This window comes from Vibrio breoganii (genome assembly GCF_001677275.1).
GTDB lineage: Bacteria > Pseudomonadota > Gammaproteobacteria > Enterobacterales > Vibrionaceae > Vibrio > Vibrio breoganii.
This window is the reverse complement of record NZ_CP016178.1, coordinates 979185-1036855: the sequence shown is the minus strand read 5'-3', so window position 1 is coordinate 1036855 and position 57671 is coordinate 979185. Positions and strand designations below refer to the sequence as shown.

49 protein-coding genes and 6 pseudogenes (2 of these 55 cut by a window edge) are annotated in these 57671 nt (G+C 42.8%); 34 read left to right on the top strand and 21 right to left on the bottom strand.

The window, feature by feature from the left end:
* The 21 genes and pseudogenes from A6E01_RS17560 to A6E01_RS17470 form a co-directional block, all read left to right on the top strand.
* A protein-coding gene (locus A6E01_RS17560) for a glycosyltransferase family 2 protein (RefSeq protein WP_065210868.1) crosses the window boundary here: on the top strand, positions 1 to 265 show its final stretch. It extends 596 nt beyond the left edge of the window; the window shows 265 of its 861 coding nt (coding positions 597–861); the start codon falls outside the window, past its left edge; its stop codon occupies positions 263 to 265.
* A complete protein-coding gene (locus tag A6E01_RS17555; RefSeq protein WP_065210867.1) occupies positions 252 to 1184 on the top strand; it encodes a GNAT family N-acetyltransferase in 933 nt (310 codons plus the stop codon). Before A6E01_RS17560 ends, A6E01_RS17555 begins: the two co-directional genes overlap by 14 nt.
* Positions 1184 to 2131, top strand: coding sequence for a polysaccharide deacetylase family protein (locus tag A6E01_RS17550; protein WP_065210866.1), 948 nt, complete (start codon positions 1184 to 1186; stop codon positions 2129 to 2131). The genes A6E01_RS17555 and A6E01_RS17550 overlap by 1 nt, the downstream gene beginning before the upstream one ends.
* A gap of 1 nt (position 2132) precedes the next feature.
* On the top strand, positions 2133 to 3266 hold the full coding sequence (locus A6E01_RS17545) for a glycosyltransferase family 4 protein (RefSeq protein ID WP_065210865.1): 1134 nt from the start codon (positions 2133 to 2135) through the stop codon (positions 3264 to 3266).
* A gap of 1 nt (position 3267) precedes the next feature.
* On the top strand, positions 3268 to 4002 hold the full coding sequence (locus A6E01_RS17540; RefSeq protein ID WP_167714334.1) for a putative capsular polysaccharide synthesis family protein: 735 nt from the start codon (positions 3268 to 3270) through the stop codon (positions 4000 to 4002).
* 6 nt (positions 4003 to 4008) lie between these two features.
* Positions 4009 to 5106 (top strand): glycosyltransferase, encoded by a 1098-nt coding sequence (locus A6E01_RS17535; protein ID WP_065210863.1) that lies wholly within the window; start codon positions 4009 to 4011, stop codon positions 5104 to 5106.
* 167 nt (positions 5107 to 5273) lie between these two features.
* Complete coding sequence (locus A6E01_RS17530) at positions 5274 to 6368, top strand: acyltransferase family protein (protein WP_065210862.1); 1095 nt, start codon at positions 5274 to 5276, stop codon at positions 6366 to 6368.
* Between the two features lie 101 nt (positions 6369 to 6469).
* Entirely contained in the window at positions 6470 to 6616 is a 147-nt protein-coding gene (locus A6E01_RS21320) for a hypothetical protein (RefSeq protein ID WP_156744632.1), read from the top strand.
* Between the two features lie 99 nt (positions 6617 to 6715).
* Positions 6716 to 7027: pseudogene (locus A6E01_RS21595) on the top strand (transposase); the annotation flags it as partial.
* A 62-nt stretch (positions 7028 to 7089) separates the two neighbouring features.
* Entirely contained in the window at positions 7090 to 7512 is a 423-nt protein-coding gene (locus tag A6E01_RS21590) for a hypothetical protein (protein ID WP_237334560.1), read from the top strand.
* 216 nt (positions 7513 to 7728) lie between these two features.
* Positions 7729 to 9009 carry a flippase gene (locus tag A6E01_RS17520; RefSeq protein WP_082961403.1) on the top strand — a complete coding sequence of 427 codons (1281 nt, stop codon included), beginning with the start codon at positions 7729 to 7731 and terminating at the stop codon, positions 9007 to 9009.
* A 157-nt stretch (positions 9010 to 9166) separates the two neighbouring features.
* Positions 9167 to 10879, top strand: a complete 1713-nt coding sequence (locus tag A6E01_RS17515; RefSeq protein ID WP_082961412.1) for an SLC13 family permease — start codon at positions 9167 to 9169, stop codon at positions 10877 to 10879.
* Between the two features lie 19 nt (positions 10880 to 10898).
* Positions 10899 to 11813, top strand: a complete 915-nt coding sequence (gene cysD / locus A6E01_RS17510; RefSeq protein ID WP_065210860.1) for a sulfate adenylyltransferase subunit CysD — start codon at positions 10899 to 10901, stop codon at positions 11811 to 11813.
* A gap of 82 nt (positions 11814 to 11895) precedes the next feature.
* On the top strand, positions 11896 to 12240 hold the full coding sequence (locus A6E01_RS17505; RefSeq protein WP_065210859.1) for a four helix bundle protein: 345 nt from the start codon (positions 11896 to 11898) through the stop codon (positions 12238 to 12240).
* Between the two features lie 85 nt (positions 12241 to 12325).
* Positions 12326 to 12973: an adenylyl-sulfate kinase gene (cysC, locus tag A6E01_RS17500; protein ID WP_065210858.1), complete on the top strand. Its 648-nt coding sequence runs from the start codon at positions 12326 to 12328 to the stop codon at positions 12971 to 12973.
* On the top strand, positions 12973 to 13932 hold the full coding sequence (locus tag A6E01_RS17495; RefSeq protein ID WP_065210857.1) for an acetyltransferase: 960 nt from the start codon (positions 12973 to 12975) through the stop codon (positions 13930 to 13932). The genes cysC and A6E01_RS17495 overlap by 1 nt, the downstream gene beginning before the upstream one ends.
* A 98-nt stretch (positions 13933 to 14030) precedes the next feature.
* Positions 14031 to 15440, top strand: a complete 1410-nt coding sequence (gene cysN / locus A6E01_RS17490; protein WP_065210856.1) for a sulfate adenylyltransferase subunit CysN — start codon at positions 14031 to 14033, stop codon at positions 15438 to 15440.
* 409 nt (positions 15441 to 15849) lie between these two features.
* The gene (gene galU, locus A6E01_RS17485) at positions 15850 to 16716 is read left to right on the top strand and encodes a UTP--glucose-1-phosphate uridylyltransferase GalU (protein WP_065210855.1); all 867 of its coding nucleotides are present in this window, start codon (positions 15850 to 15852) and stop codon (positions 16714 to 16716) included.
* A gap of 448 nt (positions 16717 to 17164) precedes the next feature.
* The gene (gene wecA, locus A6E01_RS17480; RefSeq protein ID WP_065210854.1) at positions 17165 to 18259 is read left to right on the top strand and encodes a UDP-N-acetylglucosamine--undecaprenyl-phosphate N-acetylglucosaminephosphotransferase; all 1095 of its coding nucleotides are present in this window, start codon (positions 17165 to 17167) and stop codon (positions 18257 to 18259) included.
* A gap of 435 nt (positions 18260 to 18694) precedes the next feature.
* Positions 18695 to 20308 carry an IS1634 family transposase gene (locus A6E01_RS17475; RefSeq protein WP_065210853.1) on the top strand — a complete coding sequence of 538 codons (1614 nt, stop codon included), beginning with the start codon at positions 18695 to 18697 and terminating at the stop codon, positions 20306 to 20308.
* A 91-nt stretch (positions 20309 to 20399) separates the two neighbouring features.
* Positions 20400 to 21482 (top strand): GGDEF domain-containing protein, encoded by a 1083-nt coding sequence (locus A6E01_RS17470; RefSeq protein WP_065210852.1) that lies wholly within the window; start codon positions 20400 to 20402, stop codon positions 21480 to 21482.
* A 26-nt stretch (positions 21483 to 21508) separates the two neighbouring features.
* On the opposite strand, the pseudogene A6E01_RS21070 reads toward A6E01_RS17470, so the two are convergent.
* Together A6E01_RS21070 and A6E01_RS21705 are read right to left on the bottom strand one after the other, a co-directional pair.
* Positions 21509 to 21727: pseudogene (locus A6E01_RS21070) on the bottom strand (serine hydrolase domain-containing protein); the annotation flags it as partial.
* Between the two features lie 267 nt (positions 21728 to 21994).
* Positions 21995 to 22099: pseudogene (locus A6E01_RS21705) on the bottom strand (alcohol dehydrogenase); the annotation flags it as partial.
* Positions 22100 to 22298: 199 nt separating this feature from the next.
* Here A6E01_RS21705 and A6E01_RS17460 point away from each other — a divergent pair.
* Entirely contained in the window at positions 22299 to 23420 is a 1122-nt protein-coding gene (locus tag A6E01_RS17460; RefSeq protein ID WP_065210851.1) for an amidohydrolase family protein, read from the top strand.
* Between the two features lie 78 nt (positions 23421 to 23498).
* Here the strand turns inward: A6E01_RS17460 and A6E01_RS21065 are convergent.
* Together A6E01_RS21065 and A6E01_RS21720 are read right to left on the bottom strand one after the other, a co-directional pair.
* Positions 23499 to 23675 (bottom strand): annotated as a pseudogene (locus tag A6E01_RS21065) (IS4 family transposase); the annotation flags it as partial.
* Positions 23671 to 24108, bottom strand: a complete 438-nt coding sequence (locus A6E01_RS21720; RefSeq protein WP_371982746.1) for a POTRA domain-containing protein — start codon at positions 24106 to 24108, stop codon at positions 23671 to 23673. The gene A6E01_RS21720 and the pseudogene A6E01_RS21065, both read right to left, overlap by 5 nt.
* Positions 24109 to 24687: 579 nt before the next feature.
* On the opposite strand from A6E01_RS21720, the gene A6E01_RS17450 reads away from it, so the two are divergent.
* On the top strand, positions 24688 to 25863 hold the full coding sequence (locus A6E01_RS17450) for a threonine/serine exporter family protein (RefSeq protein WP_065210849.1): 1176 nt from the start codon (positions 24688 to 24690) through the stop codon (positions 25861 to 25863).
* Between the two features lie 256 nt (positions 25864 to 26119).
* On the opposite strand, the gene A6E01_RS17445 is transcribed toward A6E01_RS17450, so the two are convergent.
* The 5 genes from A6E01_RS17445 to A6E01_RS21580 form a co-directional block, all read right to left on the bottom strand.
* The gene (locus tag A6E01_RS17445) at positions 26120 to 27778 is read right to left on the bottom strand and encodes an amidohydrolase family protein (protein ID WP_017029541.1); all 1659 of its coding nucleotides are present in this window, start codon (positions 27776 to 27778) and stop codon (positions 26120 to 26122) included.
* Positions 27779 to 27830: 52 nt separating this feature from the next.
* The gene (locus A6E01_RS17440) at positions 27831 to 28811 is read right to left on the bottom strand and encodes a CobW family GTP-binding protein (protein ID WP_017029542.1); all 981 of its coding nucleotides are present in this window, start codon (positions 28809 to 28811) and stop codon (positions 27831 to 27833) included.
* A 255-nt stretch (positions 28812 to 29066) separates the two neighbouring features.
* Entirely contained in the window at positions 29067 to 30731 is a 1665-nt protein-coding gene (locus A6E01_RS17435; RefSeq protein WP_065210848.1) for an amidohydrolase family protein, read from the bottom strand.
* A 710-nt stretch (positions 30732 to 31441) separates the two neighbouring features.
* Positions 31442 to 32119 (bottom strand): RNA-guided endonuclease InsQ/TnpB family protein, encoded by a 678-nt coding sequence (locus A6E01_RS21585; RefSeq protein ID WP_237334529.1) that lies wholly within the window; start codon positions 32117 to 32119, stop codon positions 31442 to 31444.
* 8 nt (positions 32120 to 32127) lie between these two features.
* Entirely contained in the window at positions 32128 to 32688 is a 561-nt protein-coding gene (locus A6E01_RS21580) for a helix-turn-helix domain-containing protein (RefSeq protein WP_237334528.1), read from the bottom strand.
* Positions 32689 to 32725: 37 nt separating this feature from the next.
* On the opposite strand from A6E01_RS21580, the gene tnpA reads away from it, so the two are divergent.
* On the top strand, positions 32726 to 33121 hold the full coding sequence (tnpA, locus tag A6E01_RS17425; protein WP_017243212.1) for an IS200/IS605 family transposase: 396 nt from the start codon (positions 32726 to 32728) through the stop codon (positions 33119 to 33121).
* A 260-nt stretch (positions 33122 to 33381) separates the two neighbouring features.
* On the opposite strand, the gene A6E01_RS17420 is transcribed toward tnpA, so the two are convergent.
* Positions 33382 to 33660 carry a type II toxin-antitoxin system RelB/DinJ family antitoxin gene (locus tag A6E01_RS17420; protein WP_050652034.1) on the bottom strand — a complete coding sequence of 93 codons (279 nt, stop codon included), beginning with the start codon at positions 33658 to 33660 and terminating at the stop codon, positions 33382 to 33384.
* A 125-nt stretch (positions 33661 to 33785) separates the two neighbouring features.
* Here A6E01_RS17420 and A6E01_RS17415 point away from each other — a divergent pair.
* Positions 33786 to 33968: pseudogene (locus A6E01_RS17415) on the top strand (IS4-like element ISPpr4 family transposase); the annotation flags it as partial.
* Between the two features lie 27 nt (positions 33969 to 33995).
* Here the strand turns inward: A6E01_RS17415 and A6E01_RS17410 are convergent.
* The 6 genes from A6E01_RS17410 to A6E01_RS17385 form a co-directional block, all read right to left on the bottom strand.
* On the bottom strand, positions 33996 to 34313 hold the full coding sequence (locus tag A6E01_RS17410; protein ID WP_017243213.1) for a CcdB family protein: 318 nt from the start codon (positions 34311 to 34313) through the stop codon (positions 33996 to 33998).
* Positions 34313 to 34558, bottom strand: coding sequence for a type II toxin-antitoxin system CcdA family antitoxin (locus A6E01_RS17405; RefSeq protein ID WP_065210847.1), 246 nt, complete (start codon positions 34556 to 34558; stop codon positions 34313 to 34315). The genes A6E01_RS17410 and A6E01_RS17405 overlap by 1 nt, the downstream gene beginning before the upstream one ends.
* Positions 34559 to 34773: 215 nt before the next feature.
* A complete protein-coding gene (locus A6E01_RS17400) occupies positions 34774 to 35937 on the bottom strand; it encodes an Arm DNA-binding domain-containing protein (protein ID WP_065210846.1) in 1164 nt (387 codons plus the stop codon).
* Between the two features lie 247 nt (positions 35938 to 36184).
* Positions 36185 to 37393, bottom strand: a complete 1209-nt coding sequence (locus A6E01_RS17395) for a hypothetical protein (protein ID WP_065210845.1) — start codon at positions 37391 to 37393, stop codon at positions 36185 to 36187.
* 10 nt (positions 37394 to 37403) lie between these two features.
* Positions 37404 to 40283: a site-specific integrase gene (locus A6E01_RS17390; RefSeq protein WP_065210844.1), complete on the bottom strand. Its 2880-nt coding sequence runs from the start codon at positions 40281 to 40283 to the stop codon at positions 37404 to 37406.
* A complete protein-coding gene (locus A6E01_RS17385; RefSeq protein WP_065210843.1) occupies positions 40258 to 41853 on the bottom strand; it encodes a tyrosine-type recombinase/integrase in 1596 nt (531 codons plus the stop codon). The genes A6E01_RS17390 and A6E01_RS17385 overlap by 26 nt, the downstream gene beginning before the upstream one ends.
* 417 nt (positions 41854 to 42270) lie before the next feature.
* On the opposite strand from A6E01_RS17385, the gene abiEi reads away from it, so the two are divergent.
* Positions 42271 to 42804: a type IV toxin-antitoxin system AbiEi family antitoxin gene (abiEi, locus tag A6E01_RS17380; protein WP_017029554.1), complete on the top strand. Its 534-nt coding sequence runs from the start codon at positions 42271 to 42273 to the stop codon at positions 42802 to 42804.
* On the top strand, positions 42804 to 43691 hold the full coding sequence (locus A6E01_RS17375; protein ID WP_065210842.1) for a nucleotidyl transferase AbiEii/AbiGii toxin family protein: 888 nt from the start codon (positions 42804 to 42806) through the stop codon (positions 43689 to 43691). The genes abiEi and A6E01_RS17375 overlap by 1 nt, the downstream gene beginning before the upstream one ends.
* Before the next feature lie 978 nt (positions 43692 to 44669).
* On the opposite strand, the gene A6E01_RS17365 is transcribed toward A6E01_RS17375, so the two are convergent.
* From A6E01_RS17365 to A6E01_RS21060, 4 genes are all read right to left on the bottom strand, one after another.
* Complete coding sequence (locus A6E01_RS17365) at positions 44670 to 45608, bottom strand: nucleotidyl transferase AbiEii/AbiGii toxin family protein (RefSeq protein ID WP_082961401.1); 939 nt, start codon at positions 45606 to 45608, stop codon at positions 44670 to 44672.
* Between the two features lies 1 nt (position 45609).
* Complete coding sequence (locus tag A6E01_RS17360; RefSeq protein WP_017031481.1) at positions 45610 to 46014, bottom strand: DUF6088 family protein; 405 nt, start codon at positions 46012 to 46014, stop codon at positions 45610 to 45612.
* A gap of 364 nt (positions 46015 to 46378) precedes the next feature.
* Positions 46379 to 46906 carry a hypothetical protein gene (locus A6E01_RS17350; RefSeq protein WP_065210840.1) on the bottom strand — a complete coding sequence of 176 codons (528 nt, stop codon included), beginning with the start codon at positions 46904 to 46906 and terminating at the stop codon, positions 46379 to 46381.
* A 212-nt stretch (positions 46907 to 47118) separates the two neighbouring features.
* A protein-coding gene (locus A6E01_RS21060; RefSeq protein ID WP_102329805.1) for an IS630 family transposase occupies positions 47119 to 48152 on the bottom strand; the annotation gives its coding sequence in 2 pieces (ribosomal slippage) (positions 47119 to 47981 and positions 47981 to 48152; 1035 coding nt in all).
* A 41-nt stretch (positions 48153 to 48193) separates the two neighbouring features.
* Here A6E01_RS21060 and A6E01_RS21700 point away from each other — a divergent pair.
* Positions 48194 to 48409, top strand: coding sequence for a zinc ribbon domain-containing protein (locus A6E01_RS21700; protein WP_198596487.1), 216 nt, complete (start codon positions 48194 to 48196; stop codon positions 48407 to 48409).
* Positions 48410 to 48591: 182 nt separating this feature from the next.
* Here the strand turns inward: A6E01_RS21700 and A6E01_RS17340 are convergent.
* Positions 48592 to 48820, bottom strand: a pseudogene (locus tag A6E01_RS17340) (type II toxin-antitoxin system prevent-host-death family antitoxin).
* A gap of 912 nt (positions 48821 to 49732) precedes the next feature.
* Between A6E01_RS17340 and A6E01_RS17335 the strand changes: the two are divergent.
* From A6E01_RS17335 to A6E01_RS17310, 6 genes are all read left to right on the top strand, one after another.
* Positions 49733 to 50824 carry a J domain-containing protein gene (locus tag A6E01_RS17335; protein WP_017031470.1) on the top strand — a complete coding sequence of 364 codons (1092 nt, stop codon included), beginning with the start codon at positions 49733 to 49735 and terminating at the stop codon, positions 50822 to 50824.
* A 200-nt stretch (positions 50825 to 51024) separates the two neighbouring features.
* Positions 51025 to 51249 (top strand): hypothetical protein, encoded by a 225-nt coding sequence (locus A6E01_RS17330; RefSeq protein WP_065210839.1) that lies wholly within the window; start codon positions 51025 to 51027, stop codon positions 51247 to 51249.
* A 151-nt stretch (positions 51250 to 51400) separates the two neighbouring features.
* The gene (locus tag A6E01_RS17325) at positions 51401 to 52867 is read left to right on the top strand and encodes a DUF3375 domain-containing protein (RefSeq protein WP_065210838.1); all 1467 of its coding nucleotides are present in this window, start codon (positions 51401 to 51403) and stop codon (positions 52865 to 52867) included.
* 2 nt (positions 52868 to 52869) lie between these two features.
* On the top strand, positions 52870 to 53478 hold the full coding sequence (locus tag A6E01_RS17320; protein ID WP_017242626.1) for a DUF4194 domain-containing protein: 609 nt from the start codon (positions 52870 to 52872) through the stop codon (positions 53476 to 53478).
* The gene (locus A6E01_RS17315; protein WP_017027420.1) at positions 53479 to 56865 is read left to right on the top strand and encodes an ATP-binding protein; all 3387 of its coding nucleotides are present in this window, start codon (positions 53479 to 53481) and stop codon (positions 56863 to 56865) included.
* Between the two features lie 19 nt (positions 56866 to 56884).
* A protein-coding gene (locus A6E01_RS17310) for a Wadjet anti-phage system protein JetD domain-containing protein (protein ID WP_017031465.1) crosses the window boundary here: on the top strand, positions 56885 to 57671 show its 5' portion. 416 nt of this gene lie beyond the right edge of the window; the window shows 787 of its 1203 coding nt (coding positions 1–787); the start codon lies at positions 56885 to 56887; the stop codon falls past the right edge of the window.

The following is a 57671-nucleotide window of genomic DNA, read 5'->3' as shown; positions in this document are numbered from 1 at the left end:
TTTTTACAGAGAAGAAAGCAGCGCTTCTTACTCTAATTTGAAAAAGTCATACATATCTCAATTGGGCTTATTGAAAATAAATTTTGGCACCATAAATAAGCCTTTTAGCGTAAATTTGGCTAAACTGAAGCTATATCTAAAGCTTTTGATAATATCTATTCTAGATAAATTTAAACTACTCAAGTTACTAATTAATACGCGGCAAAAAAAAATTGATTCGCATTTGTTAATAATGTTAGAGAATGAGTTGAATGAATACAAGTGATATCATATTCAAAGAGTTCGATGAAAGATATCTTACTTCGATCATTAAACTGTTGAAGACTGTTTTTTCTGAAGTTAGTAAAAACGACTACTTTTCGAACGATTTCTTTAGCTGGAAACATTTAAAAAATCCCTATGGCAAGTCAAAAATAATTTTGGCAATAAATGAAGATAATGAAGTAATTGCATTCCGTTCTTTTATGATGTGGGAGTTTGATTACGGTGATGAAATAGTTAAAGCGTATAGACCTGTAGATACAGCTGTACATCCAAATTATCAAGGTAAAGGATTATTTAATAGGTTAACTAGTGAGCTACTAGCTATAATCAAGAAGGAAAATGCACTGATATTCAACACTCCGAATAAAAATAGCCTTAATGGTTATTTAAAAATGGGGTGGAAACTCGAGCGACCCATTTATTTCAACGTTTATCCTAATTTTCCAGTTCCATTTGTGTCTAATGATTATATATGTGGCTCTGTAAAGGAGGACATTGTTAATATAAGTGAGTATGAATATACCTTGGGTAGTAACCATACTAAGATAAGTAAAGAGTATCTGAAGTGGAGATATCATGACAACCCATCAGTTGATTATAGTTACTGTAAAGTAAACAGCAATACTGTTCTGATTATTAGGGTTGTTGAAAAATTTTTATATAATGAATTACTAATTATTGACATATTAACTAAAAGCAAGTCTACTCAACCAATAGTTATTGATTCTAAAAAGATAGCAAGATCTTATGGGGTGTCTTATTTGTTGGTTACTAGAGATATTGGTAGCGAAATATCAGTCAAAAATACTTTAAGATTTAAACCAAATTTTAAGAAATTTCAGTTAGTATCTAATGATGACTCAAATCTTGAATTTTTTGATGATATAGTATTTTCTATTCGAGATTTGGAGATGTTCTAATGAGTGCGAAGTTTATTATTTCTATTGATTTTGAGAAAAAATGGGGTCTGAATGATTTAAACACAAAATTCTATGATGAAAACATAAGGTCAGTCCCCCAAGTAATTAATGAAACGATTAAACTATTCAAGGAATACGATATTAGAGCCACATGGGGAGTGGTTGGAGCTCTGATTTTAGAAAAATCTGATTTAGAAGATCTTATTAGAGATAAGAAAAACCTACCAAGTTACTCTGATCTATCTTTAGATATTAAAGAATGCATTCACAGAACTGGTTATGAAACTGCGCTATATAATGGTCTAGAAGAAATTAAAATCCTTTCCAATTTAGATACACAAAGCATATGCTCACACACGTTTTGGCATAGTTACTATTCCGAAGATGGTATTAATAGCAATTATGCTAAATTAGAATATGAACTCTTTGATAACTGGTTAGCAAACAAAGGAATTAAATGGTCAAATGGAATGATTTTTCCGAGGAATCAAATTGAAGAAAATATTATAAATAGTGTTTCAATTGATTACTATAGAAGTAATAAAGATAATATTTTTGACAAAGGTTATTCAAACGAAGAACTAAACATTTTCATAAAATCTTTGCGATTTCTTGATGCATATATTAAATTACGCAAGAATTCTTCGTCGAAACCAACAAGAAAAAATGGTAAAATTAGTTTACCAGCAAGTAGATTTTTAAGAGTGTCTGTACGAAACAGATTTTTAAACCGAATGCATCTAATAAGAATAAAAAATGAAATGCTTTGGGCTGCTAAACATAATGATCATTATCATTTGTGGTGGCATCCTCATAATTTTGGTGGAAATAATTCAGCATATAAATTAGAAATGCTCGAGGAAATATTAATTTATTATAAAGAATTGAGCGATAAATATGGTATGAAGAGCCAAAATATGCATGATATCTACTTAGGAGAGCTTTAGTTTGAAATTCTGTTTTGTGTGTAATGAATACCCTCCTTTTGTCAATGGTGGTATTGGAACTTTTACAAAAGAAATAGCTGAGTCTTTAGTAAGGGAAGGTCACTCTGTAACCGTTGTAGGATTTTACAATAATTTGAAAGAAGATGCTTTTGAAGTTATTAACGGTGTAGAGTTGCAAATGCTAAAGAAACCGTTTCAGTCGTATCTTCTTGCACGAACTAGATTGCTTTACAAAATTAAGAAATTACATGATCAGAAAGTATTTGATATCTTAGAATGTCAAGATAACTCAGGCCTGATTACGTTTTTACCAAAGTTAGACTGCAAAATTATTGTTAGGTTTCATGGGTCTATAACTTATTTTAACGATGAGATGAAGCAGCGCTCATTCAAAGACTATGCTTGGAAGTTTTTAGAAGCAAAGACAATCGCAAAAGCTGATCAATTGGTTTCCGTTAGTGACTATACAGCTGAAAGAACGAGAGCTTTATTTTCTATACCGCAACGGCGAAGTATATATACGATATACAATGGTGTAGTTGTAGATAAAGACTTAGTAGAGCGAGACTACACAGAAAATTCTAGTTTTAATGTGGTTTTTTCTGGTTCAATTTTGAGAAAAAAAGGTTTTTTCTCTCTTATCAACTCTTGGGATTCTTTTAATTCTGAATATCCCGGCGCAGTATTACATATAGCTGGAAAAGACAATCAAGGAGTTTTAGAGAGAATACTAGAAAGGAACGGGTTAATTAAAGGACTCAAATATCATGGTATTTTAGATAAAAATAGCCTTAATGAGCTATATGATAAGTGTGATATTGCTGTATTCCCGAGTTTTTCAGAGGCATTCGCATTGGCACCTATGGAAGCTATGGCACGGCGCTTACCAGTTATTTATTCGAAACTTAGCAGTGGTAAAGAGCTAATACCTGAACATAAATATGGTTATCTTATAGATCCAAATTTCCCGGAACAAATAACGACGTGTTTACGTGAATATAAAGCGCTTTCAATATCAGAAAAGAAAAAAATAGCAAATAATTCTTATGATTTGATAAAAAACAAGTTCGATGTGAGTGCTTTAACAAAAGTTAATATAGAAATGTATAACAAAGTAATTTATGGGGAAAATTAGAATGTTAAATAAATCGATTAACTTTTACAAAAAATGGACTGATGAGAGTAGAATACTTATTTACCAAATGGGTAAAGTTGGTTCAACAAGCTTAGAAATGAACCTCAAAAATAGTCTGCACTTTCATTCTTTATACAACAACTCTCCATGTTTTCCTCACTTTCAGCAGAAGAATAATACGATAGTAAAAAAACTATACGCTACATTGAATTTGTTTCTAATTCGGCTTTTGATTAAACGTCGTAAGACCATAAAAATAATTACCCTAGTAAGGGACCCTATGCATAGAGATATATCAATGTTTTTTCAGGATTTGCCATTCTGGGTATCAAGATACATATTGAGTGATAAAGTAGATACTAGAGGTGAAGGATTTGATTTTCTATCTGATGCCTTTCATACAAGTTATGATATCGATTATGGATTAAAATGGTTTGATAAAGAACTTAAGCGATTCAGCGGTTTCGATGTATATGACCATGAATTCAATGTAGATGGAGATATTATCAAAGTTGATAAATTTGAAATATTGATATTGAAAATGGAATCAATGAATGATCATAGAGAATTAATAAACAAATTTCTTGGAGAAGAAGCCGATTTAGTTTCAACGAATAGAGGGGAAAAGAAGTGGTATGGTCCTGTGTATAAAAACTTTAAAGACAATGTAATACTAGACAGCGGTTACATTGAGAAAGTTACTTCATCTAAACTTTACAACAAATTTTATAAGTAAAATATAATGAAACCTCCTCGTAAAAGATTTGTGATTGTTCATAATTCTTTAAAAACAGTTTGGCTTTTCCGTAAAGAGTATATTAAAAGGCTTTTATCAAACGGACACGTTGTTGTTGTAATATCACCAGAAGATGACAAGCATGCTTATGATCGTCTACTTAATATGGGCGTTATCATGCGATGCTTTGATTTTGAAAGTGGCTTTAAAAAAATATTATCTATATATAAAATGAATAGATTAATAGTTTCTGAAAGAAATAATGGATCTACATTTATCTGCCATTTCTTAATTACTTATATTTACACGTTCCTGTCGTTTTTAGCTATAAATCAGAGATTATATCTTTATGTGGAAGGCATGGGTAGTTTTGCAATAAAGCATAGTTTGATTCGAAGGTTCTTGACGATCATAATTAGAGCTTCCGGTTGTAATGTTTTGTACTGTAACAAGAATGACATGTCAGACTTGAAGGTTCCAGGTGATGTGATAGGAGGAATTGGCATTGATTTAGATAAGTTCCAAATAAAATCAATTAACCAAGTCTCAAAATTCCAAATAAATATGTTATACGTTGGGCGACTGATTGGCGATAAAGGCGTTTGGGATTCAATCGAGGTATTGTCTTTGCTTCGTAAGTCTGGATTAAACGTTAAGCTGACGTTAGTTGGGGAAACCTACCCTAATAATCCATCTTCCCTAAGTGACATCGACTTACGGGAATTAAAGGAAAGGTTTTCCGACTCAATTTGTTTCGCTGGATTTCAGAAATCCACAGTGGAATGGTATCGATTGGCAGATGTAATGGTACTGCCTTCAATTAGAGAAGGATTTCCTGTCAGCGCTATGGAAGCTTCTGCGATGGGGCTTCAAACCTTTGGATATAAGACAGCAGGCATGAACGAGGCTGTTTCTGAAAGTATTAACGGGAACCTCGTTGAACTCGGAGATGTCAGTAGTTTAGCTCAAAAAATATCTGATTACTTTCATAAAAGCCCCGAAGAAAAGCGAGTTTTGAAAATATTATGTAGAGAACATGCGGAACAAAACTTTTGTCGTAAAAAAATCAGTCGAGAATTTGTTAAACGGTTGGTCAAAAAATAACGTCAGTATAGATTATAATCGTAAGATATTGTTATTGATAGCAGAAGCGATTTTTAAAAAATTCGTATTGTCCTTTGTCGTTTATAACAAATCTAATGATTTATCACGAATTGTTTTGACAGGTTTCGATATTATTTAACCATAAACTATTAATCAAGTATTTATAAATGAAAAAGCGCTTTGAATCTTTAGACGCATTTCGCGGCCTTTGCGCGGTCTGTTTGGTCGTCTATCATATGGCCTTAATTGGTAGTATTACAGAACTCGATTTTTTCAAAAAAAGTACTATTCTAGTTGAATTTTTCTTTGTGTTAAGTGGTTTTGTCTTAGCTCATGCATATGCTTTCGGCCCAAAAATTAGTTTTATAAATTATGTAAAAGCAAGGATATTGCGTATTTATCCTTTACATATATTCATGTTGTTGATTTTTATCATATTAGAGGCAATAAACTTATTACTATATAAAAGCGGGTATTCATTCGGAACAGTACCTTTCTCTGATAAAAATGGATTAGATCAGTTGCTCCCTAACTTTTTGTTATTGCAGTCTTGGTTGCCATTTACACATCCTCTTTCGTTTAATGGTCCATCCTGGAGTATAAGCGTTGAGTTTTATATGTACTTAATTCTTTTCGCAACCATTGTTATATTCAAAAAGCAAAGGCTATTTATATGGGTATCTATTTCATCTATAGCTTTTATGATGCTTTTTGTTAAATATGATTTTCCTAGTCGGCAAGTGTTTAGAGGGCTTAGCTGTTTTTTTGCGGGGGCTGTTGTATATGTTTTTTATAACAAATTTAGAAATATAAAATTCGACGGAACTATTGCTAGTTTGGTCGAGATGTTACTTTTACTGTGTGTGGTATTAATTACACAATCAGACTTAGAATACAGAAGTATATTAGCCTCATTACTGTTTGTTTTTGTTGTCTTGGTTTATTCTTATGAATTCGGTTGTGTATCAAGATTACTCAAAGGTGATTTTTTTCAACTGTTGGGAAAGATTTCTTTTTCTATTTATATGACTCACTACGCATTAGTGATTATCATTAAATCCTGCTTTATGGTTATTCAAAATATAACTGGTAAGAGAGTTGCGCCACTAGTTAATGGTTCCAGGTTCATCGACTTAGGAAGTCCTTTAATGAATAATTTATTATTGTTTTTATTTATTTTTCTTGTGATTGTCACATCATTAATAACTTACAGGTATGTTGAGATAAAAACAAAGGACTTTATCGTTAATAAGTTTTTATGATTAAATTATTTATTGGTTTCTACAATTTGTGTTGGTTTTCGTTAGAATGAATGATATTTTATTTAAAATATATAGCAAGATACTAGTTGGATCGGAGTTTAATGCAGAGCACTCACAGAGCACTCACAGAGCACTCACAGAGCACTCACAGAGCACTCACAGAGCACTCATGGGGTCAGGTCTTGCATTTTGCATTGGTGATTGGCATGAGTGTGTTTTGGTTTGAGGTGGATCGCAGATTGTTTTAAGGCTCTGTTTGTTTATCTGAGTTAGGCCGATATTTAAGAATATTATCGGCTAATTTGAGTAGACCTTTGCGATTAGAGTTTGCTGGTGCGCTGTATCATGTGACCGCGCGAGGAAACAAGCGGAACTGGATTTTCTTTCAAGATGACGACTTTATTCTCTATTTAACCATTCTTGATGAAGTTTGCGAACGGTACAATTGGGTTATACATGCCTATTGTCTAATGAGTAACCATTATCATCTGTTGCTCGAAACCCCTGATGGCAACCTTAGTAAAGAGATGTGGCAATTAAATGGTGTGTTTACTCAGAAGATCAATCGTAAACATAACCGAGTCGGTCATTTGTTCCAGGGGCGTTATAAGTCCATTTTGGTTGATCAAGAAACTTATTTGTTAGAACTGTGCCGTTATATCGTTTTAAACCCGGTGCGCGCAAAAATGGTCGATACACCCGATGAGTGGCAGTGGTCCAGTTGGCACAATATGGTTGGAATAACTCGTCTCCGGATTGGTTATCGACTGATGCGATACTGTTGCAATTTGCTAACGATCGAGACAAAGCGGTCGATGCTTATAAAAGGTTTGTTGCAGAGGGTGTTGGTGTAGAAGTTTGGTCAAACTTACGTCAGCAAGTCTTCCTTGGAGACGAGGCTTTTGTCGCTAAACACCTAACTATAAAAAATAATTTGCAGGGTGATTTGCGAGAGGTCCCTCTTAAACAGCGCCGAACAAAACCTAAAACACTTTCTGAATATAACCACGAAGCAGTTTATCGTAATAGCGCAATGAGAAGTGCGTATGCCTCCGCAGGTTATACATTGCTGCAAATCGCTGATTATTTTGATGTTCATTATTCAACAGTGAGTCGTATTGTTAACGCATCGAATATTAGATAATTGATACTTTGTTTGGGGTGGTCCTTTGGAGTTCATTCATACCTATTGGATGACACATTCGTTTTAAATGGTAAGTGCTCTGAAGAAGAGAGAAGGACGCAAGAATAAGCGGTTTGTGTAACTTGCCTCTATGATAAATGTGCGTTGTCGATTACTGTGTTGATAATCTAAAGATTTTTGTGTTGAACGTTTGTATTTTTGATGTTGGGAATTTAATTGATTAAAGAAAAATCTTTATTGCGCTCATTTTTCGGCACAGCCGGCTTGCAATTAATCGGTCGAGGTTTGACCGTAATTACGGGCATTTTATTTGCTCGTACTCTGGGGCCTGAAGAATTTGGCCGGTATAGTTTTGTCCTTTCTGTTATTGCGTTTGCTGTGTTGCCTGCAGTGGCGGGTATTCCACAGTTGATTGTTAGAGAAACAGCGCGCTATGTTGCAGATCAGCAACATGCTTTGATGCTTGGAATGTGGCAATGGAGTAATCGTTACATTTTGGCGCTGTCAGTTCTATCAATGATAGTGTTGTATGGATTAGTTTACCTTGATATTTGGCCAAGCAGCATGGGTATACTTATTGTCTCTGCGCTTATCCTAATTCCTTTCAAAGGGATGTTAGCGAGACAAACGGCTATCATCAATGGCTTGCGTAGGCCTGAATTAGCGCAGTTCCCTATGTTGATTATTGCGCCCCTTATTGCTTTGTGTATTGTGGGTTATTTATTTTTAAGTGGCTATCAACTCAGTTCGCAGCGTCTTATTTATATCCAATTAACGACTCATGCATTAGGCGTGGTGCTGTCGTATTTGCTCCTTAAACATGTCGCTAAAGGTGTAACCGTTAGTAGTAAAGCGCAGTTTCAAGTGAAGCGTTGGCAAAAGACCTTGTTACCATTTACCGTTCTTACCATAGTGGGGACGATGAACAACGAATTAGCGACGCTATTTTTGGGGATTCTAGGTAGCGAAGAAGCCATTGGCTACTTTAAGGTCGCTATGCAAGGCATTACTTTGTTAGCCCTAGGGCTCCAGGCTGTAAACACTGTGTCTGGGCCTCGCATTGCTGGGTTATATAAGCAACATAAAATAGAAGAGACACAAAAACTGCTTACGCAAAGTGTTAAGTTGAGTGTGCTTAGCTCTGTGCCTTTCGCTCTGCTATTAATCATATTTGGCGAAGAGTTGGTTTCTTTGCTGTTTGGACGTGATTACCTACCAGCAGCTAGCTTGCTAACCATTTTATGTGTCGGGCAGATTGTAAATGTGTGTATGGGCTCAGTGGGCCTTGTGTTGAATATGACGGGTAATGAGAGAAGTACCTTACGCGCACAACTTATCACCTTGGCCTTAACCGTCGTTTTGTTACTGACGTTGATTCCTTTATTTCAAGCAACAGGTGCGGCTATTGCGGTTTCTGTGGGTTTAGTCTGTTGGAATGTGATTATGGCGTTTGATGTGTATCGGTTGACGGGGTTGAAGACTTGGATTCGGGTTTGAAGGTGGGAGGTGCAAGGTGCAAGGTGAAAGGCGCAAGGGGAAAGGTGAAAGGAACAAGGAGCAAGGAAAAGCGGAAGTGGAAGGTGAGGGGGGTAATTGTTTAGGTTTTTAATTGTTTGGGGAATGGGTTTTGTTCGAGTGGTTTGTTAGTCCGGCGATGCAGGTGCTGGTTTTATTCATTGCGACTATCTTTGGGTTAATTCGTTTTCAGGCTCATTCTGACAAAGTGTTCGGTGTTTTGTTGCTCGCTTTATACGTGAGCTCTTTAGTGAGCACACAGCAGGTAATTGGTAGCTTTTCCAATAAGGGGTTACTGACTTTAATCTTGCTAATGGTTTGTTCTGTAGTGCTGGAAAAAACCAAACTACTACGTTTGATCACTAATTACATCATTGGGCCTAATTATCGCTTAACCTGGTTGCGCCTTTTTAGTCTTACTACATTTTCGTCCGCTATTTTGAATAATACGGCGGTGGTCTCGACCATGCTAGCGCCTATTCGTAATAACCCACATCATAAAGCCAGTAAACTGTTGCTACCACTTTCTTATGCGGCAATTCTGGGTGGGACGTTAACCTTAGTCGGCACGTCAACCAACTTAATCGTCAATAGCTTAGTGATCGACTCTGGCTTGCCTAGTCTTGAATTTTTTGATTTTACGGCTGTTGGTCTTTGCCTAGTGGTTGGTTGTGGCTTGTTACTGTATCTATTAAGTCCATTATTGCCTGATCATGGAAAACGTCATGTGCAGATGCGTGACTACATTATCGATACGGAAGTGTCTGCTCAATCAGACTTAGTAGGAAAGACTGTCGAGCAAAACGGCCTGCGCCATCTAGAATCATTATTTTTGGTGGAAATATTACGTCAGGGTCGTTTAATTTCTCCAGTTACCCCTCATGAAGTCATTCAACCCAACGATCGATTACTGTTTAGTGGTGATGTTAAAAAAGTGACCATCCTAACGCAGTTTGACGGCCTTTCATTATTTGCTAGTGATAGTGGCTTGCCTTTGAATAACTTATCTGAGGTGGTCATTCGCCCAGAAAGTCATTTAGTCGGTAAAACGTTAAAACATGCGGGCTTTCGAGCATTGTTTGATGCTGCGGTCGTGGCTATCAAACGTGACGGTGAAGCGTTATCAGGAAAGCTGGGTGATGTGGAGCTACAAGCCGGTGATTATTTGGTTTTGGCTGTCGGTGAGGACTTCTCTTCAAGAAACAACATAAGCAAGAACTTCTTTTTGCTTAGTGAGCTTGAAACCGATCATTGTTTAGAGGGATGGAAAGAGAAGCTAGCCATTGGCGGGTTCTTAGGCGCAATATTATTGGCCGCCATTGGCGTTGTCTCCTTGTTTAAAGTTATGCTAATACTGCTTGGCATTTTCTTATTGACGGGCTGTCTCTCTGCTAATGAAGTACTGCAACGAGTACCAAAAAATATTTGGTTAATTATTTCGTCTGCATTACTGCTTTCTCAAGCGCTGTCTAACAGCGGCGCATTAGATGGAATGGAATCTTTGGTTCATTCTTATGACCAATTGTTTACACCCTTTATTGGGCTTGTGGTGGTATATTTGTTAGCATGGTTAATGACCGAGTTAGTGACCAACAATGCGGCTGCCGCATTGGTGTTTCCGATAAGTCTTGAACTTGCTTCGAATTTATCGGCTAACCCACAAGCCTACATTCTCGCGGTGGCGTTTGGCGCCAGTGCCAGCTTTATTAGCCCCTATGGATACCAGACCAATTTAATGGTGTTCAATGCAGGACAATATAAGCTACAAGATTTCGTAAAAGTGGGCGTCCCTATGTGCCTGCTTTATGGCGTGATTGTGTTAACCGCAATTCCTGCCTTTATTGGATTGTAAAATTAAGGACTTCTTTGAAATGAACATTTCTCAAGAACGTATGACTCACTTAAAGCAACTTGAAGCTGAGTCGATACACATTATGCGTGAGGTAGCCGCTGAGTTTGATAACCCAGTGATGCTGTACTCGGTAGGCAAAGACTCTTCTGTGATGCTGCACCTGGCTCAGAAAGCATTTGCTCCAGCCACTCCTCCGTTTCCTTTGATGCACGTTGATACCACGTGGAAGTTCAAAGAAATGATTGAGTTTCGTGACTACATGGCGAAGAAGCTGGGCATGAAGCTGATTGTGCATCAAAACCCTGAAGGGGTAGAGATGGACATTAACCCGTTTGTACACGGCAGTTCGCTTCATACTGATATCATGAAAACTCAAGGCTTGAAACAAGCATTGGACAAGCATGGCTTTGACGCAGCATTTGGCGGTGCACGCCGTGATGAAGAGAAATCTCGCGCCAAAGAGCGTGTGTACTCGTTCCGTGATGAGCACCACCGTTGGGACCCAAAAAACCAACGTCCAGAGCTTTGGAATGTGTACAACGGTAAAGTGAACAAGGGCGAAAGCATTCGCGTGTTCCCACTATCAAACTGGACTGAGCTTGATATCTGGCAATACATTTACCTAGAGAACATCGAAATCCCTGGCTTGTACCTAGCAGACAAGCGCCCTGTGATTGAGCGTGACGGCATGCTGATCATGAAAGACGATGAACGCATGGAGCTCAAAGAAGGCGAAGTGGTTGAAGAGAAGATGGTGCGCTTCCGTACACTTGGTTGTTACCCACTAACGGGTGCTGTTGAATCTGAAGCGGCTACATTGCCTGAAATTATTCAAGAGATGCTTCTGACCACGACTTCTGAGCGTCAAGGCCGCGCTATTGATCACGATTCTTCTGGGTCTATGGAGAAGAAGAAGCGGGAAGGGTATTTCTAATTGAAGGTTAAAGACCTAGGTACAAGGTACAAGGGAAAAGGTACAAGGGAAAAGGCTCAAGGTTAAGAGCTAAGGAGCAGGGATGAGATTTGAAGATTTAGATGTTTGGAAACGATCAGCTCGGCTATCGGTCGAGGTGTATAGGCATTTTAAAGAATCTCGTGATTTTGGTTTCAAAGACCAAATAACTCGCTCTTCATTGTCAATTTCTTCGAATATCGCCGAAGGATATGAAAGAAGATCTAATAAAGAACTTATTAATTTCCTTTCTTATGCTAAAGGGTCTTGTGGAGAGCTAAGATCTCAAACTTATATTGGCATTGAGATTGACTATATTAACCGAGAACTAGGCAATGCCTGGATTCAAGAGGCTGAAGAAATATCTAGAATGCTATCTAGCTTGATGGCAGCAAGATCGAGCTTTTAATATCATGCTTGAACCTTGAACCTTGAACCTTGAACCTTGAACCTTGAACCTTGAACCTTGAACCTATCAAATTCAAAGGAAAATGATGTCATCTCCTTACATTAAAAAGTCCAACGAGTCCGTCTCTACTGACATCGTATGGCATAACTCAACCGTGACTCATGAAGACCGTGTTGCTCTCAAAGGGCAAAAGCCAGTTATTTTGTGGTTTACTGGGTTAAGTGGCTCCGGTAAATCGACCGTTGCTAATGCGGTTGAAAGTAAACTGCTACAAATGGACAAGCACAGCTATCTGTTAGATGGTGACAATGTGCGTCATGGTTTGAATAAAGATTTAGGTTTTTCAGATATTGATCGCGTTGAAAACATTCGCCGCATTGGTGAGGTGGCGAAACTGTTTGTGGATGCAGGCAATATTGTATTGACCGCGTTTATCTCTCCGTTTGTGTCTGACCGTCAGCAAGTGCGTGAGCTGGTTAGCGAAGGTGAGTTTCTTGAAGTGTTTGTTGACACCCCTTTAGAGGTGTGTGAAGCGCGTGACCCGAAAGGGCTCTATAAGAAAGCACGTGCCGGTGAGATTAAACACTTCACAGGTATCGACTCTGAATACCAAGCACCAGTAAATCCTGAAATCCATCTTCGTACGGCAGACCTGTCTATTGAAGCATGCGCGGATTTCGTGGTGGCAGAGCTTGAAAAGAAAGGTTATCTGCAACTAGGGGAGCACGCTTAATGCATTACGACGTATTTAATGGTGATGCCGATGGCATCATTGCGCTGCTTCAACTTCGTTTTGCTGAGCCGAAAGACTCGACCCTGATTACTGGCGTGAAGCGCGACATCAAGCTGCTTAAGCAAGTCGACAGCAATAAAGCCACTTCAGTGACGGCGCTGGACATCTCTATGGAGAAAAACCTGCCTGAGCTTGAGTTTCTTTTAGAAGCGGATGTGGCGGTGTTCTATTGCGACCATCACCGCAGCGGTGATATCCCGCAGTCTAAAAAACTCGAAGCACTCATCGACCTAGATGCTGAGGTGTGCACCAGTTTATTGATAAACCAAAAACTGGGTGGCCGATACGCCAAATGGGCGGTGGTGGCGGCTTTTGGTGACAATCTGTTCGCGTCTGCACAGAAGCTCGCTTCAGAGATCGGTTTATCTGAATCTGAGACTGAATTTCTCAAAGAGCTAGGCACTTTGATTAATTACAACGGTTATGGTGCGTCGCTGGACGATTTGCACATCGCACCAGCTGAGCTCTATCGACAGCTGACACAGTTTGAAGACCCGCTTGCGCTTTTGGATGAGCAAACCTCGCCATACCATGTGCTTAAAAAAGGCTATACCCTAGATCACAAAAAGGTATCTAGCATTGAGCCTTCTTATAGTGACGCGCAGTGCAAAGTGTTTGAACTCCCTTGTGAAGCATGGGCTCGACGCATCAGTGGAGTATTTGGCAATGAGCTTGCCAACCTTAGCCCTGAGCTTGCGCATGGCGTGTTAACACTGAACGCCAATCTTGCGGATTACACCGTGAGCGTGCGTGCACCGCTCAATAACCGAGTGGGCGCCGATGAGATTTGCTCATCGTTTCCAACTGGGGGAGGGCGTAAAGCGGCTGCGGGCATTAATCAGTTGCCAAAAGGCGATGTAGCTAAGTTCACTCAAGTGCTGAGTGACTTCTACGCATAGTCGAATGAACAAATTTGTGTGCTGGCATAAAGGCGAGCACACACTCAAATTTAAATTTGGGCATGTAAGCCCAATTAAAGAATAACTAGGAGAACATTATGTCTCACAGCTCAGAGCTGATTGCTACGGACATCGAAGCGTATCTGAAAGTCCATGAAAACAAAGATTTATTACGCTTCCTGACTTGCGGTAATGTGGATGACGGTAAATCTACGCTAATTGGTCGTCTGCTTTACGATTCAAAGCTGATTTATGAAGACCAAATGGCGGCGATTGAGAAAGACTCTCAAAAGTTCAACACCACTGATGGCGACTTTGACTTAGCGCTTTTGGTTGATGGATTGCAGTCTGAGCGCGAGCAGGGTATTACCATTGATGTAGCGTACCGTTATTTCTCAACGGATAAGCGCAAGTTTATTATTGCGGATACTCCTGGACACGAGCAGTACACTCGTAACATGGTTACTGGTGCTTCTACCTGTGATCTTGCGATTGTTATGGTCGATGCGCGCCACGGTATTCAAACTCAAACTCGTCGTCATAGCTATATCTGTAGTCTTTTAGGCATTAAGCACATCATTGTTGCCATCAACAAGATGGACTTGATGGACTATAGCCAAGAGGTGTATCAGAAAATCAAAGCGGACTACCGCGACATGGCCAAGAATTTCAATATTGACGATATTCGCTTTGTGCCTATCTCTGCACTAAATGGTGACAACGTGGTAACGCCAAGCGAAGCAATGGATTGGTATCCTGGCGCAACGCTGATGAAACTGCTGGAAACGGTGAAGATTGACCAAGATAAAGATCTTGAGCACATGCGCTTCCCAGTGCAGTACGTGAACCGTCCGAACCTTAACTTCCGCGGCTTCTGTGGCACGCTGGCATCGGGTTTAGTTGAAGTGGGGGATGAAGTCACAGCTCTGCCATCAGGTAAGCAGTCTCGCATTAAGTCTATCTATACCTTTGATGGTGAACTGGAAACCGCGCGCCCAGGTCAAGCGATCACTATTACTCTTGAAGATGAAATTGATGTGTCTCGTGGGGACATGTTGGTGCACAACGGTCATGAGCCAAGCGTTACCAACAAAGTAAACGCTCACGTGGTATGGATGGGTGAGAACCCAATGCGTACGCATAAAGAGTACATTTTTAAGTTCGCGACTAAGTCTTGCATAGGTAAAGTGACGGGCATTCCGCATAAGATTGACGTTAATACACTGGAGCAACATGCAGAAGACAGTGAAACGCTAGAGCTAAACGAAATCGCACTTTCTCAGATTGCCCTTACCGATAAAATCGCTGTAGATACCTACCAAACGCTGCCACAAACAGGTTCATTTATTGTGATTGACCGTCACAACAATGTGACTGTTGGAGCGGGTATGGTTGAGTCAGTTTCGAACGACGCTAATGAGCAAGGTCGAATCTACTCACAGGCAGAAAAAGATCTTAACGCTTATGTGCGCAAGCACTTCCCTGAGTGGAGCTGTGAAGAGATCTAACCCTCAAAAAAGCAGCTTCGGCTGCTTTTTCTAAGCCGGTTTTCCAGTTGTCAAGCCTATTGGGGAGATCGTCGGTGATCCTTTTTTCTTCAATAAAATCGGCGAGTTAGCATAGGGAGTGTCTCAGGCAGAGACAGATTTGAGACACTTTTTGTGACCTATTTTAGCGCCCAATAGGTGGTTTTTCCCAGTCGATAGCGTAATGTCATACTTTGTTGATAGTGTCAGCACTGCGTTAATTCGGCTTAATTATTCTGATAGCTAACTTTAGGGTATCCGTCATGGCCCAGAAAAACCCTCGGGGACGACGGTTTTGATCGTACGAGCATTTAAGCAACATCCTTAAAGCCCAACATAGGGCTCATTCCACATAATAAAAATTTCAAAGAAGAGTTAGGCAACGTCAATTATGATCAAACATTGTTTATTTCCCGCCGCAGGCTACGGCACGCGCTTTTTACCGGCCACCAAATCCATGCCCAAAGAGATGATGCCCATCGTCAACAAACCGTTGATTGAATACGGCGTGGATGAGGCCATTCAAGCAGGCATGACCAGCATGGCGGTGGTGACAGGCCGTGGCAAAAGCTCATTGATGGATCACTTCGATAAAAACTATGAGCTAGAGCATCAAATCCAAGGCACTAATAAAGAGCCTTTATTGGATGACATTCGCTCACTGATTGATTCTGCGCAGTACACCTTTATTCGCCAACGCGAAATGAAGGGCTTGGGCCACGCCATTTTAACAGGTAAAGAACTGGTGGGAGACAATCCGTTTGCCGTGGTACTGGCAGATGATCTGTGCATCAATGAAGAGCAAGGCGTACTGGCACAAATGGCGGCGCTGCATCGTCAGTTTCGCTGCTCGATTGTGGCGGTGGAAGAAGTGCCTGAATCAGAGACACATAAATACGGCGTAATAGCGGGTGAGCATTTGAGTGATGACTTGATTCGTATTACCGATATGGTGGAAAAGCCAGAGCAGGGCACTGCGCCAAGTAATCTTGCGATTATTGGCCGTTACATCTTAACGCCAGATATCTTTGATATTTTAGACAATACAGAGCCTGGCAAAGGTGGCGAGATCCAAATTACCGATGCGTTGCTTGAGCAAGCAAAGAACGGCTGTGTGATTGCGTACAAATTCAAAGGCAAGCGTTTTGATTGCGGCAGTGTGGAAGGGTACATCGAAGCCACTAACTATTGCTATCAGAATGTGTATTTGAAAGGCAGTAAGGCTGAGATTGATAAAGACTCGACTGAGAAGTTGTAGTGTAAAGCTTTGTGTCTTAATGGTCATTGGTAGGATAGGGCTTGATGGTTGAGCTGGTGTTATTCCGTATTGCTTTTGGTATCGGCTGTGACTTTTTATTATTGCTAGATCCCCGACCAGTGTGCTGGCCCAGAGAAGCGCTCGGGGATGACGGCTTGGTTAGGGATGACGGGCTTGGTTAGCGGTTGGCGGAGTATCTTGGGGCTTGATGCAGTAACACTTTTGGGGTGCCGGTTTTCAAGTTTTGATTTTGTGCGCTCTAAGGTTCTGGTTTTCACCAGAATGACGGAAATGATAGTACGTTTTTAAAAAGTGTCTTTTTTGACATTACTTTCGGTTGGCTAGACCGATACATTATTTTCTTAGTTCTTAGTTCTTAGTTCTTAGTTCTTAGTTCTTAGTTCTTAGTTCTTAGTTCCACTATTTTTATTATTCATAGGCTTAAATCATGTCATTGTTTGACTATGCCATCGAACTCTCGATGTTTTTCTTTTTATCGCTTGCAGTGCTTTATTGCATGCGCAAAGTAGGCTACGCCGTTGGGTTAGTCGATAAACCCAATGCTCGTAAACTGCACCAAGGTAGTATCCCTCTGGTGGGGGGCATCTCTATTTGTATCACGACGCTGTATTTCATTTATGTGAACCAAGATGAAATGATGCACGCTGAGTGGTTTGCCGCGTGTTTAACGATATTGGTGCTCATTGGCATTGCTGATGATCGCTTTGATATTAGCTATAAACTGCGCATGGGCGTGCAAGCGATCCTGACCCTAGTGATGGTGTATCAGACGGGTATGACACTGAGCCATATTGGAAATGCGCTAGGCTTTGGCGTTTGGGCTTTTCCTCCTTATGTTGACATTATCGTGACGCTATTTGCGGTCATTGGCGCGATCAATGCGTTTAATATGGTCGATGGCATCGATGGTTTGCTTGGCGGGTTAACCATGGTGGTGTTCACCTCACTCGGTGTGGTCTTTTACGCTCACGATATCACTCGCTCTGCGTACTTTTGCGCGGTGTTTGTGACCATCCTTCTTCCTTTTGTTTTGTTCAACCTGGGCTACTTTGGCAAAGTCAGAAAAGTGTTCATGGGTGATGCGGGCAGTATGATGATTGGCTTTGTGGTCATCTGGATCTTGATGGGCGGTACGCAGGGTCTCAATGATCACTTTGTTATTCGCCCTGTGACCGCGCTTTGGATCATTGCCGTCCCGCTTATCGATATGATGACCATCATGGTGCGTCGTATTCGTAAAGGACATTCTCCATTCCAACCTGACCGCGAGCATTTTCATCACATCATGCAACGTATTGGTTTAACGCCACGACAATCGCTGGTGTTGATTTGCAGCGTGCAAATACTGTATGCCACAGTGGGTTTGCTAGGGGAGTACTTCGCCATTCCTGAATACATCATGTTCTACACCATTGTGGGTTGTTTCTTATTCCACACCTATTGGATGAGTCATTCCTTTCAATTGGCTAAGGCTGTGAGGAAGTGGAAAGGGACTGAGCAACCGATTGAAGTGCAGTCTTAAATTGCTTTCTCTATAGTTCAGTAGCGCTACGAATGGTGTTTTTCAATATTCGTTAACGCTGCGGTCAATATGGTTATATTTAATTTAACGGAGCAGCAGACATAACTTTTGGTATGACACCGCGTAACTTTCAAGATCGAGGCAGTGTCTTGTAATGACGTTCTGAATCCAAGACTATTTCTTGACGAAGGCTCCCTAGTTGGAGCCTTTGTTACATCTAGGGTATAGGAAAATAATAATAACAATGGTTAAGCCCATCTTTAACCTACCAGATAAAGCCTATTAGTTTTGAATTGCAGTGAATCCGTCATTCCGCAGCTAATTCCAGATTTAAATTAGTGTGATCTAGCGATCATTTATTCACCTCAAGACGATGTGAAGCTTGACGCAGATCCCCAGCTTTGATCTATTACTGTTATTTGTCGGTCGCATAATATGTCTGCATCTCAACCTGTCATCAAACGCTTAGATCACCTCGGATTAATCGCCGCTTTTTGCCACGAAATAGACTTGCCTGGGATCATCGACCGAATCATTCCCAAGTATTCAGAGCACCGCGTTTCACACGGTGATGCTGTTCTAGCGATGATTTTAAATGGGCTCGGTTTTCACAGCCGCACTTTGCACATGTTCTCCGACTTCTTTGAGACCAAACCAGTCGCAAAGTTACTCGCAAAAGATATTGAAGCTAAACACTTAACCGATGACGTACTTGGTCGCACGTTAGATGCCCTCTATGATGCTGATGTGTCAGTGCTTTATCAGGTCATTGCGGAGCATGTGGTAAACAAGCTAGGCCTAACAACAAACTCCGTACACCTTGATATTACAAGCTTTCATGTGGATGGTGAGTATGCGCAAAGTGACGATACCAATGCGATTCAACTTGTTAAAGGCTACAGTCGTGACCACCGCCCAGAGCTCAACCAAGTTGTCTTAGAGCTCATCTGTGAAAACCAAGCTGGATTACCTGTCTACATGCAAGCGCTGAGCGGGAACACAAACGATGCCAAAGCGTTTGCGGAAGTTACCAAGCGGCATATTCATTGTCTAAAAGCGGCACAAAACAGCCGTTACTTTATTGCTGATGCTGCGCTATACACAGAAGAGAGTATTACTTCGCTTGATGAACAGCAGCAAAAATTCATCACTCGCGTGCCAATGACGCTAAAACTCTCAAAGCAAGCTCTACTCAACCTTAAACCAGAGCAGTTGACCGCCATCGGTAACGGATATTCAGGCCATTGGATAAAGTCTGATTATGGCAACGTTGAGCAACGTTGGTTATTGATAAAGAATGAGCAAGCGACCAAACGAGAGGAGGCGACCTTCTACAAAAATCTCGATAAAAACCTCACAAAAGAACTCAAGTCATTGAACCAATTAACCAAAAAGCAATTTGCATGTGAAGTCGATGCTCAAAAGGCGATGAATGAATTTGCTAGCGGGTGTCAGTTGTTGGGATTTGAGCGCACGACTATTATCAAAGAGCCTATCTACACAGGACGTGGGCGTCCTAAAAAAGAAGCTAAACCAATAGGTTACCACTATAGCATTGAAACTTGGCCATTTACTGATTTAGACAAGGTCAAGCTTGCAAAATTAAAGGTGGGCATGTTCATCATCGCCACCAACGACACTCAAAGCTCAGATCTATCAATGTCGGCATTACTTGAGCACTACAAATCCCAGCAAAAAGTAGAACGTGGTTTTCGATTTTTGAAAAGCCCTGAATTTTTAACTTCATCAATCTTCTTGAAAAAGCCACAGCGCATTGAAGCTCTGTTGATGATCATGACGTTGAGCTTGTTAGTTTACTCAGGTCTCGAGCACAAGGTGCGAGAGCAGCTAGCTCAGACCGACGAGTTCTTCCCGAGTATGGTGAAGAACAAAACGACATCAACGCCCACAGCACGCTGGGTATTTTTAAAATTTGAGGGCATAGATACGCTCGAAATAGGCGATCAGCGATTTATAACCGGCATGCAAGACTATCAAACTCGGCTGCTCAAACTTCTTGGTTCGCTATATGAAGCGGTTTATTCCTAAATTGGCTGCGAAATGTCGGCTTTATCATAGCCAAAAAATTTTAATTCGTTAAACTACTCTTCGCTGGCATTTTTATGGACAATTAAGCTGAATGAAATTGATACCCGCGTTGTTCTATTTCGATAGGGAAACAGAGAAAGCATTCCAACACTCTCTCAACGAACGCTCACGTTCCAACGTCGCCATACTCCGTTATCTCAGCATTGCAATATTTTTGGCGTTTTTTATCTTTTCTTTCATCATAGAAACCAATATCAAGTCTGCAGACAACCTTAACAGGTTACTGATTGCCGCAGTCTTTCTTCCTTTAGGTGTGTTCACGGCTAAGGCAGACCCTAAAAATCTGGATACCTTATGGTTTTATTTAGGTTGCGGCTTGAGCGTATTGATGGGGGCATTCTTCTTTAACTATGCGCAGAGGCATGACGAGTTATATGAAGGTGGACCAATGCTCGCGGCTATGGTTATGTCAGCCATTCCCATCCTTCACCTTGGTGAAAAGCTGATTCTTTGGGGGTTGCTTGGCATCAGCCTGTTATCCATACAGCTATTGACTAGCGTTGATATCATCTGGTCGTTAAACTTTTATGCATTGACCATAGTGGTTATCGGGGTGATGCAGTATCACACCGATATTTTACTTAGAAGCCAATATAAATACGAGATGCTTGAAAAGGACAAGGCACAGACCGACAAGCTAACAGGCGTGCACAATCGTCACAGCTTCGATATCAAATTTGCTGATCTTCTATCTGGTTTGAGACAGGGTCAGCACCTTTGTATCGCCATCATTGATATTGACTACTTCAAAAATTTTAACGATTACTACGGGCATTTAGAAGGTGACCGAGTGTTGATACAAGTTGCACGTCTGCTGTCAGTGCAACCATCAGATCTAGTCGTACGGTTTGGTGGTGAGGAATTTATACTCTTAAAAGTGAGTGATGACGAAAATTCACAGTGGCTTAAACAGTTGCCGTCTCAATTCAAACAGCTCAACATACCCCATGTAAAGTCAGATACTGGCTATGTTACCGTATCTATTGGTATCGCCACACTTACCAAGAAGTCACACCGCAACATCACCAAAAAGCAGCTTCTAAGCGCTGCGGATGAGTGTCTTTACCAAGCAAAGCTAGAAGGGCGTAACCGCATTTGCTCTAAAGCTGTATAGTTATCTGCGCTGGGACTACTTCTTGTTTGATACCAAGGTTGCTCTGGGTTAGTGCGCGAGTCGGCTTCTGGCTCATCGTGTTCTGTCGCGTTCAAACCGGTTGCCATGTTTGCTGTATCAATAACAGAAACGGTATCCCATGCACTGCCTTTCAGCTCAGGAATGTATTTGGTAACGGGATCGTTAGGGTTTACTTTGCCTTCATCAACCAACTTAGCTAATTCAATGCCCGCGGTGATTTTTGATGGTCTTAAGCCCTCTGAAGCGGAATGAGAATTTGGTGTCGCAGTGAATACAGTCGCGCGTGATGTTAAACGTTTAACGGATGCTATTGAGTTTTGTGAGCGCATTGTCGAGGCGGGAAAAACAAAATAATTTTTGCGCAATCAGGCCGTAGTTATCGATGACTAAATTGTCTTCAAAATCCCCATAGTAACCTGCCTGATCTTCAGTGAAGAGATATAACATATTTGGCGTAACAGCATTTGAATAAGGGAGCGCTTTGTTCGGCATACTTTGGCTTGCGATACTGTGCAACCAAAGAAGCTTAAGTTTATAAGATGAAGGGTGCGTCCATCCAACTTAAACATTGCCCCCGCGATGACGCCATTTAGTGCAACAGTCTTGGTAAACTGAAAATCCTCACAAACCTTGATTTTGGTCAAGAATCAATTTGCCCCAACGCCTTTATTGAACACTATGCTTAGTTACATAGGCCGGGGTGAGTCATACACTGCCTATCAAAAAACACAGTGTTTAAGGTTCCTAACCTTAAGTCGTTCATTGTCCTAATTTTCTCAGGAAAGGGGCAACCTAATGAAAACTATTTACAATTGTCACTGCCATTTATTTACAGATAAAAATTTGCCAAATAACTACCTAGGCTTTGGTTTGGTAAAAATGGTTAGAAATAAATCGGTGGCAAAATCAGCTCAATTTCTACTTCGAAACCTTAATCCGCTGAGTGGTTATGACGTCGGTAATCGGTTCGATGCGTTTTTGAAGGCGGTGTATCGTGAAAGCCAAGAAGAAAACTTAAAAGCGCTTATTGGCTATTATCCAGAGGGGACTAAATTTATTGTTTTGCCCATGGACATGGCATACATGCAGCGTAAAAGCTTGCCATTCACAAAACCGAAAAAGGGTAAAATTGAAGAGGATATTGATGAGCAGCACAACAAGTTAGCCGTACTTGCTAAGTCCTATCCAAATACAGTCATCCCTTTTGCACACATTGATCCTCGTCGAGAAGACTCTTTAGAGCGTCTGTCATCACTTGTGGAAAAGTCTGGATTTAAAGGAGTTAAAATTTATCCACCACTTGGTTACTCTCCAACTCATCCTAGGTTGCTGGAAGAAATTTACCCATATATGCAGAAAAAAAATATTCCGCTAATTGCGCATTGTTCGCCAGGATCCGTATACACGCAGGAAACCGATAAAAAATCGGCACATCAATATGCGCACCCTAATAATTACATAGAAGTAATGGATAAATTCCCTAAGTTAAGAATCTGTTTAGCACACTTTGGTGGGATTGGTGAATGGAAACGCTTCTTTTCTGAATCTAGAGATAGCAGAAACCCTGCATGGGTTAAAGTAATTATAGATCTAATGAGAGCCAATGAATATCCTAACCTTTATGCTGATATTTCATATACTATTTTTGACCAACAAGAGAATGTCCCTCTTCTTAAAGTACTACTGCAGGATGAAAAAATTAGAGACAAGGTGCTTTTTGGATCTGATTTTTATATGGTTGAAAACCATAAATACTCAGAGAGAAGGTTGTCTATTGATTTACGATCTGAGTTAGGTGAAAAGTTATTCTGGCAAATTGCGAATGCTAACCCTAAAGCATTTTTAAATATAGATACTTTAGATATCAAAACACTACTTAATAAGAACGCTAATGTAGTATTTGAAGATGAAAAATAAATAGTTAGATTGGCCAACTTTTTTGTGTTGAAATGAGAGTTTAATAAAGGTTCATAGGCCGAACACTGAGGGATCCCCTCATAACTCCCCCAAAGTGCAACCATGTTTGAACAGATTTCGAGCAAGCATGGTTGCAGCTGCGAGCAAGTCTTCCCTCGTTATTGCGTAGCCAGAATGCCGCAGAACTTCCATGCCTAAGCGCACCGCTGAGAGTATATTTCGATTTCTGACAGTGTTAGCTTGAAAGTGCTTATCCGGTAATCCCCCCGAAAAGTAACACCGATTTAAACCAACCGGTTTCAGATAGCTGAATTTGATAGTCGGCCAACATTGAGGTCTCAAATTGATCGCCTCGCTTAAAAGGCTTTAAACTTTCCAACCTTGGAAGATCGATTTGACTATGCACTATGGTGATTTCACCAAATCGATAACGCGGCCCACTGTCAAAATGAAGGTGGATAAACGCCTGATTATTATTAGGGGAAACCTCAAGCCGACTAGTCGTAAATTGACTGTCAAAGTACCCTTTTTGCAGGGCAAGCGTACGCAATCGGCTTTTTAGATCATCATAATTTTTATGGTTTAGCTGTTGACCAACATCTAATGACGACACCTTTAGCGCGTCAATGAAGTCTGCATCTGACTTGGCCTCGCCAACAATGTTGATGTCCGACTGGGCGATGAGCATGGGTGAACCTGGGTCGATATTCAAGATGAGCTTATCGCCCCCTTTTTTCTCGATTGCAATATTAAAATTGTAGAAACCTAAGGGGGTGAGCGCCTCACTCACGATAGAACGCCACTTTGACTGAGTAAAATTAAACGCGACAGGCTCTCCAACCGATTCAATGTAATAATCGAGATTGGTAGCGGATTCATCAGATAACCCTTCAATATCAATTGAAGGACGTGCCAGTGCCACTTGCGGAGTTACGCCGAGCGTAATAATAAGGGTCAGAACTATTTGAAGGCGTTTAATCACGAAGCTCCTCACCGTTGAAACAGAGGTCTAGATAGAGGTGAGCTAAGCTAACAGCCAAGGCGGGATTGTGTTAATCACTGTTGATGGATGAAACCCTGCATCAGCGACAAACCATTGAGAAACAAAGAGGAAGAAAAGCCAGTCTCGAAATGGTGAAAGTTGTTTTCATCTATTGCTAATGGCTCTATTATTTTGCAGTATCAACGCCAAATCTGCGCATTTTAAAATGTAATGACTTTCTGTGCGCACTACACTATTTGTAACCTCACTACGTTAGACGACACTATGAAATTAGACAGAACAACCGAACAAGTGCAGCAAGACATTCTGACCTTTTCTGACCGATTACATCAATCTGGCTGCGCTCCTTATTCTGTCGCTAAATACACTCAGGCGTACGCCAAACGTCATGATATTGATATTTCTATTGACGTGACTCCCACGAAAATCATCACTATTTTTGAACAGCCTACTCAAAAAGTCGTCATGCAGACAAAAGCGCCACCGTCGGTTAACTTACAAACCCTCGTCAGCACCTTAAAATCATTGTCACTAAAACCATGTGATAAAAATCCAGCCCAATACTCAAGTTGGGTCCTTTGCTTAGCCAATGTCTTACTGCCTCCGTGCTACTTAATGTTGGTGGGAACCACCTATTTTGCTGTCGGCATCTCGGCGATTTTAGGTCTGATTGCGTGGTTAACCCAGATCACTTTTACAGGCCGACGCGCGATTTTAACCGAGTTTTTTGTCGCCCTTATTTCAAGCTTATTGGTTGGATTACTGACGTTTTATGTTCCACAATTACCGGTTCTCGCCTTATGTATTTCATCGATCGTTCTGTTTATACCTGGATTAACCGTGACCAATGCATTAGCCAGTTTGGCATTAAATGACTTTCGTTCCGGTATTGAATTTATGGCCCAAAGCACCCTTATCGTGATCAAAATTCTCATTGGCGTGATACTGGGATTGAGCTTATCGAGCTTAGCCGGTGATGCAACCACAGTGCCTTTTGTTAATGAGATCCCTTTAAGCTTGCACATTTTGGCCCTTATTGGAATTTCCGTGGCGATCGGCATCATTTTCAATGCCAGTATGAAGGACATTATCATTGGCCTACCGGCGGCGGCGATTGGGATGTGGGGACCGCACTGGTTTACTTCTGACTGGGTAGTTGGCACTTGGATCAGTACCATACTCATTACCTTGTATGGCTTGTTGGCTGGACGTATACGCAAAGTCCCTGCCTTGGTCTACATCATTCAAGGGATCATTATTTTGGTACCGGGAAGCCGCATCATTGTCGGTGCCAGTGAGTCCTTCTTTGCTACCGCTATTCTCCCTATCCCCAACATTGGATTGTCAGCGCTACTAATGTTTAGTGCTATTGTCGCGGGGCAAATCATGGTGTATTCGATTTTTGGTGACCAATTGCTTGTTCGCTATAAAGGTGAATAATACCAATCGGAGTAAATAACGGGTCAGCCTAGCGGGATAAAACACTCGACAGCAGCGTTTTTCCTGCACTATTTCTGAACACTTACTGACTGTGATTGGTATAACTTTAGTCTTTGGGTAGCTTTGGGAACAAAAAAACCGATAGTAATTTCCTATCGGTTTTTTTAATCAAATAGATTGCTCACATCAATCATTGTAAGTCAGCGATCATTTGTTTTAACAAACTAAGATGACCCGTTATTCACCCAGATTGGCATTACATCTTGATGTCACGGCGAACAGGTTCACCGGCCATCATAGTAAGATCAATCGTCTCATTCTCAATGACAGATTGACCATTAACAAGCAAGTGCGTCATGCCCACTGACAGTGCGTTTGGCTCGGTGAATGTCGCCATATCTTTAAACTTAGCAAGGTCAAAGATTGCAATATCAGCATCTTTACCCACTTGAATACGACCTTTATTGCGCATTTGAGGTATCGCATCTTGAGTAATGCGACAGGCATTTAAGCTGGTACGTTCCATCGCTTCAACTAACGAAACACTCTTGTATTGGGTCACGTATTTATTAACAAAACGCGCGAAACAAGCTACTGAGCGCGGGTGAGCAAACGCATCACTTGGCAGTGGCCAAACATCACCTTCGATTAATTTACCTTTCGAGTCCATCCAAGGCATTGCATCTGATGCAATCGCAGCGCCAGGGAAGAGTACAGAACGATTCATCATGCGTAACTCTTCTTTGTTATCATCTGGTTTTAAGAAGTGGATAACAACGATTTCACCTGGGTTCGTTTCACGCAGTTCATCAATTTTGCTTTGCGTCATCGGAACACCGTTTGCTTCCATGTAGCTTGCATCAGGTACCCCAAAGCGGTCGATCCAGTCTTCACCTGCAAATAGTGCAGCGCCAACCGGTGTGGAGCCCGCGCCATATGGGTAAGCTTCAGTGGTAACGGGTAAACCTTTCTCAACCGCTTCTTGTACAAGATCAGCACAGTCATCGATATCACGCACAGACGTACTGTTTAGATGACAAATGTGCATGTGTGCGCCAGTGGTTGCTGCTAAGCTGATTAGCTCTTGGTAAGCTTCAAAGCTAGATTTTGGCTCTGTACCGTTTGCGTAGCGTACATGCGTATAAGTAGGCAGTTCGTAACGTTTTGCTAGCTTTGCAACTTGGTAATACTCTTTATGACCGTAACCCGGTGCATAACCTGCGTTAACGCCGATACCTAAGCCGCCTTCTTTAAGGCCTTGCTCTACGTCTTTAAGGATGCGTTTTAATTCATCCTCTGTCGCAATACTGTTTTGCCAATTATTTTTAGTAAATGCGCTTTGAAACCAAGTGATAGTGCCATCTGCTGGTGGCATATCAGCCTCTTTTGCCATAATACGTGCGTAAGTCCAAGCAACAGAAGCGCCGTAATTAATTGGGCGACCTTCAGCTGCGGTATCGTCGTAGAATTTACTAATAGGTAATAGGCCCGACTCCAGTTCAAGCGCAGTGGTTACACCATCAAATGCCTGTGCACGTGCGGCTGGCAATTGCTGCCCATGCGCATGAATATCGATGAAACCGGGCGCGACAATCAAACCCGTTGCATCAATTACTTTTGCGCCTTTTAACTCACCTTTGGAAACGGCGGCGATACGTTTGCCTTTAAGGCCAACGTTACGAATAGCATCTAAACCAGTTTCAGGATCAACCACGCGGCCATTTTTGATCACCACATCGAATGGGCCTTTTTCGTTTGGCATTAATAGCGGTTTGGTCGCCATTTTATCGGCTTCAGCATAGACAACAGACGCAAATGGGAGTGCCGCCGCACCGACCGCTAATTTTTGCAACGTTTTACGCTTGTTGTGATCAACTTCAGTAGGTTCTACAGGGTCGCTTTCTAGTTTAGACATCATTTTTCCTTAATAACGTATTACTCAGCTATACCTTTAGAATAGCCTTTATTTAGATAACAAGTGCCTCTAACTTTTTGCGCATGGTATCCATATCTAGCCCACCTTTAGGGCCAATAAACACGAGTCGCGTCGCTTTTGTTTCCTCTGCTTGCCAAGCATCACCAACAGTGACATTAGCGCGTTGGCCTGTGCATTGGAAGATACAGCGATGCTCTGGGCGGTCTGAAAGATTCAAAATGCCTTTCATTCGATAAGCATCGACGGAGAACTGCTGCAATAATGGGTACAGCGCTTGCAGTGAAAGGGCTTTGTCCGTCTCAAAACTGAATGTTTCAAAATTATGATTTATATGGTCGTGATCGCAGTGCTCATCGTGACAGTCGTGATGATGACAAGCTTGCTCTGTTTTTTGTGTGGTTACTTGTAGTCTTTCTGGCACTTCAAATAAAATAGGTAAGTCTACTTGAGCAAATTCCATTTCAACTAGTTTTGCAAAAGGTGCTTGTGTTTGGCACCACTTTTTCACATCTGCCAGCTCTTGCTCTTCAACAAGGTCTACTTTATTAACTAATACGATATCGGCCACTTGAATTTGTTGCTCTGCTAAGTCTGCCATAGAGCCTTCTAAGCCTAATATGTTTTTAGCATCAATAGTGGTGATAATTGCATTGAGCGGTGCGTGTTGTTGTAAATCAGGGTCTTCAAATTTTGATGCCACTTCTTTAGGCTCTGCAATACCTGATGTTTCAACAATAATATGATCTGGACGCTCTTCTAATGCGAGTAAACGCATCACTGAAACCACAAGGCCTTCAGCAAGGTTACAACAGATACAGCCATTCTCTAGGCTGATCATATTTTCACTTTCAGATTTTACTAACTCGGCATCAACATTGATGGAACCAAAGTCATTCACGATCACAGCCATGCGCATTCCATTTGCATTGGTTAGGATATGGTTTAGTAGGGTAGTTTTCCCTGCTCCTAAAAATCCGGCTAAAATTGTTACTGGAATAGGCTTCTTGCTCATAGCATGTTCTCTTTTGGTTTTCGTTGTCTATATTTATACCAATCGTAGTAAATAACGGGTCATCCTAACGGGTTAAAACACTCGATAACGGCGTTAGAATTTTTGATGGTAGAATCACGCCTTATCGAAAAATTCTGTCTGATTGTCCAGTGTTTTTCCGGCGCTATTTCTGATCATTGACTTACTGTGATTGGTATTACTCGGTAAGCAATAAAAAAGGTTGAGCTAATGCCCAACCTTTTAAGTCAGGATAACTTAGCCCGTAACTTTGTTGCGAACCGCTTGACCAGGGTTTGAATCTAGCAGCATTTCACCACCTTCAATGATAGGCGTACCATTAACCAATACGTATTCCATACCCGTTGAAAGCGCATTTGGTTTCTCAAATGTAGCAACCGCTTTTACTTCATCAAGTTTGAAAAGAACTAAATCAGCATCTTTACCAACTTGAACACGGCCTTTGTTTAACATTTGTGGAATCGCATCTTCAAGAATACGACATGCATTTAAACTGGTACGCTCCATTGCTTCTACCAGTGACACAGCTTTGTATTCGTTCACGTATTTTTCAATGAAACGTGAGTAACAAGCGATTGAACGTGGGTGAGCAATCGCGTTGCTTGGTAGCGGCCATACATCACCTTCAATTAACGCACCTTTATCATCCATCCAAGGCATTGCATCTGAAGCGATAGCTGCACCTGGGAACAATACTGAACGGTCCATTTTTGCGCGATCTTCTTTGTTTTCATCGGGTTTTAAGAAGTGCATTACAACAACTGTACCTGGTGCTGTTGCTTGTAGTTCAGTTACTTTTTCTTGGTTTAGTGCTTTACCATTCGCTTCCATGTAGCTCGCGCTTGGTACGCCCCAACGTTGTAACCAATCATCACCACGGAAAACTTCTGCGCCAATAACTGAAGAGCCAGCACCATAAGGATAAGCTTCAGTAGTAACGGCTAAACCTTGATCAATTGCTGATTGAACTAAGTCTGCACAATCTTCGATATCTTGTACTGACGTGCTGTTTAGGTGACAAATGTGCATGTGTGCACCGGTTGTCGCCGATAAGCTAATTAGCTCTTGGTATGCTTCAAAGCTTGATTGTGGCTCTGCGCTGTTTAGGTAACGAACGTGAGTGTAGGTTGGCACTTCATAGCTTTTTGCTAGTTTAGCAAGCTCGTAATACTCTTTATGACCGTAACCTGGTGCATAACCTGCGTTAATACCAATGCCTAAACCACCTTCTTTAAGGCCTTGTTCAACAGAGCCAAGAATTTGCTTTAATTCATCTTTAGTTGCGAGGGTATTTTGCCAATTGTTTTTAGAAAAAGCTTGTTGGAACCAAACAATCGTACCATCAGGGGCAGGCATAGTAGGTTCTTTTGCTTCGATACGTGCGTAAGTCCATGCTACAGAAGCACCGTAGTTGATCGGGCGACCTTCAGCTGCAGTAATGTCATAGAATGTACCGATAGGGAATAGACCAGATTCCATCTCAAGAGCGGTTGTTACACCGTCGAATGCTTGAGCACGTGCAGCAGGAAGCTGTTGTCCGTGAGCGTGCATATCGATAAAGCCAGGTGCAACCACTAGGCCTTCAGCATCAATGATTTTTTTACCTTGCAGCTTTTTATCTGAGATAGCGGCAATGCGCTTGCCTTTAATACCGACGTTACGAATTGCGTCTAGTCCGGTTTCAGGATCAACAACACGGCCATTTTCGATAACGATATCAAATGGACCTTTCTCGTTAGGCATCAGTTTGATGTTTTGGCCAACGAGTTTTTCAGGGGCTGCATGTAAAACAGAGGCAAAAGGTAGTGCCGCAGCACCAATTGCTAATTTGGTGAGTGTCGAACGTTTAGAGTGATCAACATCATTCGATGCAGAATCGTTCATTACAGTTTCTTCTTTCATATTTCCTCTCAAATTTACAACTAATCGTACATTTTTTTTAATGCAAACAATCAAGTGCCTGCTAGGGATGTGTTTTTTTATTCATCATTCACAGAAAGCTCAAAGCATCACCCAGTTTAAGTACTGACATTCAAAAAATCGTCAGCAACTAGACTTTAAATTTCAGTCACTACCAAATTTTAGTAGGTAACTCAGGTTTAAACAGACTGCAAAATAAAAATTTAATTTTGTTATTATCTTAAAATACCGCATCTACTCATCAAGACTCATCAGTTGAGAACGAACCATGAGCCCGAATATCTATTCAAGATTGCGATAGCCAAAATCACCCCACTCTCTCGCCCATCTTTTTCACAAAGGTAGACCACAAAATAGTGTGATTCGGTTCGAGTAATGACTATAGCGCCAAAGACACTGGTATATTTGACCTATTATACACGAAATACAATAACTTAAACCCAAACCCAGAAACTAACCAACTCGCATTTGATGGATCGTATCATGCAAAATGCAAGATAATATTCTTATCTTGCATGCCTGAGCGCATCAAATAATCGATCTGAATACGATTTAAGCAATAATGATTCAAAGGGGCGTGGCGCTCTAGAATTGATGCGGGACAATAGGCTTTATCGATGACGCAATGCGTGAGAGTGCTCACAGTGAACTACTCAGCGACAGCATAGCTGATTACTGAGCTTCTAAGGTAGTTAGGTAGCTACCTTTTCTATTTCCTCAGATCCCAAAGACAACTTTGCTAGTGCAAAGACTTTCGTTTTAACGCCTGATTTCTGCTGAGTGTTGGGTGTTTTTGTCACCCTGACGACAGTTCCATTCGCCATTAAATCTGATTCACCTATCTTCTGAACTGCTATTGCTGATGAGTAGTCTCGGTCGCTAAACGTCCCGCAACTAACACAGGTGAAATGTCTCTCTTTCAACGTCAATTTATGGTGTTGACCACAGACAGAACACACACCCGTTGTGCGTTCAAATCGACCTATTTCATGGTGTATACCACCTCTCAACTCAACTTTGTATTTTGTTAAGTCTGATATGAGTCCCATGATATTGTCAGCAACCATCTTGCCATTAAATTTTTGCATTCCCGCCACATTGAGATCTTCAAACACTACAATATCGCTTTCGTTGGCTATCCGATGAGCGGTTTTGTGCGCGAAGTCCATTCTTTGTCTACCAATTGAACCATGAAGATTGTTTAGGCGTGATTTTGCTTTTTTCCAACGAACAGAGCTTTTCTTTTTCCTAGAAAGTTGCCGTTGTAATCTGGTTAGTTTCTGCTTTGCTTGTTTTAAGTATTTCGGATTATCAACCGTTAAACCATTAGATCCGACAACGGTTTGCTTTGAGTTGATGTCGTATCCCACAATACTTTTTAGTACCTTCTTCGCTTCTTCGCTTCGTCGCACACCACTTCTTGAGTGAGGCTTACCTCCCACTTCCCATGTCGGTACTGGACTGTCGCTGTTTTAATTGAGCTAACTAACTTACGGTGCAAGACAATAGGAACAGCACCAACTTTTGGCAAAGTAATCGTGCCGCTCTCAACTCTAATGCAGTTGTTATTGTTCACTGAGCGGTAGCTGTCATTGTGTTGCTTATTAACTCGATAGCTAACCTTAAACTTTGGGAAGTGGTGGTGGGACTTCTTTGATGTTCCATTTTTTAACGCTGCGTCTAGGTCTCTAGCGACTTGTTGTGCCGCCCCTGAGTCAAATGCTTTAACCCATGAAAATTCAGGTAGCTTCTTAATTTCCTTAATTTTCGAAGCCATTTCGTTGTAGAAAGTAAATGTCTTATCGGCTTCGTATTGACGCTGATTCTCAGACAACAGGAAGTTCCATAAACCACGGGCATATGAGCCAAACTCGACGAGTTTTAACTCTTGCTGTGGGCTAGGTTTTAACCTGAAATTGTATCTAAGCGTCTTTTTCATATACTGTGCATTAACACAGCATGTAGGGGTGTCAATCATGGAATACCAGCGGAACTCTCATTGTAAGTTTCTGATAGCTATCCACCTCATTTTGGTAGTTAAGTATAGGAGGGAACTACTTAAAGGGGAGCTAGGCTTAGTGATGAAAAACGCTCTAATGTCGCTCTCTCAAAATTCTGAGTTCGAAATAGAGCAAATGGAGGTAGATCAAGATCACTTACCTATCTTAATGACTATCTCACCGCGATACTCGGTAAGTCAGTATGTTAGAAGAATTAAGCAACACACAACTAGAGTAGTGTGGCAACTGCATCCTAAGTTAAAGCGGCAATTCTGGAAGGAGAAAACATTCTGGTCTGATGGTTACTTCGCTTGCTCGGTTGGGAATGCCAGTGCTGAAACCGTTAGGAAATACATTCAAGATCAGGGCTAGGCGATTCATCCCAGCGACAGCAGAGCTGATCACTGGGTTTTCTCGCCCAAAACGCTATAAAATGTCGCGGAGATCTGTTGTTGAACTTATGAGACGCACAAGAGAGTTTAATGAGGCGAAGAGAAAGAAAAAACGCCATGGTGAGAGACTCAATTGGCATGACGCGGAGTTTGATATTAAAGGTTGGGTTATATCTCCCGCTTGAAACTCTAAAAGATGAGCCGCTGGGTATATACGCTAGTTGAGTTGAGTATTCTAACTCATACATTGTTCACTTTACCTTCAGTGAGTTCCGATAGTAGAGAATCAACGGAATTTGTTTTATGTCCCTTACCTTCAATAAGCTCCATGATGGCAGCAGAAGTCACATCGTTTGGCTGTGGTACTCTCAAATCAAAAGGGATCCCGCCGTGGTTGATTACAGCTTTCGCGAATAGTTTAATTGCCTGAGAAGTGCTTAAACCAACCTCATCACAAATATTTGTAAAAGCCACTTTAGTATCGTGATCAATACGTGTACTCAGCATTTCATTCTTCATGATTATAACTTTATGTAGTGCAATGTAACGCATAGTGTAACACTGTTGGGAAATGTATGCTGATTAGCAATTCAGGGCTAAGCGTTGCTTGGCTTAGATTAATTTGAAGCCAGTTGAGACCTATGTGGTTCAGTATCAATTTTTCTAAATATCAGCGTAAGTTTGATAAGACCCAGATGTCTCATGCTCTGGATGTGGGTTATGAGCTACAAGCCTCTCTACTCGTTTATGCTGATACGGGAGAGCCTATTGCTCGAGCAGGTCGGAATCTATTGACCAAAATTGGCGAAAAGCTCCTTCCGAAGGAGGAGGGGAGCAGTCAAGCCTGATAAGCGTTATATGCCAGTAATCAGAAAGTCGATAGCAGCAATTACTTCGTTTCTAAAAGTGCTCAATTCATTCACAGGATCACGCAGGATTTTATTTGGGACGCTCGCCATTTGGTGAGTCAAGATTACGAAGTCACCTTCATCAATATGGATCACTGGACATAGGTGGACAGGGGCTTTCTTCTCTAACATTTCTACCGGTGTTAATGGAATCACAAGCCGGGTATTCAGTGTATCAAGCATTTCACTTTGAACATCAACAAAGTATGGGTAAGCGGTAGCAGTACCTTTATCGTTATTTTGGTACAGCGAAAATTGTGACATTAGAATACTCGGTAAGAATCGGAAAACAGACCATGATTTTCTGTTAGTTCATTGCAAGCGTTAATAGCGTCTCCATTTTGTTCTAACCACTCAGTTTTTTGGCGCTGTTTAACTTCTTTTTCAAGAGCTTTTTCCATTGTTGCTGAGAGGTTTATGTTTAGTCGCTTAGCTTCAGCCAGTAGTTCGCTGTTTAAGCTTAAGTTAGTGGCTTTTTTTGATGCTTTCGTACTATATGAGTTTCTCACGACAATCACCTATGCGTATTTAGAGTGCGCATTAATTATAGGTGTACGAAAGGCATATAACAAACAATACGAGAGTGATCTAGCACGCTTGGCATTTTTACATATGTGTTGTTAGGCTTGCTTTAAGGTAATGTTTTGGTATTTTTTGCCGAAGTAATGCAAGTGCATTACCATTAAAATGCCCTTTAACCATCTAAATTAAAGGGCATTGTTCATTAAAGGATATGCTTACTCATTAAGCTATCAAAAGCGCTACCATCACTTTGCGAAGCATTCGCCACATAAGGCGCATATACCTCAAACAGTAATCTAGTATCGCTGTGTCCTAGCATTTGTGAAATGTAGAGCGGGTTTTCTAATGCAGCAATATGAAGTACTGCCGCCGTATGCCTTGTCTCGTAGGCCCTGCGTTTCGCAAGCCCGGCTTTTTTAAGCGTGGGATACCAAACGCGTGTACTTATCCAATGCGTATCGAGTGGCTGTCCTTTGGGATTCGTAAACACAAACTCACCACCACTCTCTGAATTTGCTTTTACACGCGACAGCGCTTCAAACAGCGTGTCACACATCTTTAAATCACGTCTTGATTTAGGCGTTTTCACCGTGCACAGTTCTCCATTCACATAGTTATGCCTAATGCGAATCAAACGGTGGTCAAAATCCACATGCTTCCATAAAAGCCCATGTACCTCGCAACTGCGCATGCCCGTCCAAAAGCGCAGAACAAAGTAATCTCGCCAGTCACTGTCTACCACTTCCAAAAAGCGCTGTACTTCCGCCACAGTCAAAGGTTTTGAGTTGGCTTTTTCTTCTTTAAGCGCACGATAACGACGAAGCGGATACTCAAACTTATGTTCATCGGCGGCCAGTCCTACCATCGCAATGAGCGGCCATAAGATGTTGTTGATGCGACGATTCGACAGTCTCCTTGTACCATCAGGCTTTTTGTCTTCCATGAGTTGATTGCGAAAAAACTCCACCTGAGAAAGCGTAATTTCATTAATGAGCGTATTGCCAAACTCGGGAATGAGATAGCGTTCGAGATTATTTCTGACAGTCCCTTTGTAGCTGTTTTTCCATTTTGAAAGCTGACGCTGATACCACTCGTTGGCAAAGTCATCAAAGTAGGGATACAGACGATCAGGTTTTTTCGCGCGTTGCAGCTGTTCAAAGCGAGCAACTTTCTTACTTTTCGGAAAGTAATCACGGTATTCAAAGGTGCCAAGATCAATCTCGGCGTTCATGCGTTTGAGCATCGCTTTGGCTTTATTGAGATTACTCTGCGTTGCCATTAACTTAGTGCCTTCACGAAAGCGCACCCCAAAGATGTGAATATCAAATTGAATACGCCCATTGGGACGAATGCGTATGTGAGCCATGTTGGCCTCCATCAATCAAGTGATACCCTTAACCGATGGGATTGGTTAGAATCGTGCCATCGGCTGGGTCTGGTTTAAGTCCTAGCAGCCGGTGCGGAGGGAAGTGGTTGCCGCCACTTCTCTCCAACTGCGTGTTTGTTCTCTATTCTCTTTACCTCCTCTCTTTCTTTTCTCGATTACGTCTAGCCTAACCCACGATTTTTATTTCCAAAATCGCCCTTAACACACTGTTTTTAAATGAACTTTTCTAACAGAATAAATCGGCCTGTGTTGGCGTGATGCTTTGGTGAAACTCAATATCCGCTTCGATGTCCTCTAATCCTTCTGGAAACAGCTCAATGGCAACAGTGGAGTATGGAAATTCAGACAGAGTGTGTTTATACAGCCCAAGCATTCTTGAACCCTCTGGGGTGATCAGCACCTGCAGGTACATCTCTTTGGTATTGAGTGTCTTAAATTGCCCAATGGCCTGTTTAAATTCGGTTGAGGTTAAACTGTAAAGCAGCGCCTCATCAGAAGGCGGCACCTTAGTCTCAAAGCACTTAAAACAGCGCTCTTCTTCTGTCGCCCCGCACACACGTATCCCGCTATTGGAGACATACAGATACGTCTGGTTTTCCAGCTTGATGGTATCGACCTGACTGTGAGATTTGAGCTCATTAAATAGCGCATTTACGTTAACGCTGAATTTGGTTTCCACTTGATAGTGAATGGGCTTGGCTTCGAGCTCGGATTCATCAAAATTGAGCCCAAAGCACACCGTAGTGATCTCATCGGAGAAATACGCACACTCGCTGTCTGCATAGACATGAATGCGCGATGAGCGATTCTGATGACACAGCGCTTTTAACCCCTCTAGGGCATCGGTATCCAGTGTAAGGTCGATACGTGGATTGGTGTGATAGGGAAGATCGTAACTGTGCAGGGTATTCTCCGCCACGATCTCCAGTTTTTCATCTTGCTGATTGAGTCTAAAAAGAGAGAGCTTAGGATGAGAATGAGCATGATGCAGGGCGCTTTCTATCCAGCACTTGGACAGCGGCTCGTATCCGGCGGAGCGCACTCTAGCCAGTAAACCCAAATGCGAATCGCAGGCTGGCGTGGCATGAATGTCACGCCATAGGTCGCTGCTCGGCTGCGCGGTCAGTACCGGCAGTCTTCCTTTGTGGTATCGCACATGAAAAGAGATGGGCTCGCCACTGTGCGGTTTGTCTAAGGCCGCCAAGCACAGCTTAAACATACTGGCATTGAGACTGAACTTGCCCGTTTTCAGTGAGCAGTGTTCATCAAGCGTGATGGTCAATAGATGCAGACGCGCCTCACAGCCTGCAATGAGGGTTAAGGTGTCTTTGGTACGCTCTACCACAAAGGTAATGACGTTTTCAGGGCCTTTGTTGTCGAGTGAAGCCGCAAAAGAGGCCAGCGGCGCACGATAGTGATTAGGGAAGGTCAGCATGGTGGTCTCCTCACTGCAGGTAGTCAATTAAGGTGTCAAACAGCACTGTGCTGTCAGGTATAAAGCGAAACGTCACGGTAAAGCGGCTCTCGCCGGCTGCGATGGTTTCTAAAGTGATGGATTCACCGGATTTGGCGTAATGAGTTCTGATAAGGGAGAGCTTTCGTTCGGGGCTTTGTTTGCGATTCTGCTGAAGTAAAAACGACACTTCAAAGCAGCGAAACAGACGAGCGCGAAACAGCGCATTAAACGCCTCGGCGTTGCGTTGATTACACGCAAAGCTCACCGAAAAATGACGCTCATCAATCACAGTGATGGGCCCGAGCCTTTTGAGCTCACTACGCTGTCGTCTGGAGAGCCCAAAGTCTTGATGCTTGCCCAGCAAGCGCCACAACGTACTGGCTGACTCAAAGCTTACCTCACCGCGCTTAAGCGCCTCCATCAGCATCTCGGTTTGCCAATGAAGCGCCGGCACTGACATTGCTCGTGCGCTGAGGTGATGTCGCTTAAAACGCTCCTCATACACACTGCGCATCCAGGCACCGACCCATTCATCGTCACGGCCGGACATGACCGGTAGCGCCTGTCCATAATGCTGTGGAAGTCGTCTGCCAAAGGGCGAGAGCAGGAGGGCATCGGTAATGCGTCGTTCGGTGAGGTGTACGATGCTCTCAGGAGTCACCTTAGCCCCATCAGGCAGTTGTTTGGCCACGATAGGCAAGCTGAGCAAATTCGCAGTCGCCGATTTACCTAAAAGGGCATTTAAGGTTTTGATGGAGTACGCACGAGTAGGTGCGAAGAACTCCAGTAGCCATTCAATGCCGTGCAGGTAACTCAGACGCGTGGTGGCGTAGTGTTGATGCCCCAGCTCTTTGCCTATCACATCCAGCAAAATGCCGTCGTTCATCTGTGAGAACTCACGCCCTTCTAGCCAGAACCCAAAGCGGGCCTCGCACACTTCCGTGGTCAGCTCCGCAGGGGTTCCGATATCACAAATGGCATGATCAAAATGCTCACACGCAAGGCTCAGCCCTTGCAGGTACAAAAGGTGCGCCCCTGAATGGCGCAGGTGATGAAAGCGCACCTGATTGCCATACAGCGCTTTGAGCACCTGTGTGACGGGATACAGATAGTGAAGCTGCCTAGAGCCCAGCGACTCGCCCTCAAAACCCAGCAGCGGCACATCTCTTGGGCAGCTTTGCTTGAGTGAAAGGAGCAGTTCAAAGAGCTTGGCAATGCCAGTTGGCAGCACCATATGCACAAAGCGAGACTGCCCACTTTTGGTGTTGCCTTCCGCCGTTTGCGTAATGTGCAGGCGAAATTGATGGGTATGCGTCGAGGTGACCACCACATCTTGAAGACGAAGCCTTACAATCTCACCGCGGCGAAGCGCGCCGTAATACCCTAAAACGAGCGCCACGGTGCTAAACAGGCGCTGCAGTGGATTACCATTGCGAGAGGTCAGCAGGGTATTAGCGGCGTGCTGAACTTGCTCGGCATTCAGCCTGTAGGCATCGACATTGATGGGCAGTGTCGGGCACTCAAATTGATGAACGTCCAGATGATCGGTCAGCGCTTGGTGGGACACAAAACGAAGAAAGTTATATACCAGCCACTGACGGCCCTCAATGGCCTGCGATTCAAAAGCCTGTTTAGCCCACGTATCCAGCTTTATCGGATCGCTCGCATCCAAATACGAAAGCGGGCGAGGCAGGTGATGGCAAATACTGGTGTATTTCACCAAGGTGGGATGACGCAGTCGGTTTCTTTTTACCCCGCCATACACAATCAGCTCTTTGGTAAAGAGATAAAACAGCGTCGGCAGCACGTCCTCCATTGACCACTCTAATGTGGGTTCACTATTTAGCTCCGCATCCAGTGCTCCCCTTGGTTCGCTCGCCAATCGCTTAAGCAGCGTAAGGTGTGGCCACTCATGGGCAGGCTTAGTTTTTGAGGTCTCCTTCGCCTCAACATTGGGCTGCTGATAAAGCTGTTTTAGCCCTTTTCGTGTGTGGGCATCGCTCACAGCCACCGGCTCAAATGCGAAATGACGACTGGGCTGAACCAAGTCGAGCAACAACTCGGGCGGATAACCATACTCACAATGCCAAATCGACTGCACTGCGAGGTGCCACTGTCTTGCGCTGATAGGGTTGGGATAAAGGCGCGCAAGCAGAGGGTTACCGGTATTGAGGGGCAGTACCGCCGCGTTCATGGCCTCAACCATGTGTTCCTCACGCAATTGCGCCTTGCGACGAGTACGATTCTTGGTCTGTGGGTAGTAATGAAAGAGGGCATGACACGCCACTGGCGTCAGCAGATAACGGGTAAAGCTGGGAAGCTCTTTTTTGTTCCTCACAGGATGGAACACTTTAAGGGTAAATCTCTCTTCAAACACCTCAATGGAGTCCGGAGTGGCCAAGATAACCAGCCATTGTGAAAGGGCCAGTGGAGCCACTTCCATGGCCAGCAAGGTAATGAGCTCAAAAGGCGACAGCGTTTTGCTATTGAGTGCCCAGCTTTTCTTTGAGTAATGACGATAAAGCGCGCCGCCGAGTTGCGCGTGCTTTAGGATGTTCACCACCCATTGCTGCATGTGGTCGCGATAGACGTTGGCCTTTTGTTCGGGCAGTTGCCATTGGCACACTTGCTGAAGGTAGAGCAGCGTGTGATTGAGCGCCTCAGTCAGTCTTCTCTGCCGGCCACTGGGGACACTGTGAATGTGCGTGCGAATATGCTCAAGCATCTCAGTGTTGAGCACTCGTAGCGGTGAGTGGCCCTCCGCAATATACGTGAGTATCACGTCATAATGCACCTCATCCTGCGGTGTTAAGCCCATGCTACGGACAAAGGCTTGAATAGGCTTAGCCGTTAACGGGGGATTGAGCATAGTGAGCCTCCTTGGTGAGTGGGTCGCAATTGAGTAATGAGCCTCTGAAGGTCTCTGGGGAATCCAGTCCAAGTAAGCTCGGGATCTGATTAAGGTGCGCGTGTAAGACTTTATGGCTTGCTGGGAAGGCTTGCTCACGCCCTAATTGCTCACCAAACTCGCTATGGCCCATCAGTCGGTCGATGTGCTGCGTGGACAGAGCTGGGAAGCGCGCAGTGAGCGCCATCTGCGCAAAACTGTGACGAAGCTGATACGGCACTACGTTAGGCTCTGAAGAAAAGCTCGCCATTGCGGTGCGAAGGTTCTTTGCCGTGAGGTTTTGCGCCTTTAAGTTTTCATCGAGCAGATACCACAGCATCTTGCTCTTAGGTGTAATCGACAGGTGCATACAAACGATGTGCTGAACGGCCAGGTACTCCTTTAACGCATGAGAGAAGAAATCACACAGCCAGATGGTGCGATAACGCCCTTTATCACGCACCATGGCGTAGCGAGCATCAAAACACTGGCTCGCCTCTATCGAAATGGCGTGCGTGGGCCTCACGCCAGTCAAAATTAAGAACTGGAACGCGATTTGATAGGTGCGCAGATTGTAATAGTACCTGAGTGATGAGTGGGTCCAGCGCGTGCATTGCGCCTCATGCACCGCGTCCGACAGACAGTGATAAAACTGCCTTACCTCATCGATTGAAAGCGCTCTGTCTGAGCCGACCGATATCGGCTCAGTAGGCGTATGCACATAGGTCCCGTTTTGCTGCACTCGCGTCAGTTGAGAGATGCTGCCCGTTTGCATTAAGTACTTGGGCCTAGTGACGCTCAGCTTGAACTCAAAAGGAAAATAACCTTTAAGCCCATGCAATCGGATGGCATCCAATAGGCGCTTAAGGTAGCGATTGTGCGCTTCAAAAATAGCAAAGCGCAGTTTGTCACTGCTCTCTCTTTGGTAGGCTTTAGCGTGACGATGATGGTCTTGATACATCGGTAGCATCACGCTTTTAGCAAGGGTGGACAGCTTTGGATCGCTTTGACCCATGTTCATCCAATAGCGAAACAGGCGATCTTTTCGCACTCTGGCATGACTGGCCAACTTACCAAGGGTCTTCCATTTAGCACGCAGGTCCGCACACAGCGCTTCATGGTGCTTTTTAGATAACAGGGGCGAAGATGACCCCGACGGCAGTGCTTCAGTAAACAGAGCATTAAAGGCATCCGGTACCGGTTGCCACAGATAGATCTCACCCTCTTTGGTTGGGTAGGCCATCGCAAACTCTATCCAAGTGACGTTGTTCACGCGCATGGGTCTGAGACTGTTCGCTTGGCAGTCCGCATTTCCTGTCGTGCGCACCAATCGTGGTAAATGCTGAATCCCCTCAATGTCGAGTAGGGAGTGCGCCATCCACCAGGTCAAAAAGGTCACGGTCTTACGCAGACGAACCTCTTCAGAGTCGCCTCTGCGATGAATACGATGCAAAGCGATCGCCAGAGTCGTGGCAATCACTTGAGCATCGGGCGCAACCCCGCCACTGTTATTCGCACGATTGCGTTGTTGCTGTGCTGAAATCTTCCCCATAACCCTCTCCTTGGTCAGTTAAATTGACAGAGGCACTGCATATCGGTGACGGGTGTTTAAGCAATGCCTAATACCAAGCTAACATTCGATTTTGGATTTCCTAAATCGATGGTAGGAGCCGGGGATTGATTAACTTTTAGTGATATAAATTTATAAAAAAACAATGACTTACTGGGTCCTGTTTTCTGGGGTAAGAAAAGAACGTTAAGTTATAGATGAGTAGGGTGGATAGATTAATTTGTACTATATGAGATTGTTTTCGAGTTGGAGGTTTCTTTGCAGGGTGGAAGGAGATACAGCATACAGAATGCGACGGCTTTTTCGGATCTACTGACTTAGCGGTAACAACGAGAATATTTGACTAAGTAAAAATTCGGCAATACAATTTGTTACTCATAAGGTAACAAATTGTTGATCATGAAGCATCTATCTAAAAAGGAACAACTGCTATCTGCTTTTTCAGCTTCTACAAAGGCTGGAGGAGGAGTACTAACGCTTGCAGAAATTGCGTTTTATCTAAACGCCGAAAATAACATTGCCTTGCGCAAGCTCCTTACTGACTGCGTCAAAAAGGGCATAGTACGGAGGTTGGCTGCAGGTATATATGAAAGTACACTCACGCCTCCAGATCCTCTTACTGCCATTTATAAGATTGCCAATAAAATCAGGGGAGGCGTCTTGAATTACATAAGTTTAGAGAGCCAATTAAGCTACACAGGGGTGATTTCTCAAATTGTTATGGGCAGAGTAACCATAATGACTAAAGGACGTAAAGGTACATTTGAGACCCCTTACGGCGTCCTTGAGTTTACACATACCTCACGACCAGTCGATAAGATCGCCAGCAATATCTACCTAGACCCTGAAATTATGATGTATCGAGCGAGTAATGAGCAAGCAATCTCAGATCTTCGTGCCACCAAACGTAATTTACATATGCTGGAAAACTAATGTTAAAAGAAGCCATTAAACGTGTAGTTGAAGCAAACCCTGCGTATGCTGAAGTTACATCTGTTATTGAAAAGGAAATTCTGCATCATGACATCATGGATGTCTTAGTAAGAGAAGGTGCAATGCAAACGCTGACATTCATTGGAGGAACATCGTTAAGGCTTTGCTATAACAGCTCTAGATTATCAGAAGACCTAGATTTTAATGGGGGTCATGATTTCAAGCCCTCAAATTTTGATGGTCTAGAACAAGAAATCCAGAAGTACATAGAAAATAAGTACGAAACCGATGTCCTTGTAAGTAAGCCTGTTGGTGAACCTCAAGGAAATACATCGTCATGGAAAATCAGCATTGAGAAGGAGTCAGGTCGGCCAGATTTGCCACGTCAGAAGATGCACATTGATGTGTGTGCGATTCCGTCATTCGATGCGAAGAAACGACCGCTTATCAATCACTACAGCATCGTTTCCCCAATAGAAGGTTTAATAATTCCTGTTCAATCACTAGAGGAGACCTTTGCGGAGAAGTTTATCGCTTTGGCCTATCGTACCAGGCGTATAAAACCACGCGATGTTTGGGACTTAGTTTGGATCAAGCAACAGGGAATTAGCGTGTCTCACGATCTGATTGCAAAGAAATTGGAGGCACGTGACAAGCCGAATAAGGACTTTGAGCAACAGTTAGATGCTCAAGTAGAAAAGCTCCTCACTCACGAGGAGGTGAAAGAAGACTTCCATATGGAGATGTCTCGATTTGTACCCAAGACTGTGAAAGAACGTACCCTAGATAATCCTGATTATTGGTTGTATGTACAATCTGAGATTAAGGCATTGTCACAACAGGTACTGAACAGGTCCAACTCGAATCCGTTTGATATGAGTATTTGATTTAATGATATACAAAATGTTACCTAATAGGTAACATTTTGTATATCTTGCTCCAGTAGAGTGGGAGCATTTGAATAGCGCAACTGTCCTACGGACGCCAACTAATTCTAGGAATATATACTGTTTGTTTGACTGAGATTAACGAAAACACTCTTCGCTCTCAAGACAACTAGGAAATACCAGTGAACCGTCAAATAAGATGGGATTAGCGACAAGTACGAAACCAATATCGCAGAGACCATATGGCTAAAGTAGAGCTTGCGGTTTGGCATGATGAACAGCTTTTGGCCTTATGTTCGGAAAGCGAGTGGTGGGAAGTTGGTTGTTAAAATTAACTACTTGAAGGTGGTCATGCAGAGAACCCTCTGAAAGGCACGAAATACAAGCCAAAGCATCAATGCAATCCCCTCAATGTCGAGTAGGGAGTGCGTCATCCACCAGGTCAAAAAGGTCACGATTTTGCGCAGACGAACCTCTTCAGAGTCGTGGCAATCACCTGAGCATCGGGTGCAACCCCGCCACTGTTATTGGCGCGATTGCGTTGCTGCTGTGCTGAAATCTTCCCCATAGCGCTCTCCTTGGTCAGCTAAATTGACAGAGGCACTGCATATTGGTGACGCGTGTTTAAGCAATGCCTAATACCACGCTACCATCGATTTTTTATTTCCAAAATCGATGGTAGGAGCAGGGGTTTGATTAGTTTTTAGTGATTTAAATATTTTAAAAACAATGGTTTAGTGTGGTTGGCTTTGTAGAGTGAGAAAAGGGCGTTAAGTTATAGATGAGGAAGATTTGTTGACAACTTTGTTCTTCGTTGGCGTACCGGTGCTTTTTTCTAGTCATGAAGCCATGATGGCTTCCTAGAAGGATCATTTAGTATCAAAAGTGGGATCAAGTGCGTAAGGTTACATTTTTATATCAATAGGGCTTGGTGAACACTTATGGCGGTAGTTCTCTTGGATAAGCGCTGAACATGACTCAAAATTGAATTAGCGATTCAGCTATACCTCTAAAGGAAGCAAAGCAAGTATCAAAATCATGGGGTTCAGCGTTAAATACCATTGGGGCAACAAAGTCCTGAAAGCGTTGGCGAAAAATAGGGTTTTCTTCAAGCTCTTTCAGCCCGAATTGTAGCTCTTGCTTGGGATTGGCGACAAACTCTGCGTGTTGGTTACCATAACGCTCAATATCTTCTTTTAATACCGCTTTAAACAGCTCTGTCAGCGCCATATAATCAGGGGCTTCCGATTGAACTATGCAGTGAACGTCGTATATGTGCCGTACGAGAGCCACATCATCCTTACGCTGTGTATCACGCTTCACTGACATGGTACGGCGCAACATTGAAATCACTTTTTCAACTAAGGTTGCATGGATAGAGACGCAATCAAACGCCTTCACCTCTTGTGGTTGTTTATACAACTCCGCCACCAAAGACTGAATAGAGCGAGATTCTACATCCAATAATGGAATTGTCTCTATCAGCTCCAGTTTAATGATAGGGCGAAGACACGGTGCTTGGCGAAACTGCTGCGGGTACTTAAGTTCGAGTTCAACATAACGGTATTCATCACGTACACTACGTGCTTCAACCGTGAATCGCTCTGACTGAGTGAGCGCCTGTTCAATCTTGTTGATGCATACCTTACGAGCCGCTTTCTTTTTGGAGCGACTTAGTTCATCAAATACTGGTTTCGGAATCAGTTTAATGTCTACGTCTTCTGACATTCTACGAATTTTAACGTTGGACTTTGCTAGAGCAGTCCCGCCAGAGAAAATCATTTTATGAGAGTTAGGTGCCACTTTAGCGAGATCAGACAGTAGCGCAACGACCCAGTAATCTTTTTCAATAATGGCTGGGTTTCCGAGCTCAAGTGCATCGGAAACCTCAAGAAATTGTTGCTTTAGTTTTTCCATATCAACTTGGCGAGTTTAATACTCGGTTACCGACAGTCAATTTGCGATTAAATTGTTTGGGGTTCCATGAGTATTGAACGGAGGATGGGATTTGTGTACTTTCTCCTGATAAGCTTTGTAAAGATAGGCTGTCCATTTCAAAATCGATACCTTTCATCCTTAATATTTCACGTATCAGGGCATCACTTCCACCAGGGTTCGTGGGCATCGGTCTTCCGGTTAGGCCGTTAATGCGTGCTTTGGTGTACAGTCCATAACCAAGTTTTATTAACTCACCTTGTTTAACCAGTTGCCTTAATGCTCGACCGATTTGATCGTAGCTAGCAAAACCATCAAAGTCTTTGCGCTCAAAAACATAGCGTCTCGAACGCTTTATCTTTTGATAAACACGATCAACAGCTGTCATTTGAACCTCCTAACTTTGTTATGTATAGGTATTATAACCTAATAGTAATGTGTTAGGAATAAATACGGCATATATGAAAGCAAACATACGACATTATAGAGATTGAGTGGTCAGTAAGTTATTGAATTTATTGACTAAATAACATTTCCTTAAAAATGACATACTTATAGTGATTCATCTGACCTTGCTGGGAATTAGTTTCTTTGAAATGATCAGTGTATCCTCAATTCCTACACCCAGATAACGAATGGTATCGTCCAATTTCACATCCTTAACAATAGCGTTATTTTTCTTGGGAGGTTTAAAGATCAACCCCATTGAGATAAGCTCAAATGCGTTATTTGCATGCGACGCTTGAATGCCATCATTGCAACCTAGTGCCGGCAAGATTGTATTTAAACTCCATCTTGAAGTAAGAAAAATTGAGGTGCTCTCCCCAAATACGATAGCGTGCGAGTATGCAATGGCGTTCCCAAAGCTCGCTCTTGTCGTCAAATACGCCCATTTGCACAGCGCAGAAGTAGTATTTCAGCAGGCCAAATCCGCGTACTTTATAGTGTAAGGCCATATCGTTGAGTAAATCGCCTGATTGATGCAAACACACCTCTGCGTATTGCGCTAATGCAACTCTCACAGTGGGATCGGACTTCCAACTGTGCCAGAGTTTGTCCGCAGTCGTCATGAGTGCTTCTTGCTGGCTTAGCGTGTGAACGCCAAGCGTATTCTGTTCTGATAATCTTGAAATCAGCGGTTTAGGGCCGATAGAGAGATCTAATGCTGCAGAGGCAAGCAGGTCGCCTTTAAGTGGTGTGTACATTGGAAGAATCGTAAGAAAACTCTCCCAATTGTTACGTGCAGCAAGGTTCGTGGGCGGTAAGTTAAAAAGGGTCATAGTGCCTCCAAAACGCAATGGACACTTTTAACTTACCCTAGATTTTTAATTTCCAAAATTGAGTATAACTGCGCTGATATACGCAGGTATATCGGCCGAGTCATAGAATTGCACTGGGCTTAGTAAGTAGTAACTTGGTGGAAATGGTTGTTTAGAAAGATCTGAGTCTGGCGTTCGAAGTGCGAGATACGTAATAATACCATTCCGGAAAATTAACTGATCAGTTCAATCCAATCCCTTTTGCACATTTTTGATACTCGTTCTTTGCACTCAAGAAATCCATTCCAAGCGTGACAGACCTTCGAAACAATGTCGTTATAATCAATAAAACTTTGGTTTGCTAGATAGTGTTGTCTTAACCAGCTCCAAACTTGTTCAATAGGGTTCAGCTCTGGCGAGTATGGAGGAAGCTTGATGATACTGACGTTATTAAATTGGTTCGCTATGTCGTCCGTATGCCAGCCTGCACCATCCATTATTACGACTGCATGACGACCTTTTTCTGTGGCTTTCGATATTTGTTCTAGGTGGTTGATCATGATGTCCTTGTTTACCCAAGGAACAACTATTGCTTCGCCGATCCCTCTTGCTGGGCACACCGAGCCAAACAAATAAGCGTATTCAAATTGCTGCTGTTTTACGACTCTAGGCCTCGTTCCGCGAGTTGCCCAAAGACGAGTTGTTGTGTTCTGCTGACCAAATCTAGCCTCATCTTGAAACCAGACATCAACCTGTTCTAGCTCAATATGGCCGGGGATCTTAAGGATCGTTTCTATTTGGAACTTTTTAAAATCGTCTTGGATCTGCTGTGATTGCTTAGGGTGTTTTGAACGAGAAGTTATCCAAGAAAAACCCATGTGCTCGAGGAGATAATAGATGGAATTGGGGTGATAGTGTTTATCAAAGTGTTCAACGATGTAGTCATGTATAGCGCTACCGACAAGACGTCCTCCAGACGGTGATTCAGCTGCTTTCTGTATGAATTCGCTGAGTTGTTTTCGTTGTTCCTCATTGATATATGCAGGTCTACCTGTGCGGGGGTTCTCTTGAAGCCCTTCCAAACCTTCTTCCAAAAGGCCTTAACCCATTTATTCACACTGGTTCGGCTAACTTTAAGATATTTAGCAATTTGAGTTCGCGAATGACCTTCTTTGAAGTGTGCAAGCGCTAGTAAGCGAACCTTCATCTGAATGGTTTTTTGTTGACTCGCTAGCTTTTTGAAATCGGTGTTATCAAGGCTATCCATAGCAATATTTCACAATTGTTTGTTAGCCTCAATTAGATCATATTTTTACTTTAATTGGTATTAACGAATCGTACTCCACCCAGATTTGTTCGAGCTGTGGGACTATCCCCGCAAGCAGTCCGAAAGGTAGGGCAAGTCTTGGAATAAGAGAATGGGCATGTTCTGAATGCGGAGTAGAACACCGCGATACTAATGTGGCCTTGAACATTCTTGTGGCGGGACATCCCCGTCTAGAGGTAGGAATCTCCCTGCTTTAGCGGGGGGAGGATGTCAAGTTCGAGATAGAATTGTTGTAAGGTACCTGGAATCCGCTAAGCAGTACTTCCTTATAATTTCGCCATTGTGCTTCAGAGAAATTATCAACGGAATAGCTTTTGATTTTCTGCAAATGAGATTGTGCTAATTTGCTTAGTTTGTATTTGTTCTTTGGCATAAATGGTTACAGCTCACTAAGAAAATCGTCACCATCGATTACATTTCCTTGAGCTAAATCTTGCTCTGCAGACTCAAAGCAATGCTTGAGGTATTCAGCCTTCATGGTTTCTAGATCTTCATAAAACCACTACAGCGTCTTTGCTGTTTTTGCTAATTTTAACCGGTTCGCGTTGAGCACTAAGAAGTAACTCGCCAAAATTACGTTTCGCATCATTAGCTGTTAATGTGTGCATGAGCAATCTCCAAGCTTGGTTCTACAAGTGAAATTATAACTTGTCACACGAAATGTTCAATTTAATCAAATCGTGCGATCTGTGCGAAAAGTGAAATGGTACATGTGATTTGTACCTATAAACAAACTCATCAATGATGTAGCAATGAGAACCTTTGCGAGTAAGTTGTTGCTCATAGAATGTAAGTTGAAGATTTTGATTGCGAGTATCGGATCTATTTCGATATTTTGGGAGCGATATCAAAAGGCCATACGAGTCGTGCTTGTACTAAAAACTTCTTAGGTTTGAGTGTGGCGTTCTTTCTCACCGTAATATCATTCATTTTTAAAACGTGGTCAGAGAAAGTGGGGGTACCATGGGGTGCTATTAAGCCTCATTTACTGCATGTGATGAGCAAAGATCGAGAGCAGTGGCCTCAGTTATTGTAAGACCTTTCGATGATTGAAGAACACCAAGAAGCTTTAAAACAGCATTGGCAGCAATTGCACGGCGACTTCGTTATTTAACAGGGCGGTTTGTGAGTATCTGAACTGGTAATCACAGGGTTGACATCATGATGAAATTTCACCAGTTGATTCAGTTTTATGGAAATTACGGTCGGCCATTTCTTTGAGAGCTCTTCAGGCAACTTAGCCAGGTAACTTGTTAGGCGCATAGTTGTCTGATTTAAGATAATAACAGTACCCTTGCTGGAAGGACGTAGGACAAGTATTCAAGAAAAGAAGTGAATGTTCCCATTACATGCTTTTCTTCATCACTGGTGATAGATAAACTGTTGCCACCCTTTTTAACCACTTTATTACTATGACAACTGTTACCGTCTCATCGCTAACGGCGACTCCCTCTTCAAAAAACAAAAAGAATAGACTTAATCACTTATGGGAGGAGGTCGGAAAAAAACAACGACGCAACTTGCGTTACCAAGCCAAGTTAGACGATTTCTATCATGACTTCAAAGCGTCTGCTGAAGATCAAGAGCAAGCTGTTTGCTTGATGACAGAGAAGTGGATCCATCACTTGCTTTCGTTTGTCCCGAGAAAAACGATTAAAGGAGTGCAACGTGAAGCTTTGTACGATTGGATTCAAGAAGAGTTGAGCATATTAGAGGCTAACCCATTCAGCCCGGTTAACATAGTTGAATTGCGTGAAGCGTTTAACCAAGCGATCATGGCTGACGCGCCGAATCAACCAGATGTGGAGTCTATTACCGAAGAGCAGCTTGATGACTTTCGCCAAGAGCTCTCAATGATGTTAGGTCATGATATCCAACTTACTGATGATCAGCTGCGGGAGATGGTTAAGGATCCTCAGCAATTTCATGACTATTTGCAGGCTTTGATGGCGCAGCAAATGGAAGAAGCACAATCAGACGAGGATGATGACATAGACTGGGGAACTGATGATTTCTTCTCTCATGACGATGAACAAGCAAGTCGTAACTCATCCCATACCGAAACCGGTCAAGTGCTTTACAGCGACAAACAGATGACAAAACTGTATCGCCAATTGGCAAAGCGGTTGCATCCAGACAAAGAGACGGATAATAACAAGAAGGCCGAGAAAAGCGCTTTAATGCAACAACTATCACAAGCAAAGAAAGAGAAAGATGTGGTGGCGTTACTATTAATGGCTCAGCAGCATCTACCTGATCACGAGATGGTCATGGATAGTGATATGATTGCGCGTTTGCAAGCGACGCTTAAAGAAAAAATCTGGCATTTAAACCAGGAATATCAAGAGCTTAAGCATGGTCACGATTTGAAGAGCATTATCTGGGATAGATTTGGTGGCGGTAACAAAGCGAGTCGAGCAAAAGGCTTAGAACAATATCGAGCTAGGTTAGAAAGAGATGTGGAAGAGTTACTTAAAAAATGCCAAAAAGTGACGACGATTAAGCACTTACAGCTACATCTAAAAGAGCGAATTAATGCATCTCGCTTTGAGGCGCAGTTTTTGAAAATGGATCCCGCGGAGTTGTTTTCTTTTGAGAAAGAGTATTTCTAGTTTTTTCATGAAAGCTATGATGAGGATCAATAGACTTTAAAGAGCCTTGGTCTCTGCACTAGCTATTTTGCATGCATCGCAATGATGTTTTAGCAATCTCGCCGTAACCCTTGCCCGATCTGAGGGCGGTGAGTGGTCACGTCTTATCTGGCAATCAGAGGAGAATCATTTGAAACTAGATATGTTAAAGGCGCTGAACAATGGCTAAGAAGCTTACTAAAGCTCAGAAAAAAATCCGTGCGCAAGCTAAGCGCGAGCGGCAAGCGAAGTATGAAATGCGCATGATTAATGGCAAACAAGTCAGAGTGAAAAGGGAGGCTACGATTGATGGCATGCCCGTTGATGAGTTCTTAGCCAGAAATGCAGCCCCGCTTTTTTGGCATAATAATGAAATGTGGATGTGTATTGATGATGAGAGCGAGTGAGACGCCCATAGCCTTACAGGCTCTAGATACACTGCGAGTTCTCCTGCAAGATTGAGAAGACATCGCTACAAAAATTACCTCAAAAGGTCAACAGACCCTAGCAATATGATAGAGTGAAATTTCCGTTTACTGTTGTGTACTGGATTACGCTTTGGTTCAACTCAGCTTTCAATATCTCGAACAATTAAAAGAAGATAGCACAGCGTTGCGTTTGCTACGTTCCCCTCATTTTCCTTTGATTGGTAGCTTTTTTCATCAGACTTTCCTAGAAACGAATCGTCGCTCTATTTCTTATCAAGAGTTGGCCACATTGCTCGACTATTATCTGTCCGATCTGGCCGATATTTATGGCAACGATAAATACCCAAAATCTGCGCAAGCCTATTTGGAAGACTGGGTCAATGTAAAGGGTGGGTATCTACGTAAGTATTTACCACATCAGGGAGATGAGATTGAGTGTGATTTATTGCCGGATGTAGAAAAAGCGCTGCGCTGGATAGAAGACATGCAAGGCAGCGGTTTTGTTGGCACTGAGTCTCGCTTGAAATTACTGATGGATACTATTGCTGACCTCGTTCACGGTACCAGCGAAGACAAACAGAGCAAACTTGTGACTCTTAAAGCAAAAAAAGCAGAGCTAGAAAAGCAAATCCAAGCTGTCGAATTGGGAATGGATGTTGGGTATAGCGGCTCGCAAGTGCGAGAGAAGATGTTTTTGATTTCCAATATGTCTCGCCAGCTACTGGGGGATTTCCGACAAGTTGAAGCTAATTTCCGTTATCTTGATAAAGAAACGCGTAAAAAGATCACCCAGACTAATCTGCATAAAGGGGGAATGCTAGATGAGGTGTTTGGTGATCAGGACGTGATAGATGGCTCTGATGAAGGAAAGTCATTCAGTGCATTTTTTGAAATATTGATGCGTGGTGATATGCGTGATAGCTTGCGCCAAGATTTAAAGAGCCTGCTAAAGCTCGATGGGGGCCTAGAGTTTGTCACTAATGATGAGTTATTGCAGCATCTCTATAGCTACTTGCTGGATGCGGGCACCAAAGTCAATCGCACCAAACAACAAATTACCGATCAGCTGAAGCGGTACATTCAAGAGCAATCTCAAGACAATAAACGCATCCTAGAATTGATTCGCGACTTTGAGATGCACACCCATCGCTCGATTGAAAATGAACAGCAGCAAGAAAAAGAGTTTTATTATATCGATAGCTTTCAAGCTGCTATATCTGCACTAACCAGTCGCTCACTCTATCAGCCAGCAGTAATAGAGGCGTTGGATTCGCACATAGTCGAAGAGCGCGAAGATCCGAACGTGGATCTTAGTCGCTTGTTTGAAGTGAGTCGTATTGACGAGTATGCGCTACAGCGTCAGATTCAGCAATGTCTACAAAACCCATCGGGACAAGCGACATTGGCACAGGTTATCGAACAATTTCCGATTCAATATGGTTTAGATGAAATGCTGACTTACGTTAAAATAGCCTGTGAGCAAGGTGTGCCGGCTTCTATCGACGAGCAGCAACAGCAACACATTGAATGGCAAGCGCATGACGGCAGCACTCGACGCTTTACCCTTCCTTTGATTACCTTCGTACGAGAACTTTGAATATGTCGACCTACGATCTAGACAGTGATGCCTTGACCGGCCAGCAGCAACAGCAAAAGTCTGCAGTACAAATCAAGCTGCTTAAAGCCCCTATTTATCGAGCAAAGCATAAAGATCTCTGGCAGTGGTTAGAACGTGATCAGATGTCAATTCGTGCCTACTTTCAACAGTTAGGCTTGACGTTGCTGATTGATGATAATGAGGGTTACGCATACTTAAAACAACAAGACTTTGATGAGCAAGATGACATTGAACTGCCACGGCTGATCACGCGTCGCAGCATGACTTTTCATCAAACCTTATTATTAGTGCTATTACGCAAGCGACTGGCGGAGCATGATAGTGAAGAGAGTGAGAGCCGTTTGATTGTTGAGCGAAGTGATGTCTACCAATGGTTACAAAGCTTCTACCCAGAGGTGAGTAATGAGGTCAAGCAGCGCAAAGAGTTTGATAGCTTAATCAAAAAGGTGATGGAGATGGGCTTCTTGTCAGCACTAAAAAATCATCCGGATTCTTTTGAAGTGCAGCGGATATTAAAGGCAGTGATCAGTGCAGAACAAATCGTTGAGCTTATTGATATGTTGGCCAGTCAAAATAAGGACAAAGAGTAAATGGGTGATGCAATTCAGCTGGGTGGTTTTCGCTTATGCCATTTTTCAGCATACAACTGGGGGACATTCGATGGTTCGGTGGTGACTCTTTCTCCTTTGCAGTGTAATAGCTTATTAACCGGCAATATTGGTAGCGGAAAATCAACGCTGGTGGATGGCTTAACCACCTTATTGGTCCCACCACGTAAGCTGGCATTCAATAAAGCTGCGGGTGCCGAAGATAAAGAACGCTCGCTTGAGTCCTATTTTCATGGTTACTACACCTCACAGCAAGATGATTATGGTAAGGCGCGCTCTATCGGTTTGCGTCAGGGTCAGCATTATTCGGTGTTACTTGCAGAGTTTCATAGTGAAGCTCTTGAGCAGTCGGTTACATTGGCACAAGTGTTTTGGCTTAAGCCTAACGAGAAGAAAGTGAGACGCCTGTTTGTGGTGGCGGATCATGGTTTGAGTATCAGTGAGCACTTTAGTGGCTTTGGCTCTCAAATGAATCAATTGCGTAAGAAGCTACGCAAGCACATGGGTATTCAGCTGTTCGATGTGTTCTCGCAGTATGCTCAATCGTTTAGCAAGTTGCTAGGGCTTGGCGCTGACGGCAAAGCACTAGAATTATTTAACCAAACGATCTCCATGAAGTCGGTGGGCTCGGTGACGGACTTTGTGCGTCAAAATATGCTTGAGCAGCCTGATGTGGAGTCACAACTGGTCGAATTAGAACAGAATTACGATGATTTAAAACGCCTGCATGATTCGGTGGTGGCCGCTCGAAAGAAGGTGGAGCTGCTGACGCCAGTGGATACGTATGGCATGGCAGCTATAGACACTCAGCAACAGAAGCGTCATTTTGAACAATGTCGGGACGTCATCGATCCCTATATGGCGAAACGTGCAATTGTCTTGTATGAAAATAGCCTCGCCACTCGCGAGAAGCAGCTAAAAAAACTGAAACTCGAAGCCGAACAGCTAGAGCTCGATAAGAATAGGACTAGCGCTCAAATTGAACAATTGGGTGGTGAGATTAATCGCAACGGGGGTGGGCGCCTTAGCCAGTTAGAGCAAGAGATTAACACACAGATCAAACATCGAGATCAAAGCCGTAAACTGTGCGATAACTATCTCAACATGGTGGATAAATTGCAGTTAGATCGTGAGGTGAACGCGACGCAGTTTATTGAAAACATCAACCTTGCGAAAGACAAGCAAGAAGCACTGATTGAGCAAAAAGAGCAATTAGATGAAGAGCTGTTTGGCGTTAAACAGCAACAACAGGCGCTCGAACATCAACAGCTTGAAAATGGGAAGCAGTTGAATGCCCTTAAGCAACGAAAATCAAATATTCATGTCAAGCAGCTCAACTTGCGCGAGCGTTTATGTGAGCAGTTGGGCGTCAGCGAAGAGCAACTGCCATTTGTGGGGGAGTTGATTCAAGTAAAAGCGAGTGAAAGTCGGTGGCAAGGTGCTGTTGAGCGAGTCCTGCACAACTTCGCATTAAGTCTTATGGTACCTGAAGATCTATACGTACAGGTGTGTGACTTTGTTGAACATCACCACCTTGGCACGCGCCTGGTCTACTATCGTATTCGTCAGCATGAGCATCGCCTTGCTCCACAGCCTGACGGAGATTCTTTGGTGCAAAAAGTCGAGATAAAGTCTGACAGTGATAATTATGACTGGCTCTATCATGAGTTGTTCAAACGCTTTGATTATCATTGTTGTGAAGATATGGCGACGTTTAGACGCAGTGAGAAAGCGATTACGCCCAATGGGCAGATAAAAACAGGCAAAGCGCGTCATGAAAAAGATGACCGCCACAATATTAATGATAAAAGTCGCTATGTTCTTGGTTGGAGTAATCAAGAAAAAATTGCCTTACTGGAAGCAAAGCAGCAACAGCTGACCGATGACATTACATGTTACGTCACCAACCTCGATGCGTTGAGAAAAAGCCAAAGTGATATAGAAGAACTGTCATTTAGTGCTCGCAACCTCGCTCAATTTCAATTTAGCTTTAATCAGATCAATTGGCCATCGTTTAGTGACACTATTACTAAGCTTGAGCAAGAAAAATGCAAGTTAGAAAGTAGCTCCAATATTTTGGTTGAGCTACAAAAGCAACTGGATGATGCTAAACAAGAGTACAGTGAGTTGGACCGTCAAAGCCTAACTGTTTCCGCTGAAGTTGGTAAACGTAAAGAGGCGATTGATACATTAACCTTAGAACTGAATGAAAAGAAAGAGCTGATTAATGCAGTGGCTCTAGAGGTTCAGCAGCAATGCTTCCCAACATTGGATGTTTTATACCAACAACATGTTGACTCGCGTGTGTTGCGAATCGATATGTTGACAAATATCACCTCAATTCTGCGCCAGAAGAGCAACGAGAAAGTACAGCACCTTGAAGAGAAACGTCGCAAGCAGCAAGCTCGTATGATTTCTGCAATGGGCGACTTTGCCAATGCGTTTCCGAATGATGTGTTAGAGCTCGACCGTAGCCCAGAAGCGTTGTCTGAATATCAGCAATTGTTAACGGGGCTGATTGAGGAAGATCTGCCTCGCCATGAAGCACGATTCAAGGAAATGCTTAATCGAGACACCATTCGCGCAATGGCACTGTTCCGCAGTTCTCTTGATAGGCAAGAGGAAGAGATTAATGCGCGTATCCATCTGATTAATCAGGCGTTGCATGATCTGGATTATCAAGTCGGAACGTATATCGAGATCGATAGCATTACGTCTCCTGATATTGAGATTCGTGATTTCAAGCAACGTTTAAAAAGTTGTGTGGAATTCAGTACCGATGATTCACTCTACTCGGAAGAGAAATTTGAACGAGTCAAAGACCTCATTGAGCAGATGCGCAACGAACCGAAGTGGACCAAAAAGGTGGTAGATGTACGTTTTTGGCACCTGTTTAATGTGGTTGAGCGCTATCGAGAAGACGGTACAGAGAAGGAGTGCTACTCAGATTCTGGTGGTAAATCCGGAGGCCAAAAAGAGAAGTTGGCTTATTCTATTCTTGCTGCTGCCATCTTATTGCAATATGGCTTGGTGGAGAAAGGGCGCGCTAGTCAGTCATCACAACGCCGCTTTAATTTGGTGGTGATTGACGAAGCCTTCGCTCGAGGGTCGAAAGACAGTACGCGCTTTGGCTTAGAATTGTTTAAGCGCTTGGGCTTGCAACTCCTGTTGGTGACACCCCTGCAAAAACTGGATGTGATTGAACATTATGTCAATCATGTTCATTTTGTCGATCATGCTAATAATCGCTCTGTCCTGCTTAATATGACGATTGAGCAGTATCGAGATCGATTGTCTCAACATAAGCAACTGCAAAAATATCAGCACATGGTGCAACAAAACACCCCAAATGAGAAGATTGATGGGTGATGATGAGTAGGACGTTATTATGGCTAAGCTGATCCGCTGTAGTGAGATTAAACAGAAGCTGGAAAAACGTTGGCAAGGCTTAGTTTGGCATGATGAATACCTATCTGGTGGAGCCCAGTCACCCATCGTAGTCAAGTTGCCTAAGGTGACGGACAAGCAACTGTTGCATGAGTTTGTGAGCGTTCAGTCTTGGCTCAATGATCTGACTGCACTGGAAAAGCACCAAGGTATCAACATAGAGCGACAAGCCTTTCGTTATAAATCAATGGGTATGCAGGTGATGCCTGTTGCCATCTATTTTTCCGATATTGAATCTCTGGCTCGATATCTCGGCAAGCGGAAGCAGTGGCAGGCCTTCATAGCCACTTTTGAGCAGGTGGTGACCGCATTGCCACAACTTAAACCTTGGGTGCGTGGGAACCTTAGTTTGCTACTAAAGCACCAAGAGAGTTGGCCAAAATTGATCGGTGTGTGTCGTTATTTTATCGATAATCCACAGCCAAACTGCTATATCCGACAACTTGATATTGATGGGGTAGACACTAAGTTCATTGAACGGCATAAATCCATCATCCGCACGCTACTTGATGAAGTGTTAGCGCCTGAGTTGATTAATCAGAGATTTAACAAGCTGAGCGAACATGGTTTTGAGCGCCGATTTAATCTGCTCTATGATCAGCCAGTTATTCGTTTTCGTTTACTTGATTCACAATTTACTCACGAGTTTCATGGGATGAGTGATCTCTCTCTACCACTTGAGCAATTTGCACAACTGAGTCTGATGGTGGACCGAGTCTACATCACCG

Bases quoted from the DNA above. Each gene is read 5' to 3' on its own strand.
- A6E01_RS17385 (WP_065210843.1), bottom strand. From the start codon at position 41,853: ATGGGGAAGATTTCAGCACAGCAACAACGCAATCGTGCGAATAACAGT.
- A6E01_RS17420 (WP_050652034.1), bottom strand. From the start codon at position 33,660: ATGAAGAATGAAATGCTGAGTACACGTATTGATCACGATACTAAAGTG.
- A6E01_RS21580 (WP_237334528.1), bottom strand. From the start codon at position 32,688: ATGAAAAAGACGCTTAGATACAATTTCAGGTTAAAACCTAGCCCACAG.
- cysN (WP_065210856.1), top strand. From the start codon at position 14,031: ATGTCTCACAGCTCAGAGCTGATTGCTACGGACATCGAAGCGTATCTG.
- cysC (WP_065210858.1), top strand. From the start codon at position 12,326: ATGTCATCTCCTTACATTAAAAAGTCCAACGAGTCCGTCTCTACTGAC.
- A6E01_RS17540 (WP_167714334.1), top strand. From the start codon at position 3,268: ATGTTAAATAAATCGATTAACTTTTACAAAAAATGGACTGATGAGAGT.
- A6E01_RS21720 (WP_371982746.1), bottom strand. From the start codon at position 24,108: ATGCTCATCGCCCAGTCGGACATCAACATTGTTGGCGAGGCCAAGTCA.
- cysD (WP_065210860.1), top strand. From the start codon at position 10,899: ATGAACATTTCTCAAGAACGTATGACTCACTTAAAGCAACTTGAAGCT.
- A6E01_RS17450 (WP_065210849.1), top strand. From the start codon at position 24,688: ATGAAATTAGACAGAACAACCGAACAAGTGCAGCAAGACATTCTGACC.
- A6E01_RS17440 (WP_017029542.1), bottom strand. From the start codon at position 28,811: ATGAGCAAGAAGCCTATTCCAGTAACAATTTTAGCCGGATTTTTAGGA.
- A6E01_RS17445 (WP_017029541.1), bottom strand. From the start codon at position 27,778: ATGTCTAAACTAGAAAGCGACCCTGTAGAACCTACTGAAGTTGATCAC.
- abiEi (WP_017029554.1), top strand. From the start codon at position 42,271: ATGAAGCATCTATCTAAAAAGGAACAACTGCTATCTGCTTTTTCAGCT.
- tnpA (WP_017243212.1), top strand. From the start codon at position 32,726: ATGGAATACCAGCGGAACTCTCATTGTAAGTTTCTGATAGCTATCCAC.
- A6E01_RS17535 (WP_065210863.1), top strand. From the start codon at position 4,009: ATGAAACCTCCTCGTAAAAGATTTGTGATTGTTCATAATTCTTTAAAA.
- A6E01_RS17515 (WP_082961412.1), top strand. From the start codon at position 9,167: ATGCAGGTGCTGGTTTTATTCATTGCGACTATCTTTGGGTTAATTCGT.
- A6E01_RS17315 (WP_017027420.1), top strand. From the start codon at position 53,479: ATGGGTGATGCAATTCAGCTGGGTGGTTTTCGCTTATGCCATTTTTCA.
- A6E01_RS17435 (WP_065210848.1), bottom strand. From the start codon at position 30,731: ATGAAAGAAGAAACTGTAATGAACGATTCTGCATCGAATGATGTTGAT.
- A6E01_RS17505 (WP_065210859.1), top strand. From the start codon at position 11,896: ATGAGATTTGAAGATTTAGATGTTTGGAAACGATCAGCTCGGCTATCG.
- A6E01_RS17350 (WP_065210840.1), bottom strand. From the start codon at position 46,906: ATGACCCTTTTTAACTTACCGCCCACGAACCTTGCTGCACGTAACAAT.
- A6E01_RS17550 (WP_065210866.1), top strand. From the start codon at position 1,184: ATGAGTGCGAAGTTTATTATTTCTATTGATTTTGAGAAAAAATGGGGT.
- A6E01_RS17475 (WP_065210853.1), top strand. From the start codon at position 18,695: ATGTCTGCATCTCAACCTGTCATCAAACGCTTAGATCACCTCGGATTA.
- A6E01_RS17320 (WP_017242626.1), top strand. From the start codon at position 52,870: ATGTCGACCTACGATCTAGACAGTGATGCCTTGACCGGCCAGCAGCAA.
- A6E01_RS17470 (WP_065210852.1), top strand. From the start codon at position 20,400: ATGAAATTGATACCCGCGTTGTTCTATTTCGATAGGGAAACAGAGAAA.
- A6E01_RS17375 (WP_065210842.1), top strand. From the start codon at position 42,804: ATGTTAAAAGAAGCCATTAAACGTGTAGTTGAAGCAAACCCTGCGTAT.
- A6E01_RS17330 (WP_065210839.1), top strand. From the start codon at position 51,025: ATGGCTAAGAAGCTTACTAAAGCTCAGAAAAAAATCCGTGCGCAAGCT.
- wecA (WP_065210854.1), top strand. From the start codon at position 17,165: ATGTCATTGTTTGACTATGCCATCGAACTCTCGATGTTTTTCTTTTTA.
- A6E01_RS17360 (WP_017031481.1), bottom strand. From the start codon at position 46,014: ATGACAGCTGTTGATCGTGTTTATCAAAAGATAAAGCGTTCGAGACGC.
- A6E01_RS17400 (WP_065210846.1), bottom strand. From the start codon at position 35,937: ATGGCTCACATACGCATTCGTCCCAATGGGCGTATTCAATTTGATATT.
- A6E01_RS17410 (WP_017243213.1), bottom strand. From the start codon at position 34,313: ATGTCACAATTTTCGCTGTACCAAAATAACGATAAAGGTACTGCTACC.
- A6E01_RS17555 (WP_065210867.1), top strand. From the start codon at position 252: ATGAATACAAGTGATATCATATTCAAAGAGTTCGATGAAAGATATCTT.
- A6E01_RS17390 (WP_065210844.1), bottom strand. From the start codon at position 40,283: ATGCTCAATCCCCCGTTAACGGCTAAGCCTATTCAAGCCTTTGTCCGT.
- A6E01_RS17365 (WP_082961401.1), bottom strand. From the start codon at position 45,608: ATGGAAAAACTAAAGCAACAATTTCTTGAGGTTTCCGATGCACTTGAG.
- A6E01_RS17395 (WP_065210845.1), bottom strand. From the start codon at position 37,393: ATGCTGACCTTCCCTAATCACTATCGTGCGCCGCTGGCCTCTTTTGCG.
- galU (WP_065210855.1), top strand. From the start codon at position 15,850: ATGATCAAACATTGTTTATTTCCCGCCGCAGGCTACGGCACGCGCTTT.
- A6E01_RS17460 (WP_065210851.1), top strand. From the start codon at position 22,299: ATGAAAACTATTTACAATTGTCACTGCCATTTATTTACAGATAAAAAT.
- A6E01_RS17530 (WP_065210862.1), top strand. From the start codon at position 5,274: ATGAAAAAGCGCTTTGAATCTTTAGACGCATTTCGCGGCCTTTGCGCG.
- A6E01_RS17495 (WP_065210857.1), top strand. From the start codon at position 12,973: ATGCATTACGACGTATTTAATGGTGATGCCGATGGCATCATTGCGCTG.
- A6E01_RS21320 (WP_156744632.1), top strand. From the start codon at position 6,470: ATGCAGAGCACTCACAGAGCACTCACAGAGCACTCACAGAGCACTCAC.